Raw genomic sequence first — 57,671 nt, 5'->3', positions numbered from 1 at the left:
AGTGATGCATCCGAATATTCAAATCGCCGGTGTCCAGCACGGTTATGAAAAAGATGTCCAAGTTGTAATCGACACGATTAATGAAGCGAAACCAGATATCTTATTCGTTGCAATGGGTTCACCGAAGCAAGAGCAGTGGATTGAACAACACCGCGATCAGCTACATCCGATAGTATTCCAAGGAGTAGGCGGATCATTCGATGTGCTAGCAGGGAATATTAAAAGAGCACCGGCAGTATTCCAAAAAGCAGGTGCTGAGTGGCTATATCGATTGTTGCTTGAACCAAGTCGGATCAAGCGTCAGATGAACTTGCCGAAGTTTTTGGTTGAGGTATATAAGAAGAAGTAAGAACCGGATTAGGTGTTTTTCACTCTAAGTGGGGGATGAATCGGGAGGATAGGTTTTCCCCTCCCGTTCCTCTTACATATTCACTACCCTAGCTATATTACTATCTTGTAATCTAGTTAAGTTAATGATAGAATCACACTTGTAAGAATAATTTCCTCATTGTATATAGCACAATATGTGCAAAGCGTTACGGTTGGTTGACCGCAAACAAAAAAGCTTGAACAGTTCCCATCTGTTCGAGCTTTTTTGTTTGTTTAAAAACATATGTATTGCTAAATAACTATATCGAGCAATACATAAAAAGATATTAATATTTCTATAGACTATTTATCCGATAGAATATGAGTCGAATTACTTGGAAAAACTCACTATTAGACTATCATGTGTACTAATATTTAATTGACTTTCAGCTTGTTCTTATCTATACTTTAATATGTAATGCCTACTACTTTCATACATAGGTAGTAACTGGCAAAAACAGAATCATCAAGGAGGAAATTATTTAATGGCTAACCAACCAACGAAATATCGCAAGTTTGTAGTAGGGGCTGCTTCAGCTGCACTAGTAGCATCAGCAGTAGCACCAGTTGCATTCGCGGCTGAATTTACAGATGTAAAAGACAACAACTCACACAAGGCGGCAATCGACGCACTTTCTGACGCTGGTGTAATCTCAGGATATCCAGACGGAACGTTCCAACCGAACAAAACTCTTACACGTTCTGACGTTGCAAAGTTAATGGGTAAATGGTTGATCGCACAAGGATATAAAGTGCCAACTGATTACAAAACTAACCCACGTTTCACAGATTTAACTTCTAAATCTAATGATGAGCTTCTACAAATGGCTGCAATAGTAAAAGACAACGGCGTATTCAACGGTAACGATGGTAAGCTTTTACCAGCTGACAACATTACTCGTGAAAACATGGCTGTTGTATTAGTGCGTGCTTTAAACACACTAAATGACTTCGACCTAGTTGCTTATGTAAAAGAGCAAGACTGGAAAAAGGATGTTACAGATCTTAATAAAGCAAAAGCTGAAGCACGTCCGGCTATTGACGTATTAGACTTCTTCGATATCACAAACCCAGCTGCACCAGTATTCAACCCAAAAAATACAACAACTCGTGGACAGTTCGCATCATTCCTTTACAAGGCAGCAGAAACGAACTATGACGAAGTGAAAGCTGAAGATATTAAAGTTGCATCTGCAAAGGCAACAGATTCTAAAACAATCACAGTTACATTTAACAACGCTGTGAAGGACACTTCAAAAGCTAACGTTGAATTGCTTCGCGGGACGTTCAAGCAAAATGCTACAGTTAAATGGGCTGACGATAAGAAATCTGTAACTTTAGAAGTTCCTGGACAACTTCAGACTGCAGATTACACAGTGAACATCACTGGCTTAACTGAAAAACCACTTACTAACACAGTTAAAGTAGAAGCACAAAAAGTTGATTCTATCGAAATCTTGGATGATTTGGCAGTACTAAGTGCTGATGGCAAAAAAGCTACAGTATCATTCATCGTAAAAGATCAATATGGTGTAGATGTCACTACAAACTCTAATTTCAAGGTCACTACTGGGGATACTGATAATCAGAAGATTGTAGGAAATACAGTAGAAATTACAAACGGAACATCTGAAATTAAAGCGGATTCAAAAGTTCCAGTAGTACTAATTCATCAAGCAACAGGCGTTACAGCAACTAAAGTTGTAACTGTTTCTAAAGCATCAGCAGTAATGGAAATTGGTGTTAAAGGAATCTATGATGAAAAAGGTAATACAGTAACGTTGAATGAAGATACAACAGGTAAACAATACCTAGTGCTTAACTTGGTTGACCAATACGGAAAGAAAGTTACAGATGCAAAAGCTGTTGAAAAAATGATCGTAACTAATACTAATTCAAGCGTATTAACACTAGCAGCGAAGCCTGAAATCAAGAAAATCGGTAACGCTAACGAAGCAGTTGTAGAAATCTCTGACATTAAGAAAGCTGGCGCTACAAAAGCTATCCTAATTTCTTCTGCAAATGGAGCTACAGCTAACTTCGATATCGCAGTTGCTGAAACTACACGCACAGACGCTGTTGCATTATCAAACCCTGAAAATGCAATCCTTGGTGAAGACGTTCTACTTCCACTATCTGTACAAGATAAAGAAGGAAAACAAATCACGGATCTAAAAGTATTGAAAGCTGCAGTTAAAGGAATCAGCGTTACAAATGGTGAAGTTGTTGTTAAAGACGGCAAAACATTCGTAAAAGCAGATACTGTAAACAAAAAAGCAGGAGACTACGTAACGGTACTAGTTATCTCTTCTACTAATAAAACTGCTTCAGTTAACGTGAAATTGGAAGCTGCTGCAGTACCGACAATCATTACTGGCGTTAAATCTCCACTAGTGGTTAAAGGAACTAAAACTGTAACAGCATCTGATTTAATCGTTAAAGATCAGTATGGCCGTGACCTTGCAGCTGCAAAAGTTGGAGATTTCACAGTTGAGCAAGTGAATACAAACTCAGATATCCTTTCAGTAAGCGGCAAAGACATTACTGGTAAGAAAAACGGATCTGACAAAGTAAAAATCCAATTAGCTGGTAAGCCAGATTCAGCAATTGAAGTATCTGTTCAAGTAACTGACGGTAAAGAGTTCAAATCTTATGAAGTAAAAGAATTAGGACTTCTTGATGTTAAAGCTGAAAAAGCAAACCCATTAGCAATTTCCGGTGTACTTGCAGATGGCGGTAAAGTAGCACTTAATGCTAATGATTACAAAGCAACTACAAACATTTCTGGAGTAAAAGTTGTAGATGGCAAATTAAGTGTTGCAGCTAAAGATCTTGAAGCTGTATTTACAGTTGACGGTAAAAAAGTTTCTGAGCGTGATGTTAAAGTGACATTCACAATCAACAACGACGGTTCAACAGTAGAACAGACGTACAAGATTTCTAATGCAGCTCCAGTAGTAAAAGACTTCTTCTTCACTTCAGAACAATCTAATGTAGAAGTGGCGAAAGAAATCACTATGCCTGTAGATGCAAAAGGTACTTTCACTATTGCAACTGCAATGCAAAATGACAAGGTTATCCAAGTGGTAACAACTGATCAGTTCGGAGCGAAAGTTCTTAAAGCGACTCCTGATACAGCTAAGGTAACAATCGTACCTGCAAACGCTTCTGAAGTGAACATCACAAATAACGGTACGTATGCAGCTCAAGCACAATTGGCTGATAATGTATCTAAAGCTGAGTTAACTGTAAAAGTTAATATCGGTGGAATTACTAAAGAAGTAAAAGTAAACTTGACTCCTCAATAAAACTAAACGAAACGTTACTATATAAGCTAGTGTACTAGCGAAATTAGTGGAATTTGACCTCATAGACTATACTTTAATTAGTTTTTGTTCTATGAGGTCATTATTCTAACTGTTATGTTCCAATTATTCGGTGAAGTTCCGATTCTTGCCAAACAGTCTATATGCAAGTGCCTAATCCTCCTGGGTCCAGTGATGCGCTGAATTCGCAAAAGGGACTAAGTCAGGTGAAGTCGTACTCAGTCGAACTGAGGCGGGGCTCTTTAAAAGGCAACTACGGTCAGGAAGACGAATCCGTGTAGGCAGGGTGAGGTAGTGGGTGTCGCGAAATTAAGCTAGGGGTTCGGCACTCATCCTATGATCTGAAATGGTAATAGGAGATTAGTATAATTGACTGTTAAACTAGTCTTTCTCACGCCTGGATAGTGGAGACCTACGGTTGTCAAAACAAGGGATGGACGTAACGGAACGTTTGAAGTCTTGTCGGAAGAGGTGTTTCAGCACCGAAGATGCCGGTAAGATGGCAGCGGGTTCATAGTAGTGTCGATCGTCAGCCGTTTGGACTTGCATGGTAACATGTGAGGAGGATAAAACTGGCGGGAGCGAAGGAACCTAGTCAGTGGTAGTTATTCTAATAAGCTTATTTCCCCAAATCTAAGCTTTGTAAATGCAATAGAGCCCAATCAGTATTTTCTGATTGGGCTTTACTGTTACATAATTTATAGGCATATACGCATTAATTGTCTATTCCGGGTAGGGTACACGATGAAACAGTCAATAAATTAGAGTGTCAAAACTGCTGACACACTCGGTATACGATCAAAATCTCCTTACAGCATTATTGGTCGCGGGAGTCGGGAAAAGCGATGTGCTACTAAAATCGATACTTTTTCTACTAAAGTAAAGACTTTATTAAAGAATCAGCCTTCTGATCGTTCACACGGTTAGAAGGCTGATTGATATTATCAAACATAAAACACAAAAGTAAGCGCTACCATAGGCGGTATTATCTACTTTGATAATAAAAAGTAAAAGTAGCACATTAACTCGTTACTTTGCTCATGTTTTCTTCGGGTATCGAAAGAATCAATTTCGAATTAAAACAAACAATTCTTTATATTGTTATTGTAAATAAATATGGATGTACTATACTTGTTTTGGGGAAGTAAGATAATATTGGAAATAAACTGACGGCACGCCGTATGCGATCAAAGTCGCTTGTGCGGTGTAGGCCCTATCGAAAGCCGCTTGAAGCGGTATAAGACGGGAATAGCGAGGAAGCAAATGCAATAAAGAACTTCATTAAAGCGTTTAATGTAAACTCAGCATTCGCTGATACGGAAGCGCTTACAAAAATGGGTCCTAGAGTAACGGGGACACAAGCAGAGAAAGACGCATTTAAAATGATTGCTGACCGTCTAAATGAATACGGTTACAAAGTAGAACGACAAGAGTTTGACCTACCTGAAAAGAAAGAATCGGTGTTTACACTTGGGGATAGCCTGATTGCGAGTGCAGTAGCGAATAATTCCGTAGCGACAGACGCTAACGGTGTGACGGCACCTCTATACTTTGCGGAGTTTGGAGAAGAATCCGATTTCAAACCAGAAGCAGTAGGTAAAATCGCGTTGATCGCAAGAGGTGGAGGCGTAACGTTCCAAGATAAAGTGAATCGTGCGCAAAATGCTGGTGCTGTAGGTGTAATTATTTATGACAACGCAGAAAAAGAAACACCATTGAGTTATTCTGCAACATCTACCATTCCGGCAATTGGGATTACAAAAGCACAAGGTGAAGCGCTGAAGGAGAATTCTACTGACAATGTGAATATCAAGGTCAATGTGTTAGGAAAAGAGACTTCAGAAAATATCATTGCGACGAAATATCCGGCTAACGGTAGTAAAAACAGCGAAATAGTTTATATTTCAGCGCATGTTGACAGCGTCCCGGGTGCGCCAGGAGCGAATGACAATGCGGCAGGTACAGCGGCGGCGCTCGAGTTGGCACGCGTGTTAAAGGATCAGCCGTTAGACAAGGAACTTCGTATTGCATTTGTCGGTGCTGAAGAGATTGGTCTGGTGGGTGCAAGAGTATATGCACAATCACTAAGTGCTGGAGATGTCTCTCGTAGTATTGCAAACTTCAATATGGATATGGTGGCGACAGCATGGGAACCTGCAACAGCTATCTATACGAATACGGTAGATGGTAAACCGAACTTGGTTACGGAATCAGCAAACAAAGTAGCTAAAATTATTGGTACGCCATCAGAGCTTGTGTTGTTCAAACGTGGATCTTCGGACCATGTGGCATTCCACGAAGTTGATATTGCGGCAGCAAACTTTATCAGAAGAGAGCCTGGAACACACAACTTGGAGCCGTACTATCATAATGAGACTGATGTGATGGAACACGTGAGTAAGGATCGACTAAAAGAAATGATCGATTTAGTTGGTGGAGCAGTTTATAGCGTAGTTAGACAGCAGAAGTAAATTGGTTTTATAGGTAGGTTTAGAAGAAGTCTTCTAGTCGTGCATGAACGATTGGGAGACTTCTTTATATTCGAGATTACTTGTACAATCCGTGAAACAGTCTATTCTTTACGATAGTCAGTAGTTAGGAACTATCTTTAGCATGGGTATGCCTTTCTGGAATTTCTTTATATACGTTTAGGTTGAGTTCTGAGTAAACTAAATAGTCAATTATTATCATTGCTTGTTTCCAATCTATTGTAATAGAGTAAGGATAGGGGAAATAAAGTGTAGAAAACTGCCGCTGATGGCACGCCGTATGCGATCAAAGTCGCTTGTACGGTGTAGACCTGTATGAAAGCTGCGAGTATGCAGTATAAGGCAGGAATAGCAAAGATCAAACGGTGAATGGAAGCGCGTTTTCAGGTACGGAAAGTACTCCGAAAGTGTATCCAGGTAATGTAACGGTTTCTGTCACGGATATGGATAGCTTGGAAAATGCTATTGTAGGGGGGGATCTCATTCTAACCGGTACTGCTGGAGAGTCACTATCATTCTCCAACATTCAGGTCGGAGGCAATCTAGATGTATCAAATCTGGATGGAGATTTGTTTAATTTTGACGGTGTAGATGTCAAAGGCGATACCATTTTGTAAGTACCAAACAAAGCCTTCTGTATTTCAGAAGGCTTTATCTATCTACCTAACTAATGAAATCGAGGTGTGGTAATTGAAAGGTAAAAAAGTATTGCGTATGAGCCTGATGTTTTTCTTGGTGTTTAGCTTGGTCTTGCCGACGACTCCAATGGTACAAGCTGCGACCGGAGCAACAATCGCTGTAAAATCGGGAACGATCACAGTTGAAGAGGCGCGAGCGAATAATGAAGGAACTGCGACCGTCTCTGGATATATTGTAGGGTTTGTTGTATCTGCGACAAATGTTGTACCAGTTGCAACGGGAGATACGAACATAGCCATTGCAAGTAAAGCGGGTGAAACGGACGTTACGAAGATGTTGTTTGTTCAGCTTCCAACTAATTTACGCAGTGAATGGGGCTTGCAAACAAATCCTGATTTAGTAGGACAGCAAGTTCTTGTAACAGGTAATTTGAAAGCGTACTTCACCAGTCCTGGATTAAAAGATACATCTGCCATCACTTTCGCAGATGCCCAACCAGAACCGGAACCAGTGGAAGTCATTAGTATTGCAGCTGCTCGTGCTAAGTCGATCGGCGAAACGGTTTCAGTGAAAGGAACAGTTACTGCTCGACTGAAAAACTCCATCACGATTCAAGATGGCGAGGCAGGTGTCACGCTACGTCCTACTAGCTTAGATGCGCAAATAGGCGATAAAGTAACAGTTGTCGGGAAAGTGGCTGAATATAAAAACTTACTGCAGATTGACGGAGCACAGCTAGTGGAGAAGACCGCAGGCGCAGTACCGGAAGCAAAAGTACTCACAGGTGACGCTGTTGGAGAAGCGGTAGAATCTCAATTGGTCACAGTGAATAATCTTACGCTTTCCGATAAAGAAGCGGGACCAGGCTGGGCGAACTTTGCTGCAACAGACGGTAAGGGAGACTTGCTCGTTCGGGACGAAAACGACGACTTAGGCTTAGAAGCAGGGATGACTTATGACTCGGTGACAGGTATCGTTCAGCAATTTGAAGATAGCTATCAGCTCATCCCACGGGATGAGCTCGATATCGTAGCAGATGTTACGGTAGTGAGACCAGTCGGAGCGAGTCCCGGTAGTGGAACATTTGTAGAAAACGTAGAAGTGTCGTTGAAAACGAGAGAGTCGGATGCAACGATCTACTACACGTTGGATGGATCAGCACCCACAATTGATTCGAAGAAATATACAGGGCCATTCCAATTAACGAAAGATACACAACTACAAACGATGGCAGTAACACGTGATGGCCGTACGAGTGTAGTTCAAGTGTATGATTATACGATTACAGATGCATTACGCATCCATGATATTCAAGGCGAAGGCCATGAGTCTCCGCTTAATGGAAGTGCGGTCGAGGGAATCGAAGGAATTGTAACCTATAAATTTGTATTGTCGGGTTCTACGTATTATCACATCCAAACGCCAGACAACGAGCGTGACGGCAATTTGAAAACGTCGGAAGCAATTGTGTTGTATAGCGGGCGTGACGCGTGGAATTTAAAGACGGGTGATTTAGTCGAAGTAGATGGACAAGTAAGTGAGTATGCGATTGACGGATATGCCGATCGTCAGCAAACAGATTTGAAAACTACACAGATAAACGTACGTGAAGATCAGGGCGGTAAAGTACGTGTGGTAAAGAAAAATGTGGAACTCCCTGAACCGTTTGTAATTGATGAAAGCAATTTACCAACAGATGCCGTACTAAGTGAAGGTCTAAAAGAATTTGATATTGAAACATATGCAGGGGATTTCTGGGAAAGCCGTGAAGCAATGCGTGTCGAAGTGGGCAATGTAAAGTCCGTAGGCCCCCAACAACACGGTGACCTAACGACTGTCCTAGAAAGTCGTAAAACCGAAACGAAAAGCGGTGGCGTTCTTTTAAAGAAAGATCAACCGAATGCAGATTTGATTCAATTCCGTTTAGAACCGAACGATGAAGCGAGAAACTTCGAAGTGGCGACAGGTGATAAATTCAAAGGGCCGATCGTCGGAGTAGTAGGCTATTCATTCCAGAACTACAAGATTTACGTAGATTATGGAGAAATGAAAAAGAAATTTGTTAAAGGATATGCGGTTCTTGAGACGACTACGATTGTGAAGAATAACAAAAAGCTGACAATCGCTTCGTACAACTTGGAAAACTTCTCGAACAACAAGAGCACGACATCTAATGATAAAACACAAAAACTAGCACGTGCATTTGCGAAGGATATGCATAGCCCCGACATTATAGGGGTAACAGAAGTGCAAGATAACAACGGTCCGGATGCTGGCGGTCCTGAAGCGAATGAAAGTTATGAGCGCTTGATCGATGCGATTGTTACAGCGGGAGGCGTTCAGTACGAGTATGTCAACATCGATCCCGTTAATAATCAAGACGGTGGACAGCCGAATGCGAATATTCGCGTAGGCTTTTTGTACAACCCTGAACGGGTGAAACTTAAAGATGCTCCACATAGTGATGCGATGACGGCGCTAGGATATAAAGATAATGGATTAACGATGAATCCGGGTAGAATTGATCCGTCGAATCCTGCATTTACTAGTAGCCGTAAACCTATAGCAGCGGAATTCACGTTTAATGGAGATGACGTCATTGTCATTGGAAACCACTGGAATTCAAAAGGGGGAGATACACCGATCTTCGGTGCGATTCAGCCACCTGTCTTAAAGAGTGAAATTCAACGTAAACAAATTGCGCACATCATCTATGATTTCATCGCAGATGTGAAAGAAAAGAATCCGCATGCAAATATTGTTTCACTTGGTGACTTTAACGACTTCCAGTTTGCGGATGCACTCAAGATTCACGAAGGAGAACTGATGACGAATCTGGTCAATAAAGTACCGGAAGACGATCGGTATTCTTATGTATACCAAGGAAACTCCCAAGTACTAGATCACATATTGGTTTCGAATAATATGGTGGAAGAGGCAGAAGTGGATATGCTCCACGTAAATGCGGACTATACCGATATGGCGGGTCGTGCAAGTGATCATGATCCAGTGATGGTACAAGTCGCATTAGTCAGTTCGTCACCAAAAGTAGAGAAATTCTATAACTTCAAATCATTTAAGACGAATAAGCTGATCATTAATAAGACAAGCGTCGATGTACAGTTGGACGGCCAATCCGTTATCCGTGAAGTTATTTTGTTTACGGGTAGTTATGCGAAGTTCCAAGGAGAAGGATTTAAGAATGTGACTGTGCATGTAAAACCAGCTCAGGCAGAAGCTATTATCGACTTTGCAGGTACGCATGTGAAGAAAGTAATCATAGATGGAAAGAACGTGAAAGAAATTCGTGGTGCTGAAAACGTTCAAGAAATTGAGTATATGAATGGTGCTTCCGCTGAAACAGTGAAAATAGTGAAAAAGAAAGAGGAACCCGTTGCGGTTTCTCTTTCTTTTTTTATGTAACTACGGTGGTTCTGAATTCTCAGTACGTAAACCCTCGAAGCCAGACAAATAACACTTGTCCATTACAAGAAATACACTATACTAATAGTAGTTGGCATAGTTTCAACGTATCAAAAATATAGGGGGTAGAAAAGATGAAGAAAACTACAAAAGCATCACACAAATTGTTTAAAGCGACATTAGCGACAACAATGGCAGCAGGAGCATTTGTTGCAGCGGTCCCTATGGAAACAAGTGCAGCGGTAACGTTCACGGATGTAAAACCTGGCGTGCACTATTATTTACCGGTATTGGAACTAGCAGATCGTAAAGTGGTAAAAGGGTATAATGACGGTACATATCGTCCGAATGCTTCAGTAACAAGAGCACAAGCTTCTAAGATTTTAGCTCACGTATTGGACTTGGATACGGTAAATGTTAAAGATCCAGGCTTCGCAGATGTGAAGAAGTCTAGCGAATACTATGGTCCAATTGCGGCGCTTGCTCAAGGTGGATACATCCAAGGTTACACAGAAAACGGTGTGAAGACATTCAAGCCGAATGATAACTTGAGACGCTCACAGATGGCGAAAATTCTTACATTAGGTTTCGCATTGGATCAAAGTCCATTAGCTGCAAATCGTTTTAAAGATGTAAAGCCAACTGACGCATATGCGGGCTATGTAGCGGCGCTATTGGATCTGGATATTACAACTGGTACAACGCCTACTACATTCTCTCCGAACGGATTAGTAACAAGAGGACAAATGGCAACATTCGTCGTACGTACAGAAGTAGCGTTGAAAGATGAAAATGCACCTGTAGAAAGAGCTGGAGACAAGTTGTTGCAAAGCACGATCCAAGCGGAGCTGTCAAAAGTAAATACATCTACAGACGCGGTGTATATTGCGCTAAGAGAGAAAACGTTCAACGTAACTGTTAAGAACCCAGCAAGCACATTTGGAGAATTTGGTGAAGCAGTGAAGCCAGTATTTAACTCTATGAAGGAGGATGCAGTTGTTAATAATGCAACGGTATCGGTTATGTTTGGTGGGAAAGAAATTAAGGTAGAAGCTAAGAACATTGATAACAGCTTGGACTTCGATACAGTGTTCAATAAAGTATTGGCTAAGACAGGTTTAACACGCAATGCAGCGTTAAACATCTTACAAGGTCAGACAGTCAAGTTGACAGTAGATGGCGCAATTAAATCTCAACCATTCAACAGCACATACGAATTTAAATTCTAAAGTGAAGCACCTTTTAAAATAGTAATAGTCTCCTTGAAGTTTTAGGAGGCTATTACTATTTTGTCTGTAGTATGCTAACCACTTGGTAACCTGCTATCAACCGCACTATGAATCTGTTAAAATAAAATGAATAGGAAGAAGCAAGGGAGGTCCACATGAATAAAGAACTTAAAGTTTTCCTCATCACGTCATTATCCATTATCGTTTTAGGCGGTATCTATATTGTGTATCATTTCCAATTCAAAGAGTTTGAGGCGGCAGATAAAATAGGAAATCAGACTGTAGAAAGCCCGTCTGACACTACACAGCCCGATGAAAGTGAACTTCTTATTGAAGGAGAAGCACCAAAAGGCGATAAGAAAAATGGACAACCATCAGAAGGTGCATCTGATACTAATAGTGGAAACGCAGAAGATGAGCGAGGGACGGATAGATCATCGTCAACAGGTACAAATGGAGGAACAACAACTTCAGGTTCCAACACGACAGAGGATGGTACAGGTGCCACGGGAAGTAATTCATCATCAAACAGCCAACCGAATGATGGAAAGCAGTCTTCTTCAGGAAACCAAACAACCTCAACGGGTGACACTACGAGCGATAAATCCGTAACAGGAAAAACAGATAAGAAACAATCCGTAGCACAGATTAAAAGTAAATATCAACCAACTGTCAATAACCTACAAAGTGAAGTGGATGGCGAGCTTAACTCACTAATCAATAGTGCGAAAAAAGAGTACAGCACGAAAATAGCGAATGGTGAAAGTGTGGATTACGGTTATTTCTATAATAAGTACATGTCATCTATAGCGGGACTAGAAGCGCAGACGGATGCTGAATTTAATGGCATCATGAGCTCGCTTGAAAGGGATTTGCAGGCCAATGGCCATAACAAATCGAGTTCTCAAAGCATGCGCGATGAATACGAAGCACAAAAGAACGCACGTCGTAATAGTATGCAGAGCGAAATCATGGGGAACTAAATAGAAAAAACGACTAGTTTAAAGGAGTTCCTTTTAAACTAGTCGTTTTTCATTTTTTTGAACGAGGCCATATGATGAGTTGCAAAACAAGCAAGAACGTCAGTGCACCCGACATATCCAGTAGGACGTCGCGAAAAGTGGCGGTCCGTCCTCCTGTGAAATATTGATGGGTTTCATCTATGCATGCAAGTAGTAAAGTAGAAGCGCTTGCAATGACGAGTCTAGGTAGACGGGAAGGTAGGGATAAGAAAATACCAACCGCGAGTAGACCAAACAATATAAAATGTGCAGCTTTACGTAGTAGAAATTCTACAAAATGATAATATCCACGTTCTCCTACGGAAATGGTGGTATTCCAGTACGGGATGGACAAGGCGGATAGTGCGGTTTCAAATGGCTTGTTGGGTAATACGTTTTCTAACGTAGGAATCAAGGATTGTTGTTCATATGTTTGACTAGAAGAAATAAATAAACTGCCGATAATACATAGAACGATAATAAGAGCGGAGACTTTTTTCATATAGCTATTATATCATAATAAAACAAGAAGCTTAGATTTAATTGGAAATTCGATATTTTTCATGTCGAATATATGTTATGCTATGCTATAATATGCACAAGTTTGCCGAAAAGGAGCAATTTTACAACATGGAAGAAACGATCAGTTTACAAGAGTTATTTGCAACATTGAAAAAACGTCTTGGTTTAATTATAGGAACGACAATAGTAGCGGCCATTATAGCGGCGGCTATTAGTTATTTCTATTTAACCCCTATTTATCAAGCCTCTACACAGATATTAGTCAATCAAGAACAAGTAGAGAAACAATCATTTGACTCTCAAGATATTCAAACAAACTTACAACTTATCAATACGTACAATGTCATTATTAAAACGCCAGCCATCTTATCCAAAGTCATAGAAAACTTGGATCTGGATACAACACCAGTAGAACTTAGCGATCAGCTTACGGTAAACAGTGAACAGAATTCACAAGTTGTCAATTTGACTGTGCAAGATCCTGAATCACATAAAGCGGTCGATATCGCAAATACCATTGCGGAAGTATTCCAGAAAGAAATTGTTAACTTGATGCAAGTAGATAACGTAAATATTCTATCGCCTGCTGTCTACGTGGAAGATCCGAAGCCTGTTAAGCCGAATAAAGAACTGAACGTGGCAATTGCAGCAGTCATCGGTCTCATGATCGGAGTAGGAATAGCATTTTTACTTGAATACTTAGATACTACTGTGAAAACAGAGAATGATATTGAGGAATTGCTCGGTTTACCAGTGCTTGGGCTAGTCAGTCCAATCTCTAACAAAGAAGTGAACACAGCTACCAGAGCTTCAAGGAAAGGGTCAAGTGGACATGTTAAAAAAGCGCATATTTAAAAAGAAAACACAGACGAAACAATCGGTCGCACGTAAATTAGTCACGGAAATCAGCCCGAAATCGGTGGTATCCGAGCAATTCCGTACGATCCGAACGAATATAAACTTCTCTATGCCGGATCATGATCTGAAATCGATTCTCTTCACATCAGCAGCACCAGGAGAAGGCAAATCCACAGCGTCAGCCAATACCGCAGTGGTCTTTGCGCAAGAAGGAAAGAAAGTGCTCCTAATTGACGCGGATATGCGAAAACCGACTACGCATTATACATTCTCTCGAATGAATGCAACGGGTCTATCCAACTTATTGACGCGTCAATGGAAACTCGAGGACGTGATCCAGCAGACGGACATTGAAGGACTCGATTTAATCACAAGTGGACCCATTCCGCCGAACCCAGCAGAGTTGCTGGGCTCTAAGACGATGGATACGCTGTTAGAAGAGTTGAAAAAAATGTATGACATGATCATATTTGATGCTCCGCCAATATTGTCTGTGACCGACGCGCAGATATTGTCTAACAAAGCGGAAGGCACGATTCTAGTTTTGAATTCAGGGACTACGGAAAAAGAAAGTGTCCTCAAAGCGAAAGAAGCGCTTCTGTCCTCTCAAGCAAATATTCTAGGAACCATTTTAAATAACTTTTTACTGCAAAAAGACCATTATTACTATCAGTATTATGGAACCGATGAGTGAAAGGGCCTTGTGCCTTTTCACTTTTCTTGAATCAAGTAAAATGCAAGGAGGATCTACATGATTGACATACATAGCCATCTATTGTTCGGTGTGGACGATGGACCGGAAACGATTGAAGGGACGATGCGCATGCTAGAAGAGGCTGCGTCAGAAGGAATTACGCATCTAGTCGTCACACCGCATGCCTATAGCCCGCAATATCACGTACCTGTGAAAGAAGTGGAAAGCCAAGTTCGAATGATTGGGGATGTTATTAAAGCCGCAAACATTAACCTAACGCTATCTACTGGCCAAGAAGTTCGAATCCATGAACATCTCATCGCGAATTTATTGAATAAAGACATACTTACTATAGCAAACTCCCGTTATTTACTACTGGAGTTGCCTACGCAAAATGTTCCAGCATACACGGTTCGAATCATCCAGTCTTTACTCGAAGAAGGTATCGTGCCGATCATTGCACACCCTGAACGCAATAAAGGTATAGCGGAGAAGCCTGAGCGATTGGAGCGGCTTGTACGCCACGGTGCGTTGGCACAAGTGACAGCAGGTAGTCTTGCAGGTCATTTTGGGAAAAATATTCAGAAACTATCGATTCAGTTAATAGAAGCGAACCTGATCCATTCGTACGGATCAGATGCACATAATACAGATAACCGTCCATTCTTATTCAACGCAGGATTAGAAGTCCTTGGAAAGAAAACAGATATGGAGACGGTGGATATGTTGCTGTTGAATAATCAACGAATCATTGAAAATAAATTACTTGCCATTTACGAACCAGAAATCCCTGTTACTAGAAAGTGGTGGCAATTAATTGGATAGGCTGTTAGTATTGCAAGGGTGATTACTCTAAAGTAACTAGTAAATGAGGAAAAGATATGCAGCTTGAAAGGAGGAGCTTTTTTGACTGTTCGCAAACGAATGACTATGCTGATTGCGGCCGATTCTATTATTGTCTTATTGTCGATTTATATCGGTTATTTTATGCTTAATCCATTTACATCGATTATCTTTAATAAAATGTTGCTAATCAGTGCTATTACCATACAAATAGCGCACCACTTCTTTGCATGGTATTACGGCCTGTATCGAAAAGCTTGGTCGTATGCATCAATCGGGGAGTTAAAGTCTATTGTCAAAGCGGTAACATTCACTATCCTCGCAGTGGTAGTTGTCCAATTCACCCTCACACAGGATGTCTACGTGCGCGCATTGGCCATCACATGGATGCTACACGTACTACTAATCGGTGGATCCCGTCTGTCTTGGCGTCTAGTAAGAGATGTAGTAATCAGAGATAAAACTATCGATATGAAACGCACTATGATTCTGGGTGCCGGTCAAGCAGGTACGATGATCGCAAGACAAGTACTAAGTAATCCAGAATACGGCATGAAACCTGTCATTTTTGTTGACGACGACAAAATGAAGCAAGGTCTTGAAATTTATGGTATACGTGTATGTAACGGTACAAAGAATATCCAACAACTTGTAGATATGCACGATATAGATAAAATCGTTATTGCCATTCCCTCCCTGGGAAAACAACAAATGAGAGATTTAATGAAGCTGTGTGTCGAGACAGGCGTCAAAACACAAACGATTCCACGCATCGAAGACTTGATGACAGGAAGAGTGTCCGTTAAAGACATGCGCGACGTCAAAATCGAAGATCTACTTGGGCGTGATGAAGTACAACTCGATATGCACGCCATTGCCAAAAAATTAACGGGTAAAACAATCCTGATCACAGGAGCAGGCGGTTCGATCGGTTCTGAAATTTGTAGACAAGTATTGGAATTCCGACCGAAGAAATTGATACTACTCGGACATGGTGAAAACTCAATTTATACTATAGACATGGAACTGCGTCAAAAGGTTTCGCCTAGTACAGAAATATGTCCAGTTATCGCTGACGTGCAAGATCGTACGCGTATATTCGATCTAATGAGTGAACTGAAACCAGACGTCATCTATCATGCGGCTGCACATAAACACGTACCACTCATGGAAGATAATCCAATGGAAGCTGTTAAAAATAATATCTTCGGTACAAAAAACGTAGCAGAAGCCGCTAGATTCTTTGGCGTCTCCCACTTTGTTCTCGTATCGACTGACAAAGCAGTGAATCCACCCAACATCATGGGTGCGACAAAGCGCTTTGCTGAAATGATAGTGCAAAATTTAGCAAAAGACAGCGAAACAAAATTTGCAGCTGTACGATTCGGCAACGTCTTAGGTTCACGAGGTAGCGTTGTACCTCTATTCAAACAACAAATTGCTAAAGGTGGACCGATCACAATTACCGATCCAGAAATGACGAGATACTTCATGACCATTCCGGAAGCCTCACGCCTAGTCATTCAAGCAGGAACACTTGCGCAAGGCGGAGAAGTGTTTGTACTGGACATGGGGGAACCGGTCAAGATTGTCGACTTAGCGAAGAACTTGATCAAGCTATCTGGCTATGAGGAAGATGAAATAGAAATCAAATACTCTGGCATTCGTCCAGGGGAGAAGTTATTTGAAGAATTATTGAATGAAAATGAAAGACAGAGTGAACATGTATTTCCAAAGATTTATGTTGGGAAGGCTACACCGATCTCAGAGACAGAGCAGCTTTATGTATTGGATAAGTTGCCTGGTATGAACAATCTAGAGCTGAAAGAGACGCTTGTTGGGTTGGCGAATCGAAAGTTTGTGGAAGCGCCGTTGAGAGAAACAGAGGCGGAAGCATTATAGAATTCTTGAACGATGGGAGGTTAGGTATTGTTACATATTACATTCGATTTTTTAAAAGCTAGTCAGTATTTTGGCAATTACAAAGTATCTTTTTTAGAACAGGCGGTAGAATCGAAACGAGAACAAAAGCATAGCGGGATTAGCGTTCATATGCATTAACATTATATGTAAAGAATGGAGTGGCATATAAAGAGTACAGCAAAAAAACACGAAGTCATGGGTATTAATGAAATATAAAAATCATGTAAGACTATAATTCCGTCAACAGGACTTGGTACACGGTTTTATATGAAACCAAAGCGATACCAAAAGAAGTGCAACGAACATTAGACGAACTGACTATTCGATATGTTGCAATGTGGGTTTAGCTTCAGAATTTCAGATGTTATTGTGATCACAAGTAAAAGCAAGGGTTCCATTAAAAATCACTTCGATATTTGATATGAGGTAATAGATAGCCTAATGCAAAAAAAACTTGTTGGAAAAGGTATGGAAATTCTCTGCTGTGTGGATTTATTAAATTCGGCAGAAGTAAGCATGGGGCTAGGTTAAGCATGTTATTGTGCAGCATGATGCATCAGAGATATGCTAATTAATAGGAATATTACGACTAGGCTTGGGCTTCTGTTAATGATGTACAGACGATTTTGAGAAATAATATTCATTTAACCGGAATTGTTGAGTATTTGTTAGATGGGAAGTAAATAATCGTTTGAAAACTATCTAGAATAGCCTTAGCGAGCTACAATACCTGCTAACCTATCCACTATGTTGATGTATATACAAACAAAGGAAAAACTGAACTGTAAGAACAAGGATTAGACGGCGGAATTTGATTACAGAAAAAATTTAGTATTTAAATCAGATTCAATGAGTGTTGTCTAGAAATTTTGAAGACAAGTGATATGACATTGGAGAGAAGTTAAGTGGTATTATCATAAAAAATGAGTTTGTGTCTCAAAATGAAAAAGTTATTAGCATATTTGGTTTAGAATATTATTTAGTTGAAGCCGAGTTTATGTGGAATAGTTCTCAAGAGTGTTTTCTCTACCGTTAAAGGGAAATTAGCTATATTATTATAAATCTTCCTTTCGTGCATTAACTTTATGTCATTTTTTATCGTTATATTTTACTATTGCGTATCTCTGAAAAGATAAATTGAATGATTAAATGTTCAGCAGACTTAATGGTGAAAAACAGAAGGACAAGTTGACTCTTTTAGTGATTTCATTATTCACATTAACTTTAAGGATTATTGCAATAGTCCATTACCTTTTTATTTGGCTTGGTTAGAGTGAGTAGTCTCGGGGGAATGAGAATTTTGATCATGTTTACATGAGAAATAATGTGTGATAGCCGCTAGTATTAATCTACAAAAATAACTGGGTTCTCTCTAGTTGTATTATACTACTTGTAATAACTATAGATCTATCAAATAGTAGGTAATATGAAAAGACTAGGTTTGAAGTGATTAGCTTAAGAAAACATATATTGTAGTTGTTGTGATAGATTAATAAAACACAATGCGTTGAATACAGGTCATGGTTACCATCCCTGGTAGATCAGTAGTTCGTTGGGAGAGATTAATTCCAATGAAGTCCTGATTTACTAAGAGGCTGAAATAAGGTTTATTATAAATTGCGAAAGCCGAAAATAAAAAAGTGAGGTTAAATCATATGTCATATTTAGTAGTAGTTGCACATCCAGATGATGAGATATTAGGGGCAGGCGCTACCATGTATAAACTTGCTCAGGAAGGACATTCAGTAAATGTCTGCATTTTATCAGGAGAAGTGAATGCAAGAAATTATCGCCCGACTAATGAAGAACTTAATGAAGATTTACATAATTCAATGGAAATAATAGGTGTCGATAAAGTTATTTTAGGGGATTTCCCAAATATAAAATTCAATACAGTGCCACATTTGAAAATTGTTCAGTTTATAGAAAAAGCAATTATCGAAGCAAATGCTGATGTAGTGTTTACTCACCATCCAGCAGACGCAAATAATGATCATTTACATACTTCTCTAGCCTGTCAAGCAGCGGTAAGGTTGTTCCAACGGAGAAATGATACCCCATCATTAAAAGAATTGCTGTTTATGGAAGTGCCATCTTCTACAGAGTGGGGACTCAATAAAGCGATGAATCAATTTTCACCTAATACTTTTATAAAAGTAGGTGAAGTGGGTGTTGATAAAAAGTTAGAGGCTCTTGCCCAATATCGTGATGTTATGAGGGATTATCCTCATCCAAGAAGCAGGGAAGCAATTAAAGGCCTAGCTGCATATAGGGGTGGTCAAGCAGGTATGGTTTATGCTGAAGCTTTTGAAAGTGTATTCAGACGCGGATTTTAATTGTTTGGAGGAGGAAGTAACTTGGAAATGAAAATAGCATTTGCAACTTGTGTTCAATTGGGGAAAAGCTGCATTGAAGAAATTAATAGAATTGGCGGTCATATAGACTTGCTTATTACGCTCAACGATGAAATAGCTAAGAATAAGTCAGGGAGAATATACCTTGATGATATTGCCAACGAACAATCTACGCCACTATTGAAAGTCAATAATATCAACGATCCAATAGTAATAGACAAACTTAAATCACATGAAATTGATTGGTTATTTATTATTGGTTGGTCACAAATTGCAAAGAAAGAATTACTTGAAACTCCAACGCATGGTTGCATTGGAATGCACCCAACTCTATTACCAGTTGGTAGGGGAAGGGCAGCTATTCCATGGGCAATCATTAAGAAATTAGATGAAACAGGTGTAACGATGTTTAAGCTTGATGAGGGTATTGATACTGGAGATATTATTGGTCAGGGAGTCATACAACTTGATAATAAATCTACAGCAACAGGGCTTTATGAAAAAGTAAACGCTATGCATATAAATCTCATTTCAAAGTACTGGAAAGATATCGTTAATGGAAAAATCAACTTAACAAAACAAGATGATGCCAAGGCTACCGAGTGGCCGGGTAGAAAACCAAAAGATGGAGAAGTTTTAAATAGTATGTCGATGGATGAAGCTGATTGTTTGGTAAGAGCTGTTACCCACCCATATCCCGGGGCATTTTATAAAGAAGGAAATAAGATAACAAGGATATGGTCAGCCAAGATAAATAAAAATGAAGGTGACATTCAACTTAGTGATGGCTTCCTTGTTCCGATTGAATATGAGATAGAGGGATTATAATGGAAAATAAAAAAATACAAAAAACAGTGAAACGTATATTTGATATTTTAGCTTCCTCAGTCGTTCTTATTTTATTTCTACCTATTTGGATATTAATTGCATTATTAATTAAGATTACATCGCCCGGTCCTGTACTATTCTTACAAGATCGCCCTGGATTACATAAAAAAATATTTAAAATTTATAAATTACGTACGATGAAGACTGGTTCAGAAACCATGATAAAAGGTCAAGAGGTTGGGAAGAACGATGAGCGAATCACTTCTATCGGGAAGTTTCTTAGAAGAAGTAAAATCGATGAAGTACCACAAGTTCTAAATGTATTGAAGGGTGAAATGAGTCTAGTTGGCCCTAGACCTGAACGGATTGCTTCTCTAGAAGATTATACATATGAAATTGCAAAAAGGCTTAAGATGAACCCGGGCATGACGGGATTAGCACAAGTAAGTGGCAATATTCACCTTTCTTTAGAGGATAGATATAAATTGGATGTTTATTACGTTGAGCATTTTAGTTTATGGTTGGACTTAAAGATTATTATAAGAACGGTTGGTGTCGTCTTATTTGGCGAAGATCGATATATGAATAAGAGCATAGTTGAGATTGGTCGTCCAGAGGTAGCTGCATCCAAAGAGGAGACTGTTCCAAAATGAAGAAGATACTTATTACAGGGCTTAATAGTTATATAGGTACATCGTTCGAAAAGTGGGTTTCACAATATCCTAATAAGTATTCTATAGATAGAATTAGTGTAAGAGGTGAAGAGTGGAAGGAAAAGTCATTTGCGGGGTATGATGTCGTTTTCCATACAGCTGCAGTCGTTCATGATTTAGAAAATGATGAGGCTAAGTACTTTGAAATAAATAAAGACTTAGCCGTTAAGGTTGCAAAGAAAGCAAAACAAGAAGGTGTTAGGCAATTCATATTTCTAAGTACTATGGGAGTTTATGGTGCTGAGACAGGATGTATCACTATGGATTCTTTTCCAAAACCCAAAACACTTTATGCACAGTCAAAGTATGAAGCAGAGCAAGTTTTATTAGATATGATAAAAGGAAGTTTTAATGTAGCAATTCTGCGGCCGCCAATTGTGTATGGAAAGGGTTGTCCAGGGAACTATAGTAGATTGGCGAATATGGCTTTAAAACTACCGTTCTTTCCAGATATAGATAATAAGCGCAGCATGATATATATAGACAATTTATCCGAATTTTTACGAATAATCATTGATCATGGCGTAGGTGGAATATACTTTCCGCAAAACAAGGAATATGTAAACACTACTAAGTTAGTTAAGTTAATCGCTAATGTAAACGGTAAAAATTTAAGGGTAACAAAATTCTTTAACTGGTCATTTTCAATAGCCCTAGTTCTTTCTAAAACGTTTAGGAAAGTCTTAGGAACTTATATTTATGATAAGAAGATGCCAGGTTCTCCAGGGACGTTAATAAATGGAGTACGAATAGAGTATGAAACAGTATCTTTCAAGAAATCGGTCGTGTGCACCGAAGGTGGGGAGTAGGTTTAATGAAAGAAAAGAAGGATGTTTTATTTTTATGTCAGTACTTTTATCCTGAATATGTTTCATCTGCAACATTACCTTTGGATACTGCAGTGTCACTGATTGATGCAGGTTTTACTGTGGGCGCATTAACCGGCTATCCTAAAGAATATAACATAACTGACCGAGTACCAATGAAAGAAGTATATAAGGGTATTGGGATAAAAAGATTAAAGTATATACAACTTAAACGTAGTCATTTTATTGGGAGACTAATAAATTACTTTTCATTTACCCTTTCGGTCGCGTTACGTTTTAAAGAGCTTAGAAAGTATAAAGCGATAATTGTGTATTCAAATCCGCCCGTGTTACCATTAATTGCAGTTCTTGCTAATAAACTATTTAAAACAAAGGTTATATTCGTAAGTTATGATGTTTATCCCGAGATGGCTTATATTACAAATACTATTTCAAAAGATGGCATTATAAGTAAAATGATGAAAACTATTAATAAAATTATTTTTAAGCGTGTAAATAAAGTAGTTGCTTTATCATATGAAATGAAAACCTATTTACTTGACCATAGATCAGCATTATCTGGAAATCAGATTGAAGTAATCCCTAATTGGTATGAAGATAAAGGGGTATCTAATTTAACAGAGTCTACAAAAAATAAGCTATTCAGTTCAATACTGAAGGACGAAAAATTTGTAGTGTCATATTTTGGTAACATGGGTATATGTCAGGATCTTGATACGATAGTTGCAGCTATTCGGCAATTTAAAAACGATAGTAAAGTACAATTTATTTTCGCTGGGCATGGAAATAAAATGGAGGTTTTGAAGGAGATCATTGAAAAAGAGAGTCTATATAATGTGAGGATATTTGACTTCTTACATGGACAAGATTTTCAGGACGCACTTAACATTAGTGATTGCTTCATTGTAAGTCTAGCGGATGGTTTGACGGGTTTAGCTGTTCCAAGTAAGACATACGGCTACATGATGGCTAGCAAGCCAGTAATAGCTATCATAGGGGCAGACTCTGATATAGCAAAAGATTTAACAAATAACAATGCGGGATATTCAATGCAAGTAGGAGAAAGTTTAAAATTAGTAAGTGCTATTTTAGAACTTAAAGATGATAAAGGAAAACGTGAAGCAATGGGAAGAAATTGCAGGAATGTTTTTCTGGAAAAGTACACTAAGGAGCATTGCACCAAACAATATGTTGACATGATGCGGAAAATACTGGAGGGTTAGTAAATATGTTTAAGGGTAAAACATTATTAATAACGGGTGGAACGGGGTCCTTTGGTAATGCGGTTATGGAGCGATTCTTACATACAGATGTAAAAGAAATACGTATTTTTTCACGTGATGAAAAGAAACAAGATGATATGCGTAAAATTTATAATAATGATAAATTAAAGTTTTATTTAGGAGATGTCCGTGATCTAGCAAGTGTAAAGTATGCAATGAATGATGTTGATTATGTATTTCATGCTGCGGCACTTAAACAAGTTCCATCATGCGAATTCTTTCCAATGGAGGCAGTAAAAACAAATGTAATTGGAACAGAAAATGTATTGAATGCTTCAATAGAATATGGAGTTAAAAAAGTTATTTGTCTATCAACAGATAAAGCTGCCTACCCAATCAATGCGATGGGAATTTCAAAAGCAATGATGGAAAAAGTATTTGTTGCCAAAGCAAAAACGGTCTCTCCTGAAAAAACACTTATATGCGGAACGAGATACGGAAATGTCATGGCTTCACGCGGGTCAGTTATTCCGCTTTTCGTGGAACAGGTTAAAGCCGGAAAGCCGCTTACAGTGACAGATCCTTATATGACAAGATTCCTTATGAGTCTTGAAGAAGCAGTTGAACTTGTTGTCTTTGCATTTAAGAATGCTGAAGCAGGTGATATTATGGTTCAAAAATCTCCGGCTTCTACAATAGAAGATTTAGCACAAGCAGTAAAAGAAATTTTTAATGCTGATAACGAAGTAAAATTAATAGGTACTCGACACGGTGAAAAATTATACGAGACGCTTCTTACTAGGGAAGAACATGTTGTAGCAGATGACTTAGAAGGTTTTTACAGGGTTCCGGCAGATAATCGTGATCTTAACTATGATAAATACTTTGAAGAAGGAAATGCGAAGTTTTCTACGGATGAAGAATACAACTCACACAATACCTATAGACTTTCAATAGAACAAATTAAAGGTAAACTCTTAGAACTTCCTTACATTCAGGATGAATTGAAAGGATGGAATAATAAGTGAAAATACTTATAACAGGTGCAGGAGGATTCTTGGGTAAAAACTTAGTTGCTGAGTTGGAAAGTCAAGGGTATGAAGACTTACTACTGTATACAAGAAATAATACTATGAATGACTTAGAAGAGTACACAAAGAAATGCGACTTTATATACCATTTAGCCGGAGTAAACAGACCTGAAAATGAAGAAGAATTCATGGATGGGAACTATGGTTTCACATCAAAGTTATTAGAACTTCTAAAAAAATATAACAACAAATCACCAATACTTATCACTTCTTCAATCCAAGCCGAAAAAGAAAACCCTTATGGCACTAGCAAAAAAGCCGTTGAGGATTTGCTATTCGAACACTCAATGAAGACAGGTACAGAAGTATTTGTATATAGACTCCCAAATTTATTTGGAAAATGGAGTAAACCTAACTATAATACAGTTGTTGCAACTTATTGTTACAACATAGCTAGAGATTTAGATATTCAGGTTAATGATCCAGACGCAGACCTTACTCTGTGTTATATCGATGATGTATTAGCCGAATTTGTGAAAGCACTTAAAGGGAATCCAACTAAAAATGATAGCTTTTGTATTGTAGAAACAACATATACAATTAAGTTAGGAAACTTAGCAAGTCTTATTAAAGGCTTTAAAGAATCTAGAACAAATTTAAGCGTTCCTAATATGGATGATCCACTTACTAAAAAATTATACAGTACATATTTAAGTTTTTTACCTACAGATGAATTTTCATACAAGTTAAAAATGAATGTAGATAACAGAGGTTCCTTTACAGAATTTATAAGGACACCTGATAGAGGCCAAGTATCTGTGAATGTTTCTAAACCTGGTATTACAAAAGGTAATCATTGGCATCACACAAAAAATGAAAAATTCCTTGTAGTTAGTGGTATAGGCTTGATAAGATTTAGAAATATTCATACAGAGGAAGTCATTGAGTATAAAGTGAGTGGAGATAAGCTTCAAGTAGTCGATATACCAGTAGGGTATACGCACTCTATAGTTAATGTCGGGCATGAAAACTTAGTAACTGTAATGTGGGTGAATGAAAGTTTTAATCCCGATGATCCTGACACATACTTTTTGGAGGTATAAAGTTATAATGAAAAAATTAAAAGTTATGACAGTCGTAGGTACTAGACCAGAAATTATTCGACTTTCGGCAGTAATTAATAAATTAGAAGAATCAAATGCAATTGAACATATACTTGTTCATACAGGACAGAATTATGATTATGAATTAAATGAAGTGTTTTTCAAAGATTTTAATTTAAGAAAGCCAGATTACTTCCTTAACGCCGCAATAGGAACGGCAGTAGAAACAATTGGTAATATATTAATTAAAATAGATCCCATTATGGAAGAAGTAAAACCAGATGCTTTATTAGTATTGGGAGATACAAACAGCTGTTTATGTGCGATTGCAGCAAAAAGAAGACAGATTCCTATATTCCATATGGAAGCTGGGAATAGATGCTTTGACCAAAGAGTCCCAGAAGAAACAAATAGAAAAATTGTTGATCATACAGCAGATATTAATTTAACTTATAGTGATATTGCAAGAGAATATTTATTAAGAGAGGGACTACCAGCCGATCGAATTATTAAGACAGGAAGCCCTATGTTTGAAGTTCTTAATTCTAGAAAAGAAGATATTAAAAAGTCAGATGTATTAGATAGATTAGAACTTAAAGAGGGAAGGTATTTTGTGGTCTCTGCACACAGAGAAGAAAATATTAATTCAGAAACTAATTTTATGGATTTAGTTGACAGTTTAAATGCGGTTGCAGAGACTTACAATATGCCTGTTATTGTAAGTACGCATCCCAGAACACAAAAAATGATTAATTCACAAGGTGTTGTGTTTAATGCATTAGTGAAAATTATGAAACCTTTAGGGTTTAATGATTATATAAAACTTCAAATGAACTCCAAGGCTGTTCTTAGTGACAGTGGAACAATTAGTGAAGAGTCTTCTATTTTGAGCTTTAGAGCTCTCAATATCAGACAGGCTCATGAAAGACCAGAGGCAATGGAAGAGGCATCTGTTATGATGGTTGGTCTCAATAAAGAAAGAATTTTACAAAGTTTGGTTATTCTAGATACACAAGAAATGGAAACCCTTCGAAGTGTGAACGATTATACTATGCCTAATGTTTCAGATAAAGTATTAAGAGTTATTTTGTCTTATACAGATTATGTTAATAGAATAGTGTGGAATAAGTAAAATGAAAGTTTGCATACTAAGCATTATGAATATTAAACATATGTCATTGATTTCTTTATACACGGCAGAGTTAGAGAAGCAAGGTATAGATTACGATATAATATATGTTGATAAGTATGGTGAGATTGAAAAAACTAATGCAAAGAACGTATTTCGTTACGAAGTTGAAATAAAAAGAGGTTATAGTAAATTTAAAAAAATAAAATCTTATTTGAAATTTAAAAAATATGCCACTTTAATTCTAAAAAAAAATAACTATGATCGTATAATTGTTTGGAGATCTGAAACGGCTTTATTGTTTTCATCATACTTAATTAAAAGTATGAAAAGAAAGTATATAATTAACATTAGAGATTATTGCAAGGAAAAAAATCCGCTTATTTACTTCATTATGTACTTATTGATAAATAGGTCACTTTTTTCTACTATTTCATCAGAAGGTTTCAAAACTTTTTTACCAAAACAAAAATATGAACTTATTCATAGCTTTAATGAGAGTGTGCTATCTAAAAGTATTCCTAGGAATACTTTTAGAAAATTAGGTGAACCAATTAGAGTTTGTTTTTTAGGATATGTTAGATTCTTTGAAAATGACAAAAAGTTATTAAAAGCCTTAGCTAATGATAATAGGTTTATAATTCAATTCTTTGGTGAAGGTTCGAAGTACTTAGAGGAATTCGCAACTAAAGAGAATATTAATAATGTAGAATTCATACCAAGATTTAATCTTGAAGAGACAAGTAAGTTATTGGAAAAAGCTGACGTTATTAATAATTTGTACGGATTTAACGATATTGCACTTGATACAGCTGTATCTATAAAGTACTATTATTCATTGTTCTTGCATATACCTATTTTGGTCTACAAAGGAACATATATGGAGAAACTAATTGATAAGAGTACTACTGGATATGCTGTTAATGAAGACTTGGATAATTTGGCTGATAAATTTTATAAATGGTACCATAATTTAAACTTTGAGGATTTTAGTAATGCATGTAATCGAGAAATGAAGGAAGTGAAAGAATGCAATAAATCGTTCCAAAAGCTACTGAAATTAACTTTTCATGATAATAAATAAACTTAAGCAAATATGAAGGAGTTGATAAGATGAACTTAATAATAGTAGTTTATTATATTATTTCGATATTATTTATTTTAGTTCATTACACTAGGTACCATATAACCCCAGCACTCATATTTGTATCTATGCAAATAGTAATGTTTACAGGAATTATTATGTCACAAGCTTTATATCCATTGTATTATGTGGAAAAGTTATCTGTAATGTATTTACTGTCGTTGGTATTTTTTGTTAGCGGAATAATGGTCGTAGGATTAATAAGATCAAATAAAAGAATAGAAAATAGTGTTGTAATGGAAATACCAAGTATTAAGTACGAATCATATTCTAGTTATCAATTGAAAGTAATAATTACTCTTGTTTCAATTTCAACAATAGTATGTTCGATATTCTTTTTTAATGCAGGAATAAATATATTTATCGAGTCCATTAAAACCTTTATTAGTGGAGGGAATCAAGTATTCACCTCACAACGTAAAGATTTCACTGAAGTTCGTGGTGTTGGTTATGTTTATCAATTTAGAACAATAATCTTACCTCTATTGAATATTTTTTTATTAGTCGGACAAAAAAATAAAAATGTTAAAGTATTAGGTGTAGTTATAATTCCGTTTACCGTTTCTTTTTTATTAGGAACAGGCCAAAGAAACGCATTTGTTTTCTTTTTATTATTCATTTTTATTTATTTAATCCTTCAAAAAAAACATTTTAAAACTGGTATTAGTAAATTAAAATTAACACTTTTATTTATAGTATCTACGATTATTTTATCAATATTAACTATAACAAATGGTCGTATAAGCTCATCTAGCGGAAATGAATTAACATTATCATTACTATCTATATTGGATCGTATTTTTGGAGTTAATTCAAGGGCGGGTTTGAATGGGATGATGTATATCGATTCTCAACAAACGGTGTGGGGATATGACTGGTTAATAATGTTAGTTAATATATTACCATTTAAAGTTGAGTATACTTCAGTGGCAAGTATTGTGTATAATTCTTTGTATGGTACATATAGAGGAACTGAACCACCAGATATATGGAGTTCAGCATTTTATAATTGGTCGTGGTTTGGAGTTATAGTATTTCCATTTATATTAGGGATAATATACCACAGTATATACTTCTGGTTTAGAAATAAAACTAAAACCCCTCTAATAATATTTATATATGCTGGTCTATGTACATACTTAGGTTTATGGATAAGTGACGGGCCAATATTTCTGTTTAATAATGGAGTTATAACAATATTGATAATGTATTTTCTATTACACTTTAAGATGGCGGGAATTAATGTGAAAGGAAAACATTTATAGAAATTGACAATAATAAATATATTCTAAGGATACAATATGCTTAAAAAGCACATGACTAATAGTTAAATGAAGCATTCTTTTTATTAAAATAAAAGGAGAGTAATTGTGAGCAGACTGCTTAATTCGATTCACTTAAACATCAATTTAAATAATATATGCATGATATCTGATTATAGGTTAGTTGATAAAATCAACTATACTGAACACAAGTGTAAGATAATGTCAATAGCATTGAAGTTGATGTATCTGTTTCATTACCTTAATAATTGTGTAGCCCCTGGAGCTAATACGAGTTATGAATATAGAAAAATAAATGCGTATGGATAACAGAACTAAGAATGGCTTTATTCAATCAATAATGGTTTTGGCGAAAGGTTCCATAATATCTCAACTGATTGTTGTTTTGACGGCACCTATTATAACAAGACTTTTCACGCCTAATGATATTGGTATGTATACTTATATCTTATCAGTATTTTTTATTTTCATGCCAATTATTAATGGAAGATATGATATGTCCATAGTAACTGAGAAGAAATTTTTAAACGTAATTGCTTTGATAAAGTTATCACTTTATATTTGTGCTATCGCTAGTCTGGTAATTAGTATTGGTTTATATTTTTATTTCGAACAGAAATTCTTCAATAGTAAAGAAAGCTTTTATATGTCTATATATCTATTTTTACTTTTATTCTCTGGTGGAGTGATTAATATATTAAACTCTTATAATAATAGGCATAGAGAGTATAAATTAATAAGTTCGGTAATAGTATTTAGGTCGCTCGCACAAAATATTGGAGCAGTTTTTTTAGGAATTGTTAAGCTGGACTTATTGGGATTACTAATATCTTATTTAGCAGGACAATTCCTGGGTATAAAAAAACAATCAATTCATCTTAAAACCCATTTAAAAGATATTCTTAAAGTTCCCAAATCTCAATTATTGTGGGTTTCGAAAGTTCATTACAGGCAACCATATTATTCGGTGCCGGCTATATTTTTAAATAACTTTTCTTTTTTCTCAATTACTTTTTTTTTAGGTAGTTTATATGGTATGGCACAAGTAGGTTTTTATTCGATATCAATTAGAATACTTGGTCTTCCTTTATCAGTTATTAGCGGTAATGTTTCTAAAGTCTTTTTCGAGTCTGCCGCAAGGGAGTATGAGGAAGAAGGTAATTTCTTTAAAAGTTTTAAGAAGGCAACCATATTTTTAGTTTTGATTGCAATACCTATGATGATAATTATGTATACCGTCATACCAAAATTAACCATACTGATTTTCGGTGAAAATTGGGGAGAGTCAGGGGTATATATTAAAGCTCTAGCTTTAATGTATAGTATTAGATTTATTGTATCAACGTTAACACCCGGGTTAATTGTCGCTCAGAAACAAAAAATTGAACTATATCTACAAATATTATTTGCTGTTTCCTCTATATTTACATATTTTATTGCTAAAACTTGTTCACTTGATATAATGAAATATTTAAGTATGTTAAATATTTCATTTTCGCTAGTTTATGTTATATATTACTTTGTAATATTGAAGTATTCAAAAAAAGTTAAAAAGAGTTAAATCGAGCCAACCTAAATTAGATAAATTACAACTTTCGACTATTTCTATAGGTGAATATACCTTGATAACAGAGCTCATCAGTTTTTCAGTAATTCATATTGCACCTAGAGGATACAGAGTGTTCTGTAAATAGGACTAATGATCTGAGGGAAATATGTTAACTGCTAATTTAGATGAGAATAGTTGAACTGTCTAAAGGAGTATTGACTAAAACTCACATGGAAAAAATAAAAAGGGTTGTGTAAAGATGAAAAAAGTATGCGTAGTTGGGCTTGGCTATATTGGATTACCAACAGCGGCAGTCTTCGCTAATAATGGATGGAATGTTCAGGGGGTAGATATTAATCCAAGAGCAGTAGATGCAATTAACAAGGGGACAATCCATATTGAAGAGGTTGGTCTTGAGCAACTAGTTAGTAAAGCGGTCCAAGAAGGGCATCTAAAAGCATCTAATAGAGTCGGGCAAGCAGATTGCTTTATTATAGCTGTTCCAACCCCGATAAATGATGATAATACTGCAAATTTAGAGTATGTTAAAAATGCATGTGAATCTATTCTTGAAGTTATCAAAAACGGTGATACTATTATTGTGGAATCAACAATACCACCACGAACTATGGATGATGTGGTTGCACCTATATTTGCATCGAGCAAATTTCAAGTAGGTGATGACATCTATTTGGCACACTGTCCAGAAAGAGTATTGCCTGGACGTATAGTAATTGAAGTAGTTGAAAATGATCGTATTATTGGTGGCGTTAATAAAGAATCAACAGATGCTGCAGCTGAAATATATGCAACATTTGTGACGGGAAAATTATTAAAAACATCAGCATTAAGTGCTGAGATGTCTAAATTAATGGAAAACACATATCGTGATGTTAATATAGCGTTGGCAAATGAGTTAGTTAAAATATCCAATAAGTTAGGAATAGATGCATTGGAAGTTATAGGGCTTGCAAATCATCATCCTCGAGTTAACCTTCATTTACCCGGACCCGGGGTAGGTGGGCATTGTTTGGCAGTAGATCCGTATTTCATTATGGAAAAAGCGCCAGTTGAATCTCAGTTGATATCAAATGCAAGGTCAATTAACAACTCGATGCCAGACTTTGTGGTAGAACAAGTAATGAATCTCGTAGAAAGCCAAAAGTCCAAGATCGCTATTTTAGGACTTACCTATAAAGGAAATATTGATGATATTCGAGAAAGCCCAGCAATGGATATTGTTGAAAAGTTATTGGATGTTGGATTTTCCCTAGGTATTCATGATCCGCATGTTAGTCAAGAAAATCTGAAGTTTAAAAATTCTTCATTTACGGAAGCTGTAGAAGATGCTGAATGTATTCTCGTATTAACAGATCATAATGAATTTAAAGAATTAGATGAGAACGTTATAATAGATAATATGAAATATCCTCGAATTTTTGATACGAAAAATTGTGTAAATATAAAAAGTGAAGAGATTATTTATGTTAATTTCGGGAATTTATCGAAAAAAAACAAATTCACTATTGTTGAATCATAAGCTTCCAATCAATTGTGTAACAATGGTAGTTGGAAGAGGATTAATATTGTAGCTGTTGTTGCTGGTAAGCATATCTATACCGCAATGATCAAAAATGTGTGCTGTGCACCATATAAAATGGTTAGATTCATAGTCTGAATTAGGAACTTAATCAAATAGGATGGTGAAGTAATTTGAATAAGAAATGGAAAGTGATGACGATTTTCGGTACTCGACCTGAGGCGATTAAAATGGCGCCGCTTGTTCTTGAACTTGAAAAGCATACCGAAGAGATTAAATCTATTGTGACGGTAACGGCACAGCATAGAGAAATGCTTGATCAAGTGTTAGATACATTTGGTATAGTACCAGATTACGATTTGAACATTATGAAAGACAGACAAACACTTATTGATGTAGCTACACGTGGACTTGAAGGTTTAGATCGTATTATGAAAGAATCCAAACCTGATATTGTTCTTGTGCATGGAGATACGGCTACAACGTTCGTTGCCAGTCTTGCAGCTTTTTATAATCAAGTAGCAGTAGGGCATGTCGAGGCGGGTCTTCGGACGTGGGATAAGTATTCACCATATCCTGAAGAAATGAATCGTCAGTTAACGGGAGTGATAGCTGATCTTCATTTCTCACCGACAGAATTGTCTGCGCAGAACTTAAGAAATGAAGGGAAACGGGAAGACCGTATCTTCATTACGGGTAATACGGCAATAGATGCATTGAGGACGACTGTAAGAGAAAACTATTCCCATCCGTTGTTAGATAAGCTAGAGAATGACCGTCTTGTGCTACTAACAGCACACCGTCGGGAAAATCTTGGTGAACCGATGCGCAATATGTTTAGGGCAATAAGCCGACTTCTTGCGGAACATGAGGACATTCAAGTTATCTATCCCGTGCATATGAACCCTGCAGTTCGTGAAGTAGCGGATGAAATACTTGGAAATAATAATCGTGTGCATTTAATTGAACCTTTGGAAGTTGTAGATTTTCATAACTTCGCAGCTGCGTCACACATAATACTTACAGATTCAGGTGGAATACAAGAAGAGGCGCCATCTCTAGGAAAACCGGTTATCGTTTTACGCGACACGACTGAGCGGCCGGAAGGAATTGAAGCAGGCACACTAAAACTAGCAGGTACTGACGAAGAAACAATCTATTCTCTTGCTAATGAACTTCTAACAAGTCAAGACGCGTACGAAGAAATGGCGAAGGCATATAATCCATATGGTGATGGTTATGCCTCAGAACGTATTGTAAAGGTACTTAAAGAGTATCTTTCTAATATGTAAGTTATTTCTAAACCTTTTCAAGAGTGTGCAAGGTCCTCACATAATTACAACGCAATTGTAACATTTTATTCCAAATATCTAAAAGGGTCTGCTAATCACAAAAAGCGCGTACCTGTAGATTATGCAAATTCTAAACCATTAGTACAGAAAAAGCGTTACTGTGCATCACACAATTCAGACACTAATCGTAAGCCCCCAATCAAACGACGCATATTAAAGCGTAGCACCCCCTTGGTACAATCAATGTATCAATTTCAGGAGGTGCTTTTTCAGTAAGCGTCAAACAGTGAACACGTTGTTTAATATAAAAGAAAATGCCCCAAATAATCGATCATAAAGATTCTTCGGGGCGTTTTCTATTTCTTTGACTGGATATAACAATTCTTTGGTAAGGTCTTCGACCAAGGCATTAAGTCTTCAAACTCCGCGTTTTTTTCAAGATTGCGTTGAGGAAGTTCTTCGAAAAGAAACTGCAAGTAGAAGAAGGGATTCGCACCATTCTCTTTTGCTGTCTCTACGAGACTATAGGCGATTGCACTTGAAGTCGCACCTCTTGTGGAAACTGCAAAAAGCCAGGCTTTTCTACCGATTACGAAAGGCTTTATTGATCGCTCTGCTCGGTTATTGTCGATCTCTATACGACCATCTTTCATAAATGTCCTCAATTTAGGTCATTGTTTTAGCGTATAGGAGATGGCAGTACCAGTTGCCGTCTTCGGAGCGACAACTTCCTTTTGTTCTTTTAGCCATATCAAAAAAGCATCCAGCACAGGCTGACTGTCGATTTTCCTTATTTCAAGCCGTTCTTCGGGCGTTTTATCTTTCATTTTGCGTTCAATTGCGAACAATTGATTGCAGAAATTAAGTCCTTTTTTAGCGACAGTTGTTCGACCTGCACCAGCTGGCGCACCTTTTAATGCTTTGAGTGCCTCATCAAGTTTTCTGCGCGCATGAGCCCAACAGCCAGCGAGCTCCACGTTTTGAATAGACTCGTAGGCTGCATAGCCATCCACTTGGAGAAAACCTAGGTAGCCATTTAAAAACTTTTGCGGATTCTCTTTGGCACGACTTGCTTGATAATCAAAGAGCACAATCGGTGTCTTAGAGTCTCTACCTGTCCGATATAGCCACATATAAGATTTTGATTCCGCCCTTTTCCCTGGTTCGTTTAGAACTTGTAGGACAGTTTCATCCGCATGGAGAACCTTTTCTTCACGAAGACGACGATGGAGTTCATCATAGAACGGCTTGAGCCATCGCGTCGTACTCGAAAGCATCCAGTTGGATAGCGTCTGTCGATTCAATGGAATACCCATCCGTTCAAGTGGTTTCTCTTGTCGATAAAGAGGAAGTCCATCAGCAAACTACTGCGTCATCACGTATGCAATGGCAGATGGGGATGCTAATCCCTTAGGGATGACTGGGTTCGGCATCTCAGCTTTCTTGATAGGCGTTTTGATTGCATGTTCTTCGCAATGACGGCAGCTGTAGATATGCTGCACATGTTCGACAACTGTCACTTGCGCTGGGATGATCTTCAGTTCTTTGCGTATCTGTGTGCTCATCTCGTGAATCGAATGATCGCATTCTAAACAGACCTTCTCTGAATCAGAGAGGTCATAGTGAATCGTCTCGACCGGCAGATCTTTCAACTTGTCAGCACGTCCGGTCTTCTTTTGGCGTGTATAGCTAATCGTCTCAAGCGTCGGTTCTGCAAGAAGGATCGCTGAAGAAACTTCTGCCTCATTGAATAATGGTAGTTCAAACTGGTCCTTGTTTGTCTTCTCACTAGAAGTTCCGAAGCGTTTCTGTTGGAGTAGAGTGAACTGTTGCTTGTACCATTCCATCTGAGCCTCAAGCTTTTTCTTCTCTTGCTCGAGTTGTTCGTTCTTCTTCTCGAGCTCTTCAATTGTAAGTTGGGTTTTCTTGTTTGGTTTTCTCATAGGAATAATAATAGCATAAAATCATTCTGAGAAGTAGACTCAAATTACTTTTTTCGCAGAGACTGAAGGGTGCGCGTCACGTTGGTTCAACGGTAATCCATCGAGGAGCCAGTTCAACTGTCGACTCGAAATGGAAAGTGGTTGAACAGACTCAAGATCTGGCCAATCGAACAGCCCTTTCTCCAGCCTTCGATAATAGAGCCAGAATCCATTGTGATCCCAGAATAGAATTTTGAGTTTGTCTCTCTTTCGATTACAGAAGACAAAAAGTGCTTTGGAGAAAGGATCAAGTTGGAACAGCTCTTGGACAATGACAGCTAGCCCGTCAATCGACTTCCGAAGATCTGTCGGACCAGTAGCCAGATAGACGCGCCCAACGGCGCGACCATTCATCATATCTGACGTAGCGTCCGGATCACTTGAAGTAACAGAGTTTCATCATAGCCACTCGTCACCTCGATATCCACATGATTTACTTTCAAGGAAATTGGGTTCTCTATCGATTCTTCTACTACGCAGGAGACCCAACTGGTCTCCTTAAATGCGATATGATGATTAACTGGTGACTGTTTCCTTAGCCAATACTTCATATTGTGAACGGCAACTTCTGCAGTTTCACACCATTCAGAAAGTGCTAGTCCACTGTTTTGATATTCATCGATTTTTGCAGACCAGTATGCTTCTTTTTCTTTTCTTTTCAAGTAAATACCTCCCAATATACGTTCTATGGGAGGAGTATCTCACGAATCTTCTTCTATTAATATGTGTTCACTATTTGACGCTTACAATTCAAGTATAAAAGAAATTGGTGATCACGTGCATTTTTTTGTTCAATTGTTTGAGAACCCCAACATTTATTATAGAACCAAAAAAGAAGTTGTCCCAATAAACTTGAGACAACTTCTTTACTATATTACTGATCAATCTTATCAATAGCGATCCCAGGAATAGAAATGCTACCGCCCATAGTCGATTCATATGTGATCAGACCTTTAGATATTCCGTAAATAGTAATCCAGTCATCTTCCAACACCCTTGACGAAACAATACTGGAATCAAAAATAGCCAAAACAATAGTATCGTAATTGTCGTTAATAGCTAAACGAATCTGAGTTTCACCATCATCCTCAATGACTTGAATTACTTTACCTCGGAATTTCACTTTTTCCAATAAAAATTCATCGGGAGTTCTTGCTAATTGATTGTATGTAATTCCTGTATTGTAGCCTTGTTTTGCTTTAGCCTCTGCCTCTGCTTTTTCCTTCGCTTCTGCCACTTGTTTTGCCTTTTCTTCGGCTAAACGTTTTTCTTCCGCTGCTTTCGCTTCCGCCACTTGTTTTGCCTTTTCTTTGGCTAAGCGCTTTTCTTCCGCTGCTTTCGCTTCCGCCACTTGTTGTTTACGCTCTTCTTCTTTTAATTTGAAAAATGGGGCAGCTTCATCTACTTTAGCTTGCAATTCTTTGTTTTCTTTTCCCAAATTTTCTTCATTTCCTGTTTTCACTGATAGTTCTTTCTTCAATTCTTTCACGCTAGCATTTGCACTATCTAGTTGATCTTGGGATGGGCCAATCATAGCTCCAATAATCAATGCAATCAATGCCGTCAATACAAATTTCCATCTTTCTCTTAAAAAAACTAAAAATTTCATTCTATTGTCTCCCTTAATCATTTTATACGACAAGATTATTATGGTATTAAAAGAATAGAAAAGAAGGCTATAGGAAATAGGTGAATGATAGCATACCAATACAAAAAGAGCGGCATCTGAAAAACCACTCTCTTAAACAGTTGTAGTCTAAGTTATAATTGGAAGCGGTCGCCAAGAGCTGGAAATTGAACATTTAGGTAAGAAGAAAATTGCTTGCTACCAAGGAGTTGACAGGGAAGTATAATACCTCCGAAGTAAGAATAGCATTAAACTGATTACCTTAATTCTTCTCATTCCAATAGCTTATGACGTTCTTGTTCCATCAATCAATTCTTATTTATGTATCCCAACAGCGTATTTCTTGAAAACACTCAAAAATTTGTGCGGTTTATTCTGTTCTCTCTCCACCTAGCATAATTTCTAGTTTCGCTAATTTATTAATCTCAATACTAAGCTGCCAAAGGTATCGAGTAATAACTTCATCAGAGGGTTTTCACCCCAAGTATATAACCAAGTATATAACCTAGACTCATTTATCGACTTAAGAGAAATTGTTCTTTTCCTGATGTGCTGTATATTTTTCTATAGTTACCTATATGTATACCCAATTTGCTATTTGACTGCCCCTATTCATCATCGTATATCTTGAAACTTTATCACTACTTTCGATTGTAGTCAAATAGTAATAATTCAGTCGTATCGATTCTTTTGATTTTATAGAGATCGCATACCTGTACATCATAAAATAATCATGCCAAGAACGCTCTGATTCACTAATTATCAAAAGAGGGTACCAGGTACCTAAACAAAGAAGCATGCAAAAGTAATTATACAAACTTACCATTAGTGCTTAAAAATTGGAGAGCACGTTTAGAATATGATGATATAATCAGTGCAGGAGTCAACATGTAAATTTTACACCTATCTGTATTAGTTAAAAGAGGAGGATGAATATGCTGAATCAGTTGAAGAGAATATTGGAGGAAAGTGGATTAAGTCAATTATTTGAAGTGAAAGAAGAAAATGATAGAACGAGTTTCCCTAACCCACATGTGGCTTACCGTGTTCAATTTAATTTATATAGAATTAGGGCTTTTGAGTTATGGGGCGACGTAAATGTCTTTGAATTTCGAATTTATCATGGTAGTAAATTAAATCCAATCTTAAAAGAACGTTTAATGGAAGTACCTGGGGCTAAAAATAGTACGAATCGTAAAATTGATTATAAAACTAATGATTATGTCGCATTGGCTAAAATGATAAAAGAGATATTGCTAGAGGAAGAAATTGTGAAAGTTTGTAAGACAACTAGTGATGTTGCAAAGATTTCTCAGTTTGAGGGGCTTGTACTGAAAGACATCGATGTGACAGATGCAACGGTTCTTGGTCGACCTCTTGACTGGAGTCAGATCATTGCAATTTTTGAAGACAACTCGGAAGAAAATGTTTTGAAAGAAGAATTGTCTAAAGGTGGGGTGTACCTTCAGCGTTCTAAGGATGGAGCAAGTAGATATGTAGGGAGTGCTTACGGCGGTGGCGGAATCTTAGGGCGTTGGATGAAGCACTTAACATCTAATGGGAATGCCCATCATTTAAACTTGTTTGTCCTTGAAAATGGGTATAATGCAATCGAATTCTTAGTATTGGAATTACTTGATGATGGGGCAGATATTATGCAAAGAGAAGTCATGTGGAAAAAAACCTTGGCTACTGTAAATCGTGGTCCTTATAATAGCATCCAATTGAACAGGAATTAGTGAAGGGTGCTTTTGCCTCACATAATTCCGACAATTGAAGTGTGTAAAAGAAAAGAGTCTTTTGATGCTTGAGAAATCATTCGGAGGACTCCTTTTTTATCTGGCTTACTCGTCTGGTTTATTGCATAGGGGTCTAAATAAAATGCATCACTAAATATAAGTTTCACCATTCACTCTAAATCATCCGCCAAGTCCTTCATCACCATCTTCACTTGAAATCCTTCAAAAGCTTGTAAGAGATGGCCTACCTCATTCCAGGTATACGGCTTACCGTCGATGATGACAAGTGGTGCTTCGGGATTGGCTGAATCAAAGGTAAGTACGCCTTTTAGGTGGTGTTGCTTTACATATGTATAAGGTTCACCCGATGGAAATTTACCCTTTTCCAGATACGTCTCCGACAGACCACGAGTTGTTTTTTCTATCAGTTGTTTGAACAGTATATGCTGATCGACATCCAGTTCCCCATCCACGGCAAATTCGTATCCTAGCTCCCATCGTTCACGTGCTACCAGCAAAATCGCTGTTCCCATGATCTGCCGCTCCACTTCGAAAATACGTTTTACTCCATTCGCGTCATTTGCAACAAACGTTTTGGACAGTTCAGGAAGTTCTATTCCGAACTCTGCCGCCATCACTGCATTATAGCAATCCATACAGAGTGACTGATTGCCGAATCGCACGCGCACAGTGTTAGTACTGCATATTTCACACTTCATTCGATCTCCCTCCATTTATAACTTTATCGTATCAGATAAGCTGGTATCTGTGCACCTTACATCCCTATGAGAAATATAGATTAACATTGCATTCGTTGTGTATGATGATGAACTAGTATCAGTTGTTTATTCGGAAAGTGAGTTATCGGAATTATACGAGAGTTCAATGTTTCTATTCATCACAATTCAATTAAAACTAAGGATACTCACTATTTATTGCTTACACGTCACCTCTGCTGAAATCAAGCACAAGTGCACCGAGTGGTCGTCTTTTCGGTTTCGTTGATGTGACTAGTTCATTAACATAATTTTTAAAGTTCGTTGCGTTAAACAAAGTCGATGGCCGCAGGAATGCGCTGAGTTCATGATGGTCCAACCACTGCTTGGTCTTTAGATCAATGACAAGCATGAAATCTTCTTGCGTGTAACCTTCTTTTATACGACCGTTGATGAATTTACGAGTAGCCGCGGATTGGGGCTTAAACTGTTTTCCGGTTTTGTCGTTTAGGTACTGTTCCCAGAATGTGCGACGTCGAGTTTCTTCTCGACTATGGGTTTATTCTTTATGTTCTTAAGTTCTTTGGTTATAGGCCGTCCCATAGTGGGATATGCCACTGTCTCACTGTGAGGTGGCACAGCGTCTGATTGTGGGTTGACAGTCGTCTCATGTTGGGATGGTGTCGCGTCCACTATTGGGTCAGCTGGTATCTCACTTTACTTATAGGAAGAGGGTAGCTTTTCATAGTCGATTCGAAACCATGTTGTGTTGTCGATTTTCATCTTGTTGTGCTTCGAAGTGGAGGTCAGGTATCCTTTTTGTTCTAAGTCGTAGGTAATGCGCTTGATTGTGTTGAGTGACCAAAACGGAAATTCTTCAATCCAGTCGTCATATGTGTTGTATACCCATTTGTGGTCCTCGCGAATGTTTATGAAATGTTCAAGCGGTAGTGAAGTTGTTGTAGGAATAGCGCAGCGTTTAATCCGACTTTCATTGCGAGTGAAGGTAATAGTGGAATCGGTTCTTCGTTTTTTAATAATTTCATATCGTTGTCCCCCTAGAGATCAGTGTAGTTGGAGTACTCAATTTGTACTTCTTATACTTCATATAGAGGGTTTTCTTGAAAAGGATACATGTATTTTCAAAAAGGTACCAGGTCCACACAATTTTCACTCAACGAAATAGAAAAAATTGTTCGTGATGTAATGCTTATATTTCGAAAACTAGTGAAATCTGCCTGGATATAAAACAATTATGGATTCAATGGCATCTAGTATTTTTCATGAGAAAAGGATCAACCATTTTAATAATTTGGTTGATCCTTTTTACTAGTATAGGGATTCATTAAGTCTTGGATTGTAGATAATTGATGACAGGAATACCTTATGCCAAGACTTTAGGACATTTAATTACTTCTAGCTGACTATTTATATTCAGAAGCCCATGGAATCCATTGCAGTTTGTAATTTACTTTATTTTTTACTCCAAGGTTCACCATTTTGAATCTGTAACCATCCTTTGGTGAGAATTTAGGGGATTCAAAACGAGTTGTCCCGTTTTTATTTGCTATAACTGTTCTAATGGTCTGCCAGTTCTTACTACCGTATGGTCTCTTCTGTACGTATAGCATGAATGACCCACTCGCTGTACTATTCGCTGTAATTGACCCTTGCATTACAGTGAAACTTTTTGCTTTACTACCATAACTTCCTTGATAATTTTGTGTTTCTAGGTAATTAGTAAAATTACCACTTCTGTTTTTGAAAAGCCAAGATGCTTCTGTTTCCTTAGGTGAAGCAAAACCTCCGATACCACTAATAATTATGGCAAACGCAATAATCATCATCCAATTTCTTTTCATTGTTTTCATTAAGCATTCCTCTTCTCCTAGTTTGTTGTTCTCGTATTAGTCTAATAGTTTAGATATTTAATGAAAGGTGCAATAGTCCTTTAGCGCTTTAGTAGGGGACCTCACTTAATTAGACTAACAGGAGTATCCAAATCAATGAGAAACTATATAAGTTCATACGCTTGTAGAGAGTTTTTTAAAAAAAGTTCTACACTATTATCTAGTATCTTGGTATTATTAGAATAGCCAGTTCCTACCAGTTAAATAATTGTGGAATAGTAACTGTAGTTACTATAAAGGTTCGTAACCGGAGCTGGTGATTGATCCGTACAGTTGTAAAAATTAGAGTGGTAAAAGAGGAGAATGAGTGATGATCAAGTTATCGAAGAAAGTTTTACCCGCACTACTAGCATGCAGTATCGTGTTACTACCAGTCCAATCAACTGAAGCGGCAGCAGCGAAGTTTAAGAATTGTACGCAGTTGAATAAATCATATCCGGGTGGCGTTGCAATGAACGCTACCGTGAAGAATAAAGGCGGGAAGACAAAGTTAAAGCCGGCTATTGCAGCTAGTGTCTATAATTCGCATAAGAGCTTAGATCGTGATAAAGATGGTATTGCTTGCGAGAGATAAAGTTGAATCAAAAGGGTACCAGGTACCAAGGCAATTATATTCACATATAGAATATTTTACAAACAGAATTTATTAGTAAATTATACACTCATACTTATGTTCTTAGTATAAAACAACCCACCCGTTTCATTTAAGAAACAGGTGGGCTGTTTAATGTATCAAACAGTAATAATTTGATTCTCACGTAAAGCAGACTCTGCATGCTCGTCTGTTGGGCGGTAGCCTCGTTCAATCAGATCTTTGATGTAAATCTTATTGTAGATAAAAGAAAAGACCAGTCCAGGAATCCAAGCTCCCAATCCGAGCGTAAATGAGCCTGCTGCCAGAGCTAGGATGAACATGATAGCTGCCCATTTAAGATCGCCTCTGAATAGGGCGGGAAAGAAGCCAAAGAAGAAAGTGGTCCAGCTAAATCCAACTTTCACGGACTTTGTAAGTCCTGCGTCATTTTTTAATGTAATCACCATATTATATTCCTTCTTTCTGAGATCCTGTTTTACTGGAAAATATCGAACAATTCATGTTGTTGGATTAGTTCACTGATTTGATAAGGGGTGCCCGTTGCAACACTATGTACTTCTATCTTGCACTACACACTCCTCATTTTAAGTTTGCTACTGCAAATAATTCAAGTGAAAATAATTACTGTAAAGATTTACATTGATGCAGTTTTTTGAGTTGCATTATAAGCAATTATTACGTAGTTACAAGCATCTCCTTTACACATGAGTGTTATCATTACTGTCACCATCTGCTTCATAAGAGTATGGGCCTATCATTAATTCAGATAATATTAAATATGCTTATTACTATACATATTATCGTGAGATTAGCATCCATACTTATATAGGTGTTACTTTTGGTGAACATAGGTAAATCAAATGTTCATTTGTTTTGATGAATTTAATTTATCCTTTACTCCCCTTAATTGGGTAGGCTAAAGATCCTAATACTAATATATCACAGATTGCATATTATTCCTATATAGAAATATAATGTATCTACTAATGAATAGTAGATACAAGAGGCATACAAATACAACACTATTCAAATGGTAATGGAGTTAATTCATAGTTTGGGAAGCTAGATAGAATTCACTAATCTAACTAGCTTATAATAACTAACAAAAAAATCTTCTATCCAGTCATCCGGATAGAAGATTTTTTACGTATAGTGAACGAAAAAACAAAATCATTTTGTAGTTGCAATTAAATATAATCTAACATATCTCCAATGGTAGAATCCATGATGAATACACCGATGATCGCTCCTATAATAGCCGTCACGATCAAATAGAATAGAAACGCGTAAAAACCATCGATTCCTTTAGTCTTGATTTGTAGTTGTTTGATCATGACATATAATGGGGTCAGGCCGACAGCTAGACAAATTCCTATATACACACTGAAGCTTGCAATCAGGTTAGATCCTACGATACTTAGCAAAATACCTACGGCTGATAAAGTGATAGGTAATGCAAAATAGCTGCCGATTTTACTGAGAATGTTTTTAAACGTTAGTGTATCAGAGAACAGTTTCGATGTAACATATATGGATACTAAACTGACAGCAATCAATATGGCTAAAAAGATGATACTGTATAATAATATTTGGAAAAATGAAGGAGTTACGATGCTGAAGGCGCTTGCTCCAATGGTGCTATTCAATAATGAGTAAACCGAGATGGCAGTTAAGACCATGTATACGATTAGGCTAGTTAGATGATTTTTTTGGTTGGATACTTCATGTGCATTAGTAGATGGTGATTTTAGTTGCTGGACAAAGTATGTGAAATAGGCTTTGGAATGCTCTTTCAATTGATCCAGTTGCTCGTTACTTTGTACAGTTACTTCTGTAGAAGAAGGCTGTTGAATATTTGTATGAGTAGGCTGTGTAAAAGAGTTGGGTGTCATTGGGGTGTTCGTTGCTGCTACTTCTGATTCCAATGGACCGCCACATTTACCGCAGAAATTCCCGCCAGCTTGTGTGTTGTTGCATACTGTACAACTTTTCATTGTGAAAACCTCTTTTCATTAATAGATCGTCTTTTTAGTATCTAAATCTTCTATCCCATCAATATAATAGTCATCGCCTATTTTGGAGATGGTATATTTCTTCTTCCGCTCATAGAAAACCTTTCGTTCTTTATCCGACACAAAATCAAACGTTTCAAGAGAGTGGAGTTCGAACTTCGATTCAGAAATAGTCTTGAAAGCCGTAATGTCATTTAATAGAAAGTCGTATTTATATCCTGGTATATTCCGATGATCATAGACGAACTTGGCATAGTCTTGTTTGATTTTAGTACCGTCTTTAAAATAGTTTTGTATGTAATCGAAGTCGGCATAATAGATACTATTGGCATAATCATCACGGAAATTCTTGTATATATTTTTAACGGTTTCCTCATTATTCTTAAGCTCTTGTTGTTGTTCTACATACTGAAAAGGCAAGTATATACTTGTGCTATCCCCAGCTACTGTCTCAGATGTATGAGCTTTCCCTTCTTTGTCTGTAAATACTGCATGAATCTTGAGAGTAGGATCAAGTTGTACTGGATGGATTTTTTGTAACTCGGCAATTGTCTTCTTAGTCGATTGATCATTGATATAAACAATCGCATCCTCGATATCTGAAGATAATTCTATTGCTGTGAAGTTCCAGTCTGGAGTAATTAGCTGTTTACTTTCTTCGTGTCCATTCAAGTCATATGTGCTACTGCCTGAAAGAGGTACTGGTCCATCGGGGTACTCATAAGACCATGTATATTCCCCAGGAAGATAGTCTCCTATAACAATGATTTCATCATCTTGCTGACTAGTGACCTCTTGCTCGTCAAATGTCAGTTTGATGTTTTTATAGGGGACTTCAATTGAAACTTCAGTAGGTATGATCCTAAATTCAGCATCTTGATATAAACCGAATACTTTAGGTTTGGGATTGACCGAGATGAATTCGCCATGATGATAAATGAGATCGGTTGGCTGCTTAGTTTTGACGTGTTCTGCTTCGATCATCAGCTGGTTGCGTAAATCTGTCCAACCGTAGTTATTTACAATAGAGTAGAAGTTTTCAGGACTTGCGACGGCTCCTTTTTTAAGAGCAAATTGCTCGAGCAAGGCAGGTTTATCTTGGCTGTTATACGCTTCATTCATCGCCTGTACTTTCTTTACAGGGTCATATACACTGCTCAAAATCAAGTGAGCGACAATAAGTAGAAGGATAGCTAAGCCTGCGATCGTTCCGCCAATCTTTTGCTTTTTACTCATTTTCTTTGCTGGTAGTTGGACGGGTTGGATAGATGTACTATGTAGGTTGGTGGCTGTCGAACTAGAAGAATTCTTTTCGTCGCCAAACGGTGTGCCGCAGTTTTCGCAGAATGTGGACGTTTCATCGCTCTTTTGGCCGCATTCGGTACAAAACTTCATATGATTCACTCCTTTGTATTGGTCCTATGAATTATACATGAAATATTCATTAGTAGGTACAAATAATTGATAAGTGGAAACTTTAGAGGACCTGAGTCTTATATAACTATAATTAGATGCGAGAGGGAAACGATAAATTACTAATTCAGTTAAATTCAGGAATTCCTTTAATCTTTCCGTATTACTACTTCTTATTTATAAAGGTATATGCTTTAATTAGGTATATATATGCAGAGGTAAGAAGAAAGGAAAGTGGCTATGGTACATTGTGAAAACTGCGGAACTATTGCAAGCGGTGAAGCTTTTTGTAAAAACTGTGGAACTAAATTATCGAGTGTTTCATCTCAAATGGATAGAACTACGGAGAATGCTTCCAGTAAAACAAAAAAGCGACCGTACACGTTCATATTTGTTGGTAGTGCAATTGTCATTTTAACAGCTGTATACTTTGTATTCGGCATGAACAAAGATGAACCACCGCTTGAAACAGTGGCCGCTCCTGTAGTCAAAGACGAAAAAGAAGAGCCGAATGATGTTATACGTGATAAGTCGACCGCTACTCTGCTTTATCAAGAAGTAGATATACTTGAGAATATGAGAAATGGCGATATGCTTTCGGTATATCATCTAGGTAGTACGAGGGAAGAACTACTAGACATGCTTGGAGCAGCTAATGTGGAGTATGTAAGGGAAGGTGAAGATCGCATGGATTATGAGGATGCTACCTACAGTCGTGTACCTGGCTATCATCGTATCCATTCAGCCCTTCTACACTTGGATTCGAAATCTACAGCAGATCTTGAAGATGTCCGTGCCGTACTGGAGGAGAAAAGTGATCAATTGTCTGTAGATAGTGGTCAGGAAGATAGTTCGTACTATATATCGTATGGCACTGAAGATTCCACGTTGATTTTTTATTCAAAAGCGGAAAAGGGCCAACCTATCTATAAAATTATCGCTTTTAATCAATCTATCCATTCTAGTGCTTCGAAGACGATGGAAGAAGAACCGATAATCCATCCAGGCGAGATAGAACCTATCATCTTAGATATTAGAAAAGAGTATCATTGGATTAATGATCATATATCTTCGATGGATGAAGCAGTGTTTTCAACTACCATGACAAATTATAGTGATAGCGATGGAGTTATACGGAAAACAATAGATCGTTCATCTGAAGGTACTGTCGAGTACTACTATAATGGAGATGGAGAAGTGTTTTTCATTTTCCAATATGAGGGCGATAAAGAACAACGATTTTATTTTGATGGTGATCAGATGATTAGGTGGATCGATTTAAATAAAGTGACAATTGATTATGATGCTGGACAAGGAAATAGTGAATATAAGGATTGGGAGAAACTGTGGGTTACTCGTGCTTATTGATAGAAGGTGCCTGTTCCCTACGCAAATAAATATGTACAGTTGCCATTACTATTGTGGCGGCTGTATTTCTTCAGCGGTTACACTATCAAAATAAACTTCGCAGGACAAAAAGTAGTATGATATTATAAAGTATAATAGATTGTGTCATACATACTATAAATTTGTAGAATACATACTCTGTAGAATATAGGGAATTAGGGGTTGAATGGATTGGCAAGAAAGAAAAAAAGTAAATTGAAGTGGTTGTGGGTTACACTCATAACGATCGTAATTCTCGTAGCTGCTGGTGGAATTTATTTATTCACTGTGTACGGCTCTGTTAAATCTACCGTAAATAAAGATACTCATGAACCCGTTAAGGCAATTGATACAGAAGTGACAAAAGAAAAAGTCGCGAAGCGTGATTCTATAAACGTCTTGTTAATGGGTGTCGACGAGCGAAAGGGAGACAAGGGCCGTTCGGATACGATGATTGTCATGACATTAGATGCAGATAATTCTAGAGCGCAAATGGTAAGTATTCCTCGTGATACGTTGACGGAAATTGTTGGAAAAGGTGTAAAGGATAAGATCAATCATGCGTACGCATTTGGCGGCAGTGAAATGTCTGTTGATACGGTTGAAAAGTTTTTGGATATTGACTTGGATTATTATGTGCGAGTGAATATGGAAGGGTTAGAGGATTTAGTAGATGCGGTTGACGGTATTACGATTCATAATAATTTTGAGTTTACTGAAGGTGGACGAACCTTTAAAGAGGGTGAGGTCACGCTGAACGGTAAAGAAGCTCTCTCGTATGTACGTATGCGTAAAAACGATCCAGAAGGCGACGTAGGTCGTAATGAAAGACAGAGAAAAGTGATCCAAGCCGTTATTGACAAAGGAGTCAATGTCAAGTCCGTCACTAAAATTAATAAATTAATTGGTATACTTGGGAAAAACGTAGTAACGAACTTGGAGTTTGACGAAATTCAAACATTATATAAAAATTATAAAAATGTACGACGTGATATATCCACGTATCAAATAACAGGTGAGAACAAAGTGATTGATGACATTTGGTATTTGTTAGTGCCGGATGAAGAAAAGGCAAAGACAACTGAAATGATTCGGGAGTATGGTGGATAAGTTTCTTTATTATGCTTTACTTGTTTTGTGCTAATAGGTGTCTACCAGCGATACAATGCGCTGGTAGACATTTTTATTATTATTTAAGTGGACGACAAACAAGGGACTTTACTCAAAGTTATAGCAAGGGCATCCAGTCGCCTAACTATACTCAAAAATAGTTCCGTAATGTACCAATTGCTATTCCCTATCTAGTAAGCAATCTGATAAACTTATAGAAAACCTATTAAGTGAAGGAGTTCTTTATGAAGAAGAGATTATTTATTCTATCATCTGTAGTAATGGCACTTATTGTCGCCAGTGGCGGCTATCTTCTTTATATATTTCAATTCAAAGAGTATGATGTGGCAGATGATCGGATAGAGGAGATTTTAGAAGATCCGTACGATGTGGTATTGCCTAAAGGCACAAAGCTATTGTTAGACCATAAAGATGGTAAAGGGGACAAACTAATTAAAGTACATCCTGTAATAGAAGAAGATAAGCGGGAAGGAGAACAGTCAGAAGACGAGACTACTTTTAGTTTTGATGATACTGGATTATCGAGTGCTACTGCAGCTGGAGAAGTTGCGGGGAACAGTAGTGTGGATAGGCCCTCATCGCTATCGACATTTGAAGACGAGTCTCCGAATGCGGATGCAAACAACCCGATGCCGACTGCTAAAGTAACAGTTGCCGAAATTAAAAAGAAATACGAACCGGTCATTATAAGTTTCTATAGTCAAATGTATGCCAAGCACCATTCCGTGATTGACCGTGTGAAAGATGAACACAGTATAAAAAAAGTAGCGGGCAAGAGTTTCAGTTATGCCTATATGTATAGTAAATATATGGGGATAGCGGACACCTTTGAAGCCAAGACGGATTTCATGTTTAATGGAATAATAGAGTCTTTGGAAAAAGATTTGGCGGCTAATGGATACAGTAACGTATACTCAAAAAGCTTTAAAGATGAATATGAAGCGGGGAAGAAAGAACGTCGCGATGAAATTTTAAATGAAGCGTTGGGACGTTGAATAGAAAGTACGGCTATTTGGGAATGGTGGTATTCCTGAATAGCCGTTTTTTGTGTGGTACTAGATCCTCATGCAAGTCATTCAATACTCTCAGGTAATATTTGACCGCCATCTACTACGAGTGTTTGTCCGGTAATGAAGTTTGCCTCCTTAGAAGCGAAGAAGGCAGCTGCATGTCCTATGTCGTCTACAATCCCTAAGCGTTTAAAAGGTATTGCAGCTGCCATGGCATGTAAATACTCATCTCCTAGTCCATCCAAACCTTCAGTGAGGATATTGCCTGGTGAGACGGCATTAATTGTAACGTGATCAGTGGCTAATTCGAGTGCAGCTGTCCTCATAAAACCTAGTTGTGCTGCTTTACTCGCTCCGTAATGTGCCCATCCCGAGTATCCAGTTATAGGTCCGGTTATGGAAGAAGTTAATATGAAACGTCCATATTCAGCTTTTTTTACATAGGGCATAAATGCTTTTACTGTGAAGAAGGTACCTTTGGAGTTTATGTTTTGCACGTGATCCCATTGTTCTTCTGTCATTTCATCTATAGTAGCAGATGGGAAAATCCCTGCATTTGCACAAACAATATCAATACCACCGAAATCATTAAAAATAGTTTGAGCCGTTTTCTCTAAGGATTGTAAAGAGGTTACATCAGATGTGTAAGCGTTAACATTATTATTGTTATGTTGTAATGCATTTGCGGTTTCTTGACCTTGTGTTAAATCGCGAGAGATAATGGCAACGTTTGCCCCTTTCTCAGAAAAGACTTTTGCGATACCTTTGCCAATCCCCTTACTTCCACCTGTCACTACGACCGTTTTTCCTTCAAATTGTTTCCTCATTCTATCATCCTCCTAAAATTGAATGAAAATTTCTTACATATAGAAGTGTAAATAAAAGGTTTAACTATATTGTTGAATCCACAATATATTGCTGTAATTTGTGGATTCCAAATATACTATCATTAGCTAGATAATTAGTCAATGTTACAATTTTCTGAATTTAATATAGGCATATGAGTAATTAAAATATTGTTAAGAATTCTATGAATGTATGTATTAGGTAAGTACAACATACAGTAATTAATACTGTAGTTGTAAAATCACTGATACTATTATGATCTAATTAGTTTTGGAAAAGAAAGAAAACAATTTATTGAACCGTTTTTAAATAGTGAAATTACTATTTTTATTAATTCTGAATTTTCTATTGACTATTTGGAATGATGATGATATTATTTTGTGAATCCACAAGAATCAAAGTTATTCCACAAATATTGAAAGCTTTCATTCGATTCTAGTGAAGGAGTCTATTATACTGTGAATGTGAGGTGCTACATACATAAACAGGATAGGGGATTGAATTATGTCATTATCATTTGAAGATAGAAAAAAAGTGATTTTAGAAGTATTAGAACGAGATGAAAAAGTATATGTACCTGAGCTAGCAAGTGAGTTTCAAGTATCTGGAGAAACAATTCGAAGAGATTTAGATCGTCTCGAAAAAGAAGGAATTTTAAAGAAGGTGTATGGCGGTGCGGTTAAAGAAAAGTCTTCAGTAGAGCTACCATTTGATTTGAAAGCAGATATTCTAAGCTTTGAAAAAAGTGCTATATGTAAAGCGGCGGCAGAATTAGTTGAAGATGGAGATAGTGTGATTATTGGACATGGTACTACAACAGTAGGGATTATCCCTAACTTAATTAGTAAAAAAAATATCACCATCATTACACCGTCAGTACCGGTATTGTTAGCTACTATGGAACATTTTCAGGGAAAAGTAATCTTTGTTGGAGGTGAGTATGAAGCAAATCAAAAATTCACAAGTGGTCCTTTATCTACTTCTATTCTCAATCAATTAAAAGCTAATAAAGCTTTTGTAGCAGCAGGAGGGTTATCTATTAATGAAGGCATGTCTGATTATGATTTGCAGGGAGCGAGTAGTTCGAGACAAATGATGAAACGGGCAGATGAAACTATAATACTTGCCGATCACTCAAAGTTTGGAAGGACAACATTTGCTCATATTTGTTCATTAAAGGATATATCCATGATTGTTACAGATAAAAGGTGTTCTAATGAATGGAATAATGTATTAGAGGAAAATGGAATTGGGTTAATCATAGCTAATTTGGAAAACTGAAAATTAAAATGAAAGTATATCTCAATGAAATACGTGTTGAAATATCGTTTATGGATTGTATAAATTAATTTCTAAGTAAAGGTGGAGATAGAAATAATGGAATATAACATGAGCAAATCAGCAGTTTTAGATAAATCTATTCAATATTGGAATCCTGGTAAGACGAAACAGTGGCAAACGGATGGCGTCGACTTAGTAATAGGCAAACGTGAAGATTATTTTCTATATGATATGGAAGGAAAAAAGTTGATGGACCTTCATTTAAATGGTGGAACGTATAATCTGGGACATCGAAATCAGGAGATCATCTCATCATTAAAAGAAGCGATGGATCATTTTGATATCGGAAATCACCATTTCCCTTCGACCGCACGTGCGCAGTTAGCAGAGCAGTTTGATAAGTGTACGCCAGACAATCTTCGTTACTCCATATTTTCTAGTGGCGGTGGAGAGGCTATAGATGTAGCTATTAAGAGTGCGCGTTACGCAACGAAAAGAAGAAAAGTAGTCTCGCTTAAATACGCCTATCATGGTCACACAGGGATAGCAGTTTCTTTAGGAAATGAACGCTATTCTAAATTGTTTTTGAGTGAAGGAAGCCCTGATGAAGTAGTCAACGTTTTATTCAATGATTTAGATGAAATGGAAAGAGCCCTTTCTCAAGAAGATGTAGCGTGTGTGATTATTGAGACGATACCAGCTACATATGGTTTCCCTTTACCTGATCCTGGTTATCTTGAAGGGACAAAACGTTTATGCGAGAAGTATGGCAGTTTATATGTTGCAGATGAAGTGCAAACAGGACTTTTACGTACTGGCAAACTGTGGGGCTTTGAGCATCATAATATCAAACCTGACATTTTGGTAACTGCCAAAGGTCTGAGTGGCGGAATATATCCCATTGCAGCTACTATCGTCAGCGATAAAGTAGGTCAATGGATGAATGAAGATGGATTCGCACACATATCTACATTTGGTGGATCGGAACTAGGCTGTGTAGTGGCGATGAAGGTATTAGAAATTTCTCAGCGCCCTGAAACGATAGAGAATGTAGAGTATACATCACGATATATACGTTCAGGTTTAGAGAGAATCAAAAACCAATATTCAGATCAATTCACAGGGATACGTCAAAAAGGTGTCATTCTTGGCTTGGAGTTCGAAAAAAATGATGGTGCTAAAGATATTATGCGATCCTTGTATGACAATGGGGTATGGGCCATTTATTCAATGCTAGATACAAAGGTTTTACAATTTAAGCCTGGGCTATTGTTAGATCAGCAGTATTGTGATGATTTGCTGAATCGTGTGGAAACGAGTATTGGTCAAGCTGTACGGAAAATGTAGTGATAAATAGAAAGGGGGATTTTAAAGATGAGTAATACGAGTGCGAATACATGGGATCGTTCTATTGAATTCTTTAATCAGGTGTCGCATAAAGCGAAGGATATGTATGAGGGGCTAGACGACTTTTCAGTCAAGCTCCTGGATTACTCTGAAAATGCTACTTACCTTGTGGAAAATCCAAAAACCGATGAAAAGTTCATCTTACGTGTTTGCCGACCTGACTATCATAAGAAAGTGGAAATCGAAAGTGAAGTCAAGTGGTTACAATCTATTGATGAACATACGACTATTATGGTTTCAAAGCCTATTCTAGGTTCAAACAACGAGTTTTTGCAAACGGTTACATTGGAAGGAGATAGTCGGAATTATCATTGTGTGCTATTTACCTTTCTTGAGGGTGAAACACCGGATGTTGATAATGAAGAAAAACTAATACGCATATTTAGAGAAATCGGAAGAACTACAGCGCAGTTTCATCGACATTCTATTTCTAATTATGCAAAGTTTGAAGAGATTAAACGTCCTATTTGGGATTATGATAATTTGTTGGGTGAACAACCTAAATGGGGAAGATGGGAAGATGGTAGGGGCATTACTCCAGAACGTGAGCAACTTTTAACACGTGTTTCACAAACGATTAAATCTCGTTTGGAGGCCTTTGGTAAGGATCCTGAATCCTTTGGTTTAATTCATGCGGATTTGCGACATGCCAATCTACTAATAGACAATGACAAAAAAGTTGTGCAGGTGATCGACTTTGATGACAGTGGATTTGGCTGGTACTTATATGATTTGGCTACGTCCTTATCATTTATTGAACATCGTTCCTACGTCCCTAAACTGATAGAAGCTTGGCTTGAAGGATATAGGGAAGTGCGTTCGCTATCTCCGAAAGAAGAAAAAGAAATTCCAACGTTTATTATGATGAGAAGATTGCAACTCATAGCTTGGATTGGTTCCCGCGATAATGAGACTGCCGAAGAACTCGGAGCTGAATATTCAGTTGAAACCGATGACTTGGCTATTTCATACCTAGAGAAGTTTGAATATTGAAAAATATTTTACAGCCGCAGATAAAACAGAAAAATACATCTTTAAAAGGAGAATATTATGAGTGATAAGAAAAATTTAGAATTAAAGAGAACACTCACCCCTTTTAACTTATGGGTTATAGGTGTTGGTATCGTTATATCGGGTAACTTCTTTGGTTGGAACTTTGGATTAAGTTCTTCGGGATATGTAGGTATGTTAATAGCTGTAGCCATAATGGGTGTCATGTACGCATTTATGTCATTCGGCATTTCCGAGTTATCGACGGCTTTACCTTTTGCTGGTGGACCGTATTCATTTGCTAGACGTGCCATGGGCCCGTTTGTAGGTTTTGTTACAGGCATAGGAGTCATGTTGCAATATGTTATTGCTGCACCGGTCGTAGCTATTGGTATTGGTGCATACATTAACTTTCTATTTCCAACTGTTAATCCAATTGTTTCGGCTGCGGTTATGTATGTGTTCTTCATGGCTATCCATATCCTAGGCGTAAAAGAATACGCTAGACTTGAAGCGGTACTGGTGTTTATAGCATTAGCCCTCTTAGTGCTTATGTATTTTGTAGGCTTACCTCAAATTAAAGTCGAGAATTTATTTGGAAGTGAAGGTCAATCTATGATCCCAGGTGGCATAAAAGGGATATGGGCAGCCTTACCATTTGCAATGTGGCTGTTCCTAGCTATAGAAATGCTACCGATGCTTTCAGAAGAAACTCGTGACCCGAAAAAAGATATGCCAAAAGGTATTTTGTCGGGAATGTTTACACTCATAATCTTATCTGTGTTAACTACAACCGTAGCGATTGGTCTTAGTGGTTACGATCAATTAAGTACAGCGGAAGATCCATTACCTGCTGCGATTGCCGCAGCATTTGGAGGCACCTATTGGTTGGCTCAATTACTTGCTTCTGTTGGCTTGGTTGGTTTGATAGCTAGTTTTTCAGGAGTAATACTTGCTTATTCTAGACAGATATTTTCCTTGTCAAGAGCGGGGTATTTACCAGCAGTATTTTCAAAACTACATCCAAAACGTCGAACACCTTATATGGCAATAATTTTACCAGGCTTTATTGGATTAGTCTTAGTCGCATTCTTTAATCCGGATGACTTGATCTTAATTGCTACTTTTGGTGCATTGATCTCGTACATCTCAGTTAACCTTTCACTTATTATCTTACGTAAAAAAGAACCTAATTTGCATCGGCCGTATAAATCACCTATGTATCCGTTTATGCCGATTGTTTCTATGGTGTTAGCCTGTATAGCACTTTTCGCAAGCTTCTTTGCAAATCTTACTTTCTTCTGGGTGAGTATTGCAGTTTTTGGAGTAGCTATTCTTTATTACTTCATATGGGCACGGCACAATATCAATGCAGATGCGCCTGAGGAACAATTTTTGCAAAAAGAAGAAGGTGAAGTGCACTTAATTCCTGAGGTTGCTAAGGAGAGTATTTGATGAAACTTTTACAAGAAGACGTGCAGACTATTCTGTTTGATAAAGATGGTACATTAATTGATCTGCCTTCTGTTTGGTTGCCGTGGATAGAAGATGTGGACCGATATCTATCTGATTCTATTTCGAACTATCCGTATCAAGCTGAAGGGATCAAGTATCTAGTCGGTGTAAATAAACAAGATGGTGGGATTGATCCTAAAGGTCCGCTTGCCATTGGAAGTGTAGAAGAAAGTATTTCGGTTATTGCATTCTTGCTCTACCAAAAAGGATTGTCTTGGGATAGCGCACTTTTATATGCGAGAGATAGTGTCGATTATGCGAATGAGCGACAAAATAATTCAGCGTCTCTACGCTTGGTCGATGGCGTTGAGGAGCTGCTCAATCATCTATCTGTAAAAGGTTATAATTTAGGGGTTTTGACTGCTGATGATACAGATAAAGCGAATGAGCAATTGAACAGGTTGAACATATCAAAGTACTTTAACTTTGTAATTGGTAGCGATTTGGTAGACCGAAGTAAGCCGTTCCCAGATTTAGCATATGCCGCTCGCGATCGATACGGAGTGAAGTTGGAAAACTCCGTTATGATTGGTGATACTAATGCGGATATTCAATTAGGAAAAAGCGCAGGAGTGAAATTTACTATAGGAATAGTCAGTTACACCGGAAGTGAAGTAACACATCTACATGAAGCAGATTTACTAATTCATAATTACTCTGAATTACTTTCTTCGAGTGAGGAGGCAAAATAATGAACACAGATATTGTTGCAGAAATCACTAAATTAGTTATGGAACGGTTGGGGAAAGAAGAAATGCCGTCATCTTCATTAACAGATTCGGAAATAAAACGCTGGAATGATATTTCAACAACGATACAAAGATCGAGTGGAAAAAAAGGAGAGATACAAAGTGTACTCTCTCCCTTAACACCTAAGGATCTACGAAATTGGAATAGTATTTCTGAGAAGAATTCAAAGAGGCAACCGCTTAACAGAAATTCAGACAACGTTAGATTTCATACGCAATACTAACGATTACTTAGCGTAATTCAATTGAAACATTTACGTCGGATGTAGAGAGGGCGTTTCCTATTAAATCATACAATACTTCGTATAGTGCAACGGTAGAGATGATGGAAGCTGTGCAGAAAGCAAAATCAGCTCAGGAGAGGTTTAGTAATTTTCAACCTGAAAAAATTGATCGAATAGTTAAAAGTATTGCTAAAGCTGCTTTTGCTAAGGCGGACTATCTTGCAATGATTGCTGTAGAAGAAACCGGTATGGGTGTAGTAGAGCATAAGAAGATAAAAAACGAACTTGGATCTATGGGTGTATATGAGTCCATTAAAGATGAGAAAACAGTAGGTGTGATCAAGCGTGATTCAAAGCTGAAGTTAACCGAAGTTGCCTATCCATTTGGAGTTATTGCAGCCATTTGCCCGACGACGAATCCCACGTCTACAGCGATTTTCAAGACTTTGATTTCACTAAAGGCAGGAAATGCTATCGTAGTCAGTCCCCATCCTACAGCTGCTTATTGTACAGTAGAAGCATTAAAGATTTGTTTGGAAGCAGCTATATTGGCGGGGGCGCCTGAAGGACTTATTGGATGGATTTCAAAACCAACTATGGAGGCTACTACTGCTCTCATTCAACATCCATCCATTGACTTGATTCTTGCCACGGGTGGTAGTGGGCTAGTGAAAGCGGCTTATAGTTCGGGCAAGCCAGCGTATGGTGTTGGTCCCGGGAATGGTCCTGTATATTTTGAAAAGTCAGCAAATGTGAAGAAAGCTGTTCAATTAGTTTTGGATAGCAAAACATTTGATAATGGGACACTGTGTTCTACAGAACAATCGATAGTTGTGCATAAGAACATTAAAGAACTAGCAATGCGTGAATTACGCAATCACGGTGCATATTTTTTGAATCTAGAGGAGAAGCAACGATTAGGGAATGTGATAGCGCCTAAAGAGGGGCAGTTAAATGCCAAAATAGTAGGTAGATCAGCAGAGTGGATAGCAAATATGGCCAATATTAGTGTGCCGAAGGGTACTAGAGTATTAATTGCTGAAGAGGACAAGATAGGTAAAAGCATACCATTCTCACTTGAGAAGCTAGCACCTATTTTCCCGCTATACACTGCCGAAAGTGAAGAAGATGCCTATCTAATCTGTACAGAACTTTTGAACTTTATCGGCAAGGGACATAGTTGTTCAATTCATACATCAGATGACGATGCTGCCGAACGATTTGGTCTTGCAATGCCTGTTTCTCGTGTCTTAGTTAATACTATGGCTTCAATCGGTGCGGCGGGTGCGACTACAGCGCTTATGCCGTCTTTAACGTTAGGTTGCGGATCGTATGGAGGTAATATTTCATCAGATAATATTACTGCACGTCATTTGTATAATACGAAGCGAATTGCTTTTGGAATTAATGAAGTGATACTTCCAAAAACATCTCATTCAGAACTAGCTCCTACAGAACGTACTTCTAAAAGGATAACCAATATCAACATTGAAGAAGTTGTGGATCAAGTAATAAGAGAAATAAATAGAAACGATCTTGATTCAAATCTGTTATCGATTTCTAATACGATAGAACAAGTTGTCAAACAATACACTAAGTAATTAAAAGGAGGAAATTAGAATGAATGAAATCAATGGGGCATTAGGGATGATAGAAACAAAAGGCTTGGTAGCCGCGTTAGAGGCAGCAGATGCAATGGTCAAAGCAGCGAATGTACAAATTATTGGTAAGACACATGTCGGTGGTGGCATCGTAACTGTTCTTGTAACAGGTGACGTAGGAGCGGTGAAAGCAGCCACTGAATCA

The 57,671-nt window shown here is 37.6% G+C and carries 47 protein-coding genes and 2 pseudogenes (2 of these 49 cut by a window edge); 37 read left to right on the top strand and 12 right to left on the bottom strand.

All coding sequences use genetic code 11. The features are described from left to right. From CSV64_RS07445 to CSV64_RS16840, 7 genes are all read left to right on the top strand, one after another. Positions 1 to 349: the end of a WecB/TagA/CpsF family glycosyltransferase gene (locus CSV64_RS07445; RefSeq protein ID WP_099634116.1), read on the top strand. It extends 362 nt beyond the left edge of the window; the window shows 349 of its 711 coding nt (coding positions 363-711); its start codon lies off the left edge, out of view; its stop codon occupies positions 347 to 349. A gap of 505 nt (positions 350 to 854) precedes the next feature. Next, positions 855 to 3,677, top strand: a complete 2,823-nt coding sequence (locus CSV64_RS07440; RefSeq protein ID WP_099634115.1) for an S-layer homology domain-containing protein — start codon at positions 855 to 857, stop codon at positions 3,675 to 3,677. Between the two features lie 1,352 nt (positions 3,678 to 5,029). Continuing rightward, entirely contained in the window at positions 5,030 to 6,166 is a 1,137-nt protein-coding gene (locus CSV64_RS07435) for a M20/M25/M40 family metallo-hydrolase (RefSeq protein WP_099634114.1), read from the top strand. 383 nt (positions 6,167 to 6,549) lie between these two features. Then, complete coding sequence (locus CSV64_RS07430; RefSeq protein ID WP_099634113.1) at positions 6,550 to 6,801, top strand: hypothetical protein; 252 nt, start codon at positions 6,550 to 6,552, stop codon at positions 6,799 to 6,801. Between the two features lie 73 nt (positions 6,802 to 6,874). After that, the gene (locus CSV64_RS07425) at positions 6,875 to 10,246 is read left to right on the top strand and encodes a DUF6359 domain-containing protein (RefSeq protein ID WP_233190423.1); all 3,372 of its coding nucleotides are present in this window, start codon (positions 6,875 to 6,877) and stop codon (positions 10,244 to 10,246) included. 134 nt (positions 10,247 to 10,380) lie between these two features. Beyond that, positions 10,381 to 11,475, top strand: coding sequence for an S-layer homology domain-containing protein (locus CSV64_RS07420; RefSeq protein ID WP_099634112.1), 1,095 nt, complete (start codon positions 10,381 to 10,383; stop codon positions 11,473 to 11,475). A gap of 155 nt (positions 11,476 to 11,630) precedes the next feature. After that, the gene (locus CSV64_RS16840; protein WP_099634111.1) at positions 11,631 to 12,458 is read left to right on the top strand and encodes a hypothetical protein; all 828 of its coding nucleotides are present in this window, start codon (positions 11,631 to 11,633) and stop codon (positions 12,456 to 12,458) included. A gap of 49 nt (positions 12,459 to 12,507) precedes the next feature. Here CSV64_RS16840 and CSV64_RS07410 read toward each other — a convergent pair whose 3' ends face one another. Continuing rightward, positions 12,508 to 12,978, bottom strand: coding sequence for a VanZ family protein (locus CSV64_RS07410; RefSeq protein WP_099634110.1), 471 nt, complete (start codon positions 12,976 to 12,978; stop codon positions 12,508 to 12,510). 128 nt (positions 12,979 to 13,106) lie between these two features. Here CSV64_RS07410 and CSV64_RS07405 point away from each other — a divergent pair, with 128 nt between their 5' ends. The 17 genes from CSV64_RS07405 (at position 13,107) to wecB (CSV64_RS07325) (ending at position 33,332) form a co-directional block, all read left to right on the top strand. Then, positions 13,107 to 13,853, top strand: coding sequence for a YveK family protein (locus CSV64_RS07405; protein ID WP_099634109.1), 747 nt, complete (start codon positions 13,107 to 13,109; stop codon positions 13,851 to 13,853). Further along, positions 13,831 to 14,550: a CpsD/CapB family tyrosine-protein kinase gene (locus CSV64_RS07400; protein WP_158233020.1), complete on the top strand. Its 720-nt coding sequence runs from the start codon at positions 13,831 to 13,833 to the stop codon at positions 14,548 to 14,550. Before CSV64_RS07405 ends, CSV64_RS07400 begins: the two co-directional genes overlap by 23 nt. 57 nt (positions 14,551 to 14,607) lie before the next feature. Then, positions 14,608 to 15,375, top strand: coding sequence for a tyrosine-protein phosphatase (locus CSV64_RS07395; RefSeq protein ID WP_099634108.1), 768 nt, complete (start codon positions 14,608 to 14,610; stop codon positions 15,373 to 15,375). Between the two features lie 81 nt (positions 15,376 to 15,456). After that, a complete protein-coding gene (locus tag CSV64_RS07390; protein WP_099634107.1) occupies positions 15,457 to 17,295 on the top strand; it encodes a polysaccharide biosynthesis protein in 1,839 nt (612 codons plus the stop codon). A gap of 1,676 nt (positions 17,296 to 18,971) precedes the next feature. Beyond that, a complete protein-coding gene (locus CSV64_RS07385; protein WP_099634106.1) occupies positions 18,972 to 19,652 on the top strand; it encodes a PIG-L deacetylase family protein in 681 nt (226 codons plus the stop codon). A gap of 27 nt (positions 19,653 to 19,679) precedes the next feature. Then, complete coding sequence (locus CSV64_RS07380) at positions 19,680 to 20,498, top strand: formyltransferase family protein (protein WP_233190424.1); 819 nt, start codon at positions 19,680 to 19,682, stop codon at positions 20,496 to 20,498. Beyond that, positions 20,498 to 21,151: a sugar transferase gene (locus CSV64_RS07375; RefSeq protein ID WP_099634104.1), complete on the top strand. Its 654-nt coding sequence runs from the start codon at positions 20,498 to 20,500 to the stop codon at positions 21,149 to 21,151. Before CSV64_RS07380 ends, CSV64_RS07375 begins: the two co-directional genes overlap by 1 nt. Continuing rightward, on the top strand, positions 21,148 to 22,020 hold the full coding sequence (locus tag CSV64_RS07370) for an NAD-dependent epimerase/dehydratase family protein (protein WP_099634103.1): 873 nt from the start codon (positions 21,148 to 21,150) through the stop codon (positions 22,018 to 22,020). Before CSV64_RS07375 ends, CSV64_RS07370 begins: the two co-directional genes overlap by 4 nt. 5 nt (positions 22,021 to 22,025) lie before the next feature. After that, complete coding sequence (locus CSV64_RS07365; protein WP_099634102.1) at positions 22,026 to 23,261, top strand: glycosyltransferase family 4 protein; 1,236 nt, start codon at positions 22,026 to 22,028, stop codon at positions 23,259 to 23,261. A gap of 5 nt (positions 23,262 to 23,266) precedes the next feature. Next, entirely contained in the window at positions 23,267 to 24,289 is a 1,023-nt protein-coding gene (locus tag CSV64_RS07360; RefSeq protein WP_099634101.1) for a polysaccharide biosynthesis protein, read from the top strand. Then, the gene (locus CSV64_RS07355) at positions 24,286 to 25,395 is read left to right on the top strand and encodes a capsular polysaccharide biosynthesis protein CapF (RefSeq protein WP_099634100.1); all 1,110 of its coding nucleotides are present in this window, start codon (positions 24,286 to 24,288) and stop codon (positions 25,393 to 25,395) included. Before CSV64_RS07360 ends, CSV64_RS07355 begins: the two co-directional genes overlap by 4 nt. 7 nt (positions 25,396 to 25,402) lie before the next feature. After that, the gene (gene wecB / locus CSV64_RS07350; protein ID WP_099634099.1) at positions 25,403 to 26,527 is read left to right on the top strand and encodes a non-hydrolyzing UDP-N-acetylglucosamine 2-epimerase; all 1,125 of its coding nucleotides are present in this window, start codon (positions 25,403 to 25,405) and stop codon (positions 26,525 to 26,527) included. Positions 26,528 to 26,567: 40 nt separating this feature from the next. After that, complete coding sequence (locus tag CSV64_RS07345) at positions 26,568 to 27,608, top strand: glycosyltransferase family protein (protein ID WP_143565195.1); 1,041 nt, start codon at positions 26,568 to 26,570, stop codon at positions 27,606 to 27,608. A 29-nt stretch (positions 27,609 to 27,637) separates the two neighbouring features. Beyond that, positions 27,638 to 28,933: an O-antigen polymerase gene (locus CSV64_RS07340; RefSeq protein WP_099634097.1), complete on the top strand. Its 1,296-nt coding sequence runs from the start codon at positions 27,638 to 27,640 to the stop codon at positions 28,931 to 28,933. A gap of 319 nt (positions 28,934 to 29,252) precedes the next feature. Then, entirely contained in the window at positions 29,253 to 30,512 is a 1,260-nt protein-coding gene (locus tag CSV64_RS07335; protein WP_158233017.1) for a lipopolysaccharide biosynthesis protein, read from the top strand. 247 nt (positions 30,513 to 30,759) lie between these two features. Next, complete coding sequence (locus tag CSV64_RS07330) at positions 30,760 to 32,040, top strand: nucleotide sugar dehydrogenase (RefSeq protein WP_099634095.1); 1,281 nt, start codon at positions 30,760 to 30,762, stop codon at positions 32,038 to 32,040. Between the two features lie 173 nt (positions 32,041 to 32,213). Further along, positions 32,214 to 33,332: a non-hydrolyzing UDP-N-acetylglucosamine 2-epimerase gene (wecB, locus tag CSV64_RS07325; RefSeq protein ID WP_099634094.1), complete on the top strand. Its 1,119-nt coding sequence runs from the start codon at positions 32,214 to 32,216 to the stop codon at positions 33,330 to 33,332. Positions 33,333 to 33,688: 356 nt separating this feature from the next. Here wecB (CSV64_RS07325) and tnpC read toward each other — a convergent pair. The 4 genes and pseudogenes from tnpC to CSV64_RS07305 all read right to left on the bottom strand — a co-directional run bounded on the left by tnpC (position 33,689) and on the right by CSV64_RS07305 (position 36,923). Then, positions 33,689 to 35,275, bottom strand: a pseudogene (gene tnpC / locus CSV64_RS07320) (IS66 family transposase). Between the two features lie 39 nt (positions 35,276 to 35,314). Further along, positions 35,315 to 35,671, bottom strand: a complete 357-nt coding sequence (gene tnpB / locus CSV64_RS07315; protein ID WP_143560581.1) for an IS66 family insertion sequence element accessory protein TnpB — start codon at positions 35,669 to 35,671, stop codon at positions 35,315 to 35,317. Beyond that, on the bottom strand, positions 35,668 to 35,976 hold the full coding sequence (gene tnpA / locus CSV64_RS07310; protein WP_099634093.1) for an IS66 family insertion sequence element accessory protein TnpA: 309 nt from the start codon (positions 35,974 to 35,976) through the stop codon (positions 35,668 to 35,670). The genes tnpB and tnpA overlap by 4 nt, the downstream gene beginning before the upstream one ends. A 212-nt stretch (positions 35,977 to 36,188) precedes the next feature. Continuing rightward, complete coding sequence (locus tag CSV64_RS07305) at positions 36,189 to 36,923, bottom strand: toxin regulator (RefSeq protein ID WP_099634092.1); 735 nt, start codon at positions 36,921 to 36,923, stop codon at positions 36,189 to 36,191. Between the two features lie 953 nt (positions 36,924 to 37,876). Between CSV64_RS07305 and CSV64_RS07300 the strand changes: the two genes are divergently transcribed. Continuing rightward, positions 37,877 to 38,680, top strand: coding sequence for a GIY-YIG nuclease family protein (locus CSV64_RS07300; RefSeq protein ID WP_158233016.1), 804 nt, complete (start codon positions 37,877 to 37,879; stop codon positions 38,678 to 38,680). A 170-nt stretch (positions 38,681 to 38,850) separates the two neighbouring features. Here CSV64_RS07300 and CSV64_RS07295 read toward each other — a convergent pair whose 3' ends face one another. The 3 genes and pseudogenes from CSV64_RS07295 to CSV64_RS07285 form a co-directional block, all read right to left on the bottom strand. Then, on the bottom strand, positions 38,851 to 39,399 hold the full coding sequence (locus CSV64_RS07295) for a DUF7713 domain-containing protein (protein ID WP_099634090.1): 549 nt from the start codon (positions 39,397 to 39,399) through the stop codon (positions 38,851 to 38,853). Positions 39,400 to 39,619: 220 nt separating this feature from the next. After that, positions 39,620 to 39,901 (bottom strand): annotated as a pseudogene (locus tag CSV64_RS16635) (conserved phage C-terminal domain-containing protein); the annotation flags it as partial. Between the two features lie 919 nt (positions 39,902 to 40,820). Next, positions 40,821 to 41,267: a hypothetical protein gene (locus CSV64_RS07285; RefSeq protein ID WP_099634088.1), complete on the bottom strand. Its 447-nt coding sequence runs from the start codon at positions 41,265 to 41,267 to the stop codon at positions 40,821 to 40,823. 349 nt (positions 41,268 to 41,616) lie between these two features. Here CSV64_RS07285 and CSV64_RS07280 point away from each other — a divergent pair, with 349 nt between their 5' ends. Further along, entirely contained in the window at positions 41,617 to 41,880 is a 264-nt protein-coding gene (locus tag CSV64_RS07280) for an excalibur calcium-binding domain-containing protein (RefSeq protein ID WP_099634087.1), read from the top strand. A gap of 158 nt (positions 41,881 to 42,038) precedes the next feature. Here the strand turns inward: CSV64_RS07280 and CSV64_RS07275 are convergent, their stop codons facing one another. The 3 genes from CSV64_RS07275 to CSV64_RS07265 all read right to left on the bottom strand — a co-directional run bounded on the left by CSV64_RS07275 (position 42,039) and on the right by CSV64_RS07265 (position 45,308). Continuing rightward, entirely contained in the window at positions 42,039 to 42,347 is a 309-nt protein-coding gene (locus tag CSV64_RS07275) for a hypothetical protein (protein WP_099634086.1), read from the bottom strand. Positions 42,348 to 43,088: 741 nt separating this feature from the next. Further along, a complete protein-coding gene (locus CSV64_RS07270) occupies positions 43,089 to 43,895 on the bottom strand; it encodes a DUF6574 domain-containing protein (RefSeq protein ID WP_099634085.1) in 807 nt (268 codons plus the stop codon). 18 nt (positions 43,896 to 43,913) lie between these two features. Next, a complete protein-coding gene (locus CSV64_RS07265) occupies positions 43,914 to 45,308 on the bottom strand; it encodes a TcaA 3rd/4th domain-containing protein (RefSeq protein WP_099634084.1) in 1,395 nt (464 codons plus the stop codon). Positions 45,309 to 45,566: 258 nt separating this feature from the next. Between CSV64_RS07265 and CSV64_RS07260 the strand changes: the two genes are divergently transcribed. The 3 genes from CSV64_RS07260 to CSV64_RS07250 all read left to right on the top strand — a co-directional run bounded on the left by CSV64_RS07260 (position 45,567) and on the right by CSV64_RS07250 (position 48,838). Continuing rightward, positions 45,567 to 46,694, top strand: a complete 1,128-nt coding sequence (locus tag CSV64_RS07260; RefSeq protein WP_099634083.1) for a hypothetical protein — start codon at positions 45,567 to 45,569, stop codon at positions 46,692 to 46,694. A gap of 210 nt (positions 46,695 to 46,904) precedes the next feature. After that, the gene (locus CSV64_RS07255; protein ID WP_369823510.1) at positions 46,905 to 47,822 is read left to right on the top strand and encodes an LCP family glycopolymer transferase; all 918 of its coding nucleotides are present in this window, start codon (positions 46,905 to 46,907) and stop codon (positions 47,820 to 47,822) included. A gap of 245 nt (positions 47,823 to 48,067) precedes the next feature. Further along, positions 48,068 to 48,838 carry a hypothetical protein gene (locus CSV64_RS07250; protein WP_099634081.1) on the top strand — a complete coding sequence of 257 codons (771 nt, stop codon included), beginning with the start codon at positions 48,068 to 48,070 and terminating at the stop codon, positions 48,836 to 48,838. A gap of 77 nt (positions 48,839 to 48,915) precedes the next feature. Here CSV64_RS07250 and fabG read toward each other — a convergent pair whose 3' ends face one another. Continuing rightward, complete coding sequence (gene fabG, locus CSV64_RS07245) at positions 48,916 to 49,680, bottom strand: 3-oxoacyl-ACP reductase FabG (RefSeq protein ID WP_099634080.1); 765 nt, start codon at positions 49,678 to 49,680, stop codon at positions 48,916 to 48,918. A 523-nt stretch (positions 49,681 to 50,203) separates the two neighbouring features. Between fabG and CSV64_RS07240 the strand changes: the two genes are divergently transcribed. The 8 genes from CSV64_RS07240 to CSV64_RS07205 form a co-directional block, all read left to right on the top strand. Further along, the gene (locus tag CSV64_RS07240) at positions 50,204 to 50,980 is read left to right on the top strand and encodes a DeoR/GlpR family DNA-binding transcription regulator (protein WP_099634079.1); all 777 of its coding nucleotides are present in this window, start codon (positions 50,204 to 50,206) and stop codon (positions 50,978 to 50,980) included. 96 nt (positions 50,981 to 51,076) lie between these two features. Beyond that, on the top strand, positions 51,077 to 52,327 hold the full coding sequence (locus tag CSV64_RS07235; protein ID WP_099634078.1) for a class-III pyridoxal-phosphate-dependent aminotransferase: 1,251 nt from the start codon (positions 51,077 to 51,079) through the stop codon (positions 52,325 to 52,327). Positions 52,328 to 52,354: 27 nt separating this feature from the next. Beyond that, positions 52,355 to 53,380 (top strand): phosphotransferase enzyme family protein, encoded by a 1,026-nt coding sequence (locus tag CSV64_RS07230; protein WP_099634077.1) that lies wholly within the window; start codon positions 52,355 to 52,357, stop codon positions 53,378 to 53,380. 57 nt (positions 53,381 to 53,437) lie between these two features. Then, the gene (gene eat / locus CSV64_RS07225; RefSeq protein ID WP_099634076.1) at positions 53,438 to 54,832 is read left to right on the top strand and encodes an ethanolamine permease; all 1,395 of its coding nucleotides are present in this window, start codon (positions 53,438 to 53,440) and stop codon (positions 54,830 to 54,832) included. Then, positions 54,832 to 55,584: an HAD family hydrolase gene (locus tag CSV64_RS07220; RefSeq protein WP_099634075.1), complete on the top strand. Its 753-nt coding sequence runs from the start codon at positions 54,832 to 54,834 to the stop codon at positions 55,582 to 55,584. Before eat ends, CSV64_RS07220 begins: the two co-directional genes overlap by 1 nt. Continuing rightward, positions 55,584 to 55,865 carry a hypothetical protein gene (locus CSV64_RS07215; RefSeq protein ID WP_099634074.1) on the top strand — a complete coding sequence of 94 codons (282 nt, stop codon included), beginning with the start codon at positions 55,584 to 55,586 and terminating at the stop codon, positions 55,863 to 55,865. The genes CSV64_RS07220 and CSV64_RS07215 overlap by 1 nt, the downstream gene beginning before the upstream one ends. A gap of 59 nt (positions 55,866 to 55,924) precedes the next feature. After that, positions 55,925 to 57,466, top strand: coding sequence for an aldehyde dehydrogenase family protein (locus CSV64_RS07210; protein WP_255397627.1), 1,542 nt, complete (start codon positions 55,925 to 55,927; stop codon positions 57,464 to 57,466). 19 nt (positions 57,467 to 57,485) lie between these two features. Then, a protein-coding gene (locus tag CSV64_RS07205) for a BMC domain-containing protein (RefSeq protein ID WP_099634072.1) crosses the window boundary here: on the top strand, positions 57,486 to 57,671 show its 5' portion. Its footprint extends 102 nt past the window's final position; the window shows 186 of its 288 coding nt (coding positions 1-186); the start codon lies at positions 57,486 to 57,488; the stop codon falls past the right edge of the window.

This window comes from Sporosarcina sp. P32b (genome assembly GCF_002743335.1).
Lineage (GTDB): Bacteria > Bacillota > Bacilli > Bacillales_A > Planococcaceae > Sporosarcina.
The sequence above is the reverse complement of the archived record's forward strand: the minus strand, read 5'-3'. Positions and strand labels throughout refer to the sequence as shown.

Coding starts and splice junctions, on each gene's coding strand:
- CSV64_RS07440 (WP_099634115.1), top strand. CDS start 855: ATGGCTAACCAACCAACGAAATATCGCAAGTTTGTAGTAGGGGCTGCT.
- CSV64_RS07435 (WP_099634114.1), top strand. CDS start 5,030: ATGGGTCCTAGAGTAACGGGGACACAAGCAGAGAAAGACGCATTTAAA.
- CSV64_RS07420 (WP_099634112.1), top strand. CDS start 10,381: ATGAAGAAAACTACAAAAGCATCACACAAATTGTTTAAAGCGACATTA.
- CSV64_RS16840 (WP_099634111.1), top strand. CDS start 11,631: ATGAATAAAGAACTTAAAGTTTTCCTCATCACGTCATTATCCATTATC.
- CSV64_RS07410 (WP_099634110.1), bottom strand. CDS start 12,978: ATGAAAAAAGTCTCCGCTCTTATTATCGTTCTATGTATTATCGGCAGT.
- CSV64_RS07405 (WP_099634109.1), top strand. CDS start 13,107: ATGGAAGAAACGATCAGTTTACAAGAGTTATTTGCAACATTGAAAAAA.
- CSV64_RS07400 (WP_158233020.1), top strand. CDS start 13,831: ATGTTAAAAAAGCGCATATTTAAAAAGAAAACACAGACGAAACAATCG.
- CSV64_RS07395 (WP_099634108.1), top strand. CDS start 14,608: ATGATTGACATACATAGCCATCTATTGTTCGGTGTGGACGATGGACCG.
- CSV64_RS07385 (WP_099634106.1), top strand. CDS start 18,972: ATGTCATATTTAGTAGTAGTTGCACATCCAGATGATGAGATATTAGGG.
- CSV64_RS07380 (WP_233190424.1), top strand. CDS start 19,680: ATGAAAATAGCATTTGCAACTTGTGTTCAATTGGGGAAAAGCTGCATT.
- CSV64_RS07375 (WP_099634104.1), top strand. CDS start 20,498: ATGGAAAATAAAAAAATACAAAAAACAGTGAAACGTATATTTGATATT.
- CSV64_RS07370 (WP_099634103.1), top strand. CDS start 21,148: ATGAAGAAGATACTTATTACAGGGCTTAATAGTTATATAGGTACATCG.
- CSV64_RS07365 (WP_099634102.1), top strand. CDS start 22,026: ATGAAAGAAAAGAAGGATGTTTTATTTTTATGTCAGTACTTTTATCCT.
- CSV64_RS07360 (WP_099634101.1), top strand. CDS start 23,267: ATGTTTAAGGGTAAAACATTATTAATAACGGGTGGAACGGGGTCCTTT.
- wecB (WP_099634099.1), top strand. CDS start 25,403: ATGAAAAAATTAAAAGTTATGACAGTCGTAGGTACTAGACCAGAAATT.
- CSV64_RS07345 (WP_143565195.1), top strand. CDS start 26,568: ATGTCATTGATTTCTTTATACACGGCAGAGTTAGAGAAGCAAGGTATA.
- CSV64_RS07340 (WP_099634097.1), top strand. CDS start 27,638: ATGAACTTAATAATAGTAGTTTATTATATTATTTCGATATTATTTATT.
- CSV64_RS07335 (WP_158233017.1), top strand. CDS start 29,253: ATGGATAACAGAACTAAGAATGGCTTTATTCAATCAATAATGGTTTTG.
- CSV64_RS07330 (WP_099634095.1), top strand. CDS start 30,760: ATGAAAAAAGTATGCGTAGTTGGGCTTGGCTATATTGGATTACCAACA.
- tnpB (WP_143560581.1), bottom strand. CDS start 35,671: ATGATGAATGGTCGCGCCGTTGGGCGCGTCTATCTGGCTACTGGTCCG.
- CSV64_RS07305 (WP_099634092.1), bottom strand. CDS start 36,923: ATGAAATTTTTAGTTTTTTTAAGAGAAAGATGGAAATTTGTATTGACG.
- CSV64_RS07300 (WP_158233016.1), top strand. CDS start 37,877: ATGCTGAATCAGTTGAAGAGAATATTGGAGGAAAGTGGATTAAGTCAA.
- CSV64_RS07295 (WP_099634090.1), bottom strand. CDS start 39,399: ATGAAGTGTGAAATATGCAGTACTAACACTGTGCGCGTGCGATTCGGC.
- CSV64_RS07285 (WP_099634088.1), bottom strand. CDS start 41,267: ATGAAAACAATGAAAAGAAATTGGATGATGATTATTGCGTTTGCCATA.
- CSV64_RS07280 (WP_099634087.1), top strand. CDS start 41,617: ATGATCAAGTTATCGAAGAAAGTTTTACCCGCACTACTAGCATGCAGT.
- CSV64_RS07275 (WP_099634086.1), bottom strand. CDS start 42,347: ATGGTGATTACATTAAAAAATGACGCAGGACTTACAAAGTCCGTGAAA.
- CSV64_RS07270 (WP_099634085.1), bottom strand. CDS start 43,895: ATGAAAAGTTGTACAGTATGCAACAACACACAAGCTGGCGGGAATTTC.
- CSV64_RS07265 (WP_099634084.1), bottom strand. CDS start 45,308: ATGAAGTTTTGTACCGAATGCGGCCAAAAGAGCGATGAAACGTCCACA.
- CSV64_RS07260 (WP_099634083.1), top strand. CDS start 45,567: ATGGTACATTGTGAAAACTGCGGAACTATTGCAAGCGGTGAAGCTTTT.
- CSV64_RS07250 (WP_099634081.1), top strand. CDS start 48,068: ATGAAGAAGAGATTATTTATTCTATCATCTGTAGTAATGGCACTTATT.
- fabG (WP_099634080.1), bottom strand. CDS start 49,680: ATGAGGAAACAATTTGAAGGAAAAACGGTCGTAGTGACAGGTGGAAGT.
- CSV64_RS07240 (WP_099634079.1), top strand. CDS start 50,204: ATGTCATTATCATTTGAAGATAGAAAAAAAGTGATTTTAGAAGTATTA.
- CSV64_RS07235 (WP_099634078.1), top strand. CDS start 51,077: ATGGAATATAACATGAGCAAATCAGCAGTTTTAGATAAATCTATTCAA.
- CSV64_RS07230 (WP_099634077.1), top strand. CDS start 52,355: ATGAGTAATACGAGTGCGAATACATGGGATCGTTCTATTGAATTCTTT.
- eat (WP_099634076.1), top strand. CDS start 53,438: ATGAGTGATAAGAAAAATTTAGAATTAAAGAGAACACTCACCCCTTTT.
- CSV64_RS07220 (WP_099634075.1), top strand. CDS start 54,832: ATGAAACTTTTACAAGAAGACGTGCAGACTATTCTGTTTGATAAAGAT.
- CSV64_RS07215 (WP_099634074.1), top strand. CDS start 55,584: ATGAACACAGATATTGTTGCAGAAATCACTAAATTAGTTATGGAACGG.